This window comes from Enterobacter sp. FUJ80071 (genome assembly GCF_038739915.1).
Lineage (GTDB): Bacteria > Pseudomonadota > Gammaproteobacteria > Enterobacterales > Enterobacteriaceae > Enterobacter > Enterobacter kobei.
The window spans coordinates 4,069,593-4,126,513 of record NZ_JBBXKH010000001.1; the positions used below are offsets into that span (position 1 = coordinate 4,069,593).

Genomic DNA, 56,921 nt, shown 5'->3' on the forward strand with positions numbered 1-56,921 from the left:
TCCATTCTTTTTACAAAAATTACAGACAGTGTGATGAGGGATATATCTCAGAAGGGATATCAGCGACTATTGTCGGGCTGTTAGCCAACAACTGGAAGTCCTCCCGTCAACTCATGCAGCTATCTGTAAGCGATCGCGCTTTCGAGTCATGGATGATTAATCACATCGATACGACCACTAACGATCGTGACCTCGATAAAGTCGTGAGAAACGCCACGGATAGCTGCCCGGAAAACGGTAAAGCGTTCTGCGGTCAGATTGAGAATGCCGCACAAGACGCATTGAAGGAACTGCAAAGGCAATAGCCTGGAGCGGTATCACAGGTAGAGCAGGAAACGGAGCTATCCTCACCCTCCCACTTTTCGGACTCCTGCTCACTTCCCCTCCTCACAAACTGCAAAACTAAAGAAATCCCCCATCGCGCCGATCATCATCCGTGTGTATTATTTCCTGTAGCGTTGCCCACAACTCCCCTTAACTCAAATACTTAAGCGCCAAAGCGAAAGGCATCATGAGCACACCGATCAAACGGCTAGAAATCATTAAAAATGCCATTGAACTGGAAGATGACGACATCATCCAGAGCCAGCTGACACGGCTGAAGAATGAAGCGTTTGACGATGAGCTACAGGCAATCGTCGTGGCGCTTGAGCAGAAGAATTACACCGCCGCCATCAGGGCCATTACCGCCTGGCTGCAGGGCCAGCGCGCCATCACCCCGTGGCGCGACCCGCAAGTGGCAGCCAGCAAGCTGGAGCTGAAGGCGCTGGAAGAGCGTCTGCGCGATCTCATCGATCGCCGCAACGCGCGGGTGCAGCAGCTTGATGAGTTCAACGATCTCTATTTCTCCCGTCTGGGTCCCCTGATGCAGCAGATCCTCGCTCTGCGTAAAACCCTGGCGGAGCTGAACCTGCGTCGTCAGCAGGCGGAGGCGCGTCGTCGCGAGGAAGATTACCGTCGCTGCCAGCGCTATATGGCGCAGGCGGTAGAGGTGCTGGCGACGCTCACCCAGCGCTGGCGCGATCTGCCAGCCGACTCCGTGCAGGCGGCTGAAGCGCGCAAGCATCTGGAGCAGCAAAGTAATCTGATTGCTAATCTGCTGGCCGAGGCGCTGGAGCTGGAGAGCGGCTTAACGCGCGAAGAGGAGCCTGCTCGCCAGGCGCGTGACGAAGCCAACGAAGAGTACGAGAAGTATCGCGATCAACATCACGATGTCGAAATGCGGCTGCGCAAAGGGAAGCACCTCTCTGAAGAAGATCAGAACGAACTCAAGCGTCTCTGGCGACAGGCGAGCAAACTCTGTCATCCGGACCTGGTGGCGGACGACCTGAAAGAGGAAGCCAACGCGATGATGGTGCAGCTCAACCAGGCCAAACAGCGTGGCGACGTCAAGGCTATTCGCTCGCTGGTCGCCCGCCTGCAGCAGGGCTTCGAGCCGCTGATGGCCAGCGACAGGCTGAACGATCTGGAACGTATCCGCAAAAAAATGGCGCAGGTACGCGAGCAAATCGACACCTTAGTGAACGAGCTGGCGGAGCTGGAGAAAGAAGAGTCCTGGCTGCTGGTGTCGTCGCTGAGCAATATGGAGGCGTACTTTGCTCAGCAGGAGAAAGCCCTGCACGAGGTTCGCGCCTCGCTCGAACACCAGGTGAACGAAGCGCAAATGGATTCAGCAGCCTGATTATTTAGCGTGCCAGTAGGCGCTGGCACGCACCAACTGTTGATCAATCGCGTCAGTGTCAAACTGACGGCTCAGGCTTTTTACTACCTTTCCTTCCCCGGTCAGCCAGATAAAGTACTCTTCCGCCGGAACGGTCAACGCCGCCAGACGATCCGCCACCGCCTGCTCGCTGTGGCCCACTACCCAGGTGATGTCGACGTCGCTCAGGTGCGCCAGATAGTCCTTATATGCGTCGTTCCCGACCGTTACTACCGCGTGAATTTCTGGGCGAACCGGCAGTTTAGCAAGACTCTCTAAGCGTCGACGTAGCGCAGGCATACCGGATTCATCACACACGTACAGTTGCCAGGCGTAATCTTCCGGCACCACCAGCGAACCGCGCGGCCCACCAATGGTCAACGTGTCCCCCGCTTTCGCCTCAACCGCCCAGTTGCTGGCAATGCCGCCGTCATGAATGAAGAAATCGAGCACCAGTTCATGGCGAGACTCATCATACAGCGGCGTATAGTCGCGCGTCTGCGGACGCACGCCGTCGCCCCAGTCGATGCCTTCATCAGTCACCACGGGCGGCACAAACACCGCCCCCGGTGCCGGGAAAAAGACTTTGGTGTGGTCGTCGAAGCCGCGGGAGCTAAACCCCTCCAGCGCCTCGCCACCTAATACAACGCGCTGGAAACCCGCGCTCACGCGTTCCACGCGGAGCACCGTCAGCTCGCGAAAACGCAGGTCATTACGAACACGCTGTGGGTAACGGGTAGATGCCATTTTTAGCCCCTTCTCTGATGAATACGATATATCTAAATTAATTTTTAAATGATAATGATTACTAATCAGTAAAAAAGCAAGATCTTTTAGATTGCATCTGAATATATCTTAGATATAGTTTAGATATATCAAATTGAAGGAATTACTATGCGACACGAACATGATGGCGGCGGACGCCGACCGCGCTTTTTCGGCCACGGCGATCTGCGGCTGGTGATTCTGGATATCCTGACCCGCAATGCGAGCCACGGCTATGAGCTGATCAAAGAGATTGAGAACCTGACCCAGGGTAATTACACCCCGAGCCCTGGGGTGATCTACCCGACGCTGGATTATCTGCAGGATCAGACCTTTATCACCATTACGGAAGAAGAGAACGGCAGAAAGCGAATTGCGATTACCGTGACGGGCCAGCAGTGGCTGGATGAGAACCAGGAACAGCTTGAGCACATACAGGCACGCATCAAAGCGCGTTCTGTCGGCTTCCAGCTGCGCAAAAACCCGCAGATGAAGCGGGCGCTGGATAACTTTAAAGCGGTGTTAGACCTGAAGGTGAATCAGGGAGAGCTCAGCGACGCGCAGCTTAAGCAGATTATCGGCGTCATTGACCGCGCGGCGCTCGAGATCTCCCAGCTGGATTAAGCCGGAGCGTGTTCGCTCACGCGGAAGACGCGTACCAGCTCTTTCAGGTGCATCGCCTGTTCGTTAAGCGATGCCGCCGCGGCGACGGACTCCTCCACCAGCGCGGAGTTCTGCTGGGTGGTGGCATCAATCAGGCCAATCGCGCTGTTAATCTGCGAGATCCCTTCCGTCTGCTCATGGCTGGCCTGGCGGATCTCACGCAGGATGACGTCCATCTCTTCCACGTTGCCCACCATCCCGTTGATCAGCGCGCTCGCTTTTTCCACCAGGTTCATGCCGTCCTGGGTCTGACTGGTGGAGCTCTCAATAAGCTCACGGATTTCGCTGGCCGACGACGCGCTCTTCTGGGCAAGCTGGCGCACCTCACCGGCCACCACCGCAAAGCCACGACCGTGCTCACCGGCGCGCGCTGCTTCCACGGCCGCGTTCAGCGCCAGAATGTTGGTCTGGAAAGCAATGGCGTCGATCAGGTCGATAATGTCGGACATCCGGTTCGACGTCTCGTTAATCAGGCGCATTTTGCTGGTCACCTGCTTCATCATCTCACCGTTGTTTTTGACCACCGTGGCAGCATCTGCCGAGAGGTTGGTCGCTTCGCCAGTGTGCGAGGCGGTGTTTTTCACCGTCGCGGTGATCTGCTCCATCGAGGCTGCTGTCTGTTCAACGGAACTTGCCTGCTCTTCCGTGCGCGCGGCGAGATCCTGGTTACCCGCAACGATCTGCGCGGCTGCGCTGGAGATATTCTCCGAGCCGGTTTGCACCTGCTGCACAATGTCCAGCAGACGGTTTTTCATCTCCATCAACGCATGCAGCAGTAAGCCCGTTTCGTCTTTGCCGTGCGGCGTGATGCTGCCCGTCAGATCGCCCTCTGAAATGGCCTTCGCAAAATTCACCGCCTCGCCGAGCGGACGGGTGATAGCGCGCACGATAAACCAGCCGATCAGGCTGCCTGCCGCGACGCTAAAGAGGGTGATGAGGATCAGCAGCAGTCGGTTAGACCTGAAATCCCCTTCTACCTGCACGCCTGCACTCTGCATCTCGCTGTTTTGAATGGCAATCAGCTCCTTCACCTTCGCTTTATAAGCCTGCTGCACGGCAAGGGTGGTGGTCATCATCTCTTGAATGGCACCCGCACGATTGTTGTTCTGCACCGCCTGCAGGATGCGATAGCGCGAGTCCAGATACTGCTGGCGCACACTACGGATATCCGCCAGCACCTGCTGAGACTTTTCATCCTGCAACGCGTTGTTCAGCTCGCCCAGGATCACCGTGATGTGCTCGCTGATCTCTTTCAGGTGCTGCTGAGATTGCCCCGTGTAAGTCCCCTGCTCGTCCAGCAGCATCAGCTGTTGAGTGCTAATAAATTCCTGGAAGTTATCGATTAACTGGTTCGCTTTTACCGTGGTCGGATAATCAAGGGTAATAATGGATTGCATCCCATTATTTGCCCGGTTCAGACTCAGCAGAGACAGGCTCGCGCTGATTGCCATCAGGACAATAAAGAACCCAAACGCCAGAAATAATTTCGTGCCGATCTTTACGTCATGTAAGAACATATTTACTCCATCGATGTGATTATTTCTCAGACGATCGCTGTTATCGGTAACGAATTCGCTAACTTTATGACTTTGATCGTTTTTTTATTTCATAACCATCACAATGGATAGGCAGAGGCTATTAATTTCGTCTCATCGATCGTTACCAGACCACCAGAAGCGTGTTTTGCAAAACAGCATCATGGAAAACTGACTTAGGCAGGAATAAATAACTGAGGCACTTTTTTTAGTTATTTAATATTATATTAACAATAAAGCACATTAATAGTCACAAGCAGTCATAAAAAAGCCGTTTATTCCTTACGGAATAAACGGCTTTTCCGGAACTTTACTGACTCAATGGAGCACGGTTACCGCATCCTTCAGACGCCCGGCACGGTGTTTCACCATGGCAGAAATGTGCGCGCTCTCCTCGACCAGGTCGGCATTTTTCTGCGTGATGCTGTCCAGCTCGGCCACCGCACGGGTTAATTCTGAGAGCCCGGTGGCCTGCTCGGAGGTGGAGTGACTGATCTGAGCGATAAGCTGCGTCACGTTTTTCACCTGCTCGACAATGTCATCCATCGTGCGGCCAGCGGCGTGCACCTGCTCGGAGCCGGACTGCACTTTGCTGGCGCTGGCATCGATGAGTTTACGAATATCGTTAGCCGCACTGGCGCTGCGGCTGGCGAGATGGCGGACTTCGCCCGCGACCACGGCAAACCCTTTCCCCTGCTCACCCGCCCGTGCCGCTTCAACTGCCGCATTGAGCGCCAGGATATTGGTCTGGAAAGCGATGTCGTTTATCAGGGAGGTAATCGAGCCAATTCGCTGCGTGCTGTCGGCGATGTCATCCATGGTTTTGACCACGGTCTGCATCGCATTGCCGCCCTTCGTCGCCGCACTGCTCGCGGCAACGGAGAGTTTATCCACCTCGGCGGCAGTTTCAGAGTTGCTCTGCACGGACGCGGCCATCTGGTTCATCGTTGCGACGGTCTGCTGCACATTCGCTACCGTCTGACGCGTACGATCGTTCAGATCTTCATTACCCCGGGCCAGCCTGTCGCTGCCGTCACGCACGCTCACCACCTGGCTCGAGACGTCGTTGATCAACCAGCGGCACATCAGCCCCAGCTGGCCTATCGCGCGCAGGGTTAGCCCCAGCTCGTCACTGCGGTTCAAATGCTGCACGCTGTTGCGCTCCCCGGTAGCCACCCTCAGGGCCTGTCGCGCCACGTTTTCGACCGGACGCACAATCTGTTGCTCAAACAGCAGCGTCCCCAGCAGCATGACCACCGCAGCCGCAACGAGCGGCATCCACCCTGCGGAGGTGGCGATCAGCGTGGCGGCGAGGACGGCAAAAAGCACCGCCATTACGCTACGCACCCGCCAGCGCAGCGGCATGGCCGGCAGTTTACCCAGCCAGCCCTTTCCCACCACCAGTCCTTTATGAATACGTTTCTTACAGCTGCCGTCATTCAGCGCGCGGTAGAGCGGCTCCACGGTGGCTATCTCTTCCGCCGTGGCTTTGGTGCGGATCGACATATAGCCCGTCACCTTCCCGTGACGCACCATTGGCACCGCATTCGCGCGCACCCAGTAGTGGTCACCGTTTTTGCGCCGATTTTTGACAATCCCGCTCCACGGTTCCCCCTGTTGCAGGGTGTACCACATATCGGCAAAGGCGGCTTTTGGCATATCAGGGTGGCGCACCATATTGTGCGGCTGACCCGTCAGCTCATCAAGCGGGTAACCGCTCACCTGCACGAACGTGTCGTTGGCGTGGGTAATGTAGCTGTGGATGTCTGTGGTAGACATTAAGGTGGTGTCATCGTCCAGAGGATATTCATTCTGGGTGACATAGGTTGGAGAGGACATTGTGAGCATCCCTTGCAGGTTATTTGAATGTTAAATTTGTGGGTAATTGTTTTTTCGGCGGTAACCAATTTATCTTTAGTTGTTAAACTTGATGGAGATCGCAGATTTCACTTAAACCGCACTTTTTGTGAGAATTTATAATTCATTGATTTGAAATACTTTCTCTTGGAAATTACCTGCAAAGCATGACCTGTTAACGCCCGCTTAAGTGGCATGCATTGCACTCCTTTCGTGCAATTGCGCTTTTATGCCCCGTCCTGCACGTGCTGTGCCTTATCGCTAAATCCCGTTTCGGTTGTATCGGCATGATTAAATATTGTGCAACATTATTTTAACCTGGCGTTTATCCCGATTTTCGTTAAGTCCTCTGAAGTGGCGTAATCCCTGCAATACTTAAACCAGTATCATGTGATACGCGATCCCCGGGAGCATATTTTGAACAGGTTACCTTCCAGCGCCTCGGCTCTTGCCTGTACCGCGCACGCATTGAATCTCATAGAGAAGCAAACGCTTGATCATGAGGAGATGAAACAACTTAACCGAGAGGTCATCGATTACTTTAAAGAGCACGTCAATCCAGGATTTCTGGAGTATCGCAAATCTGTTACCGCCGGCGGGGATTACGGAGCCGTAGAGTGGCAAGCGGGAAGTCTGAACACGCTTGTCGACACCCAGGGACAGGAGTTTATCGATTGCCTTGGTGGTTTTGGTATCTTCAACGTGGGGCACCGTAATCCAGTTGTGGTTTCCGCCGTACAGAATCAACTTGCGAAACAACCTCTCCATAGCCAGGAACTGCTCGACCCGCTTCGCGCCATGCTCGCGAAAACGCTGGCGGCCTTAACGCCCGGCAAACTGAAATATAGCTTCTTTAGTAACAGCGGCACGGAATCGGTCGAAGCGGCGATTAAACTCGCCAAAGCGTACCAGTCGCCGCGTGGGAAATTCACCTTCATTGCCACCAGCGGCGCGTTCCACGGTAAATCCCTGGGCGCACTGTCGGCGACCGCTAAATCCACCTTCCGCAAGCCGTTTATGCCGCTGCTGCCGGGCTTCCGCCACGTGCCGTTCGGCGACGTTAACGCCATGCGCACCGCGCTGAGTGAATGCCGTAAAACCGGCGATGACGTGGCGGCGGTGATCCTGGAGCCGATTCAGGGCGAAGGCGGCGTGATCCTGCCTCCGCAGGGCTATTTGCCTGCCGTGCGTCAGCTGTGCGATGAGTTTGGCGCCCTGCTGATCCTCGACGAAGTCCAGACCGGGATGGGACGCACCGGCAAGATGTTTGCCTGCGAGCACGAGAACGTTCAGCCAGACATTCTGTGTCTGGCGAAAGCGCTCGGCGGCGGCGTGATGCCGATTGGTGCTACGGTAGCCACCGAGGAGGTATTCTCGGTGCTGTTCGACAACCCGTTCCTGCATACCACGACCTTTGGCGGTAACCCGCTGGCCTGTGCGGCGGCGCTGGCGACCATCAACGTGCTGCTGGAACAAAACCTGCCTGCGCAAGCAGAGCAGAAAGGCGACATGCTGCTGGATGGCTTCCGCCAGCTGGGCCGGGAATATCCGGATCTGATGCAGGATGCACGCGGCAGAGGGTTATTGATGGCGATTGAGTTTGTCGACAATGAAATCGGCTATAGCTTCGCGAGCGAGATGTTCCGCCAGCGGGTACTGGTGGCCGGAACGCTCAACAACTCGAAAACCATCCGTATTGAACCGCCGCTGACGCTGACGATTGAGCAGTGCGAGCAGGTGCTGAAAGCGGCACGTAAAGCGCTGGCAGCACTGCGTGTGAGTGTGGAAGAGGCGTAAAAAGCGCCGGGTGACGCTACGCTTACCCGGCCTAAGCAAGCCCGGTAAGCGTTAGCGCCACCGGGCTGTTTTTTACCGGTGAAACTCCGCCACCGTCATGGTGAAGCGAAGCACGGTATCGCCTTCGTTCCCATAGCCGTGCGCCATTTCGGTTTTGGCGACCGCCGACGCGCCAGCCTCAACCTGCGTCACCGTCTCGCCCACCGTCAGCGACAATACCCCCTCGTTCACGTGTAGCAGTTCACATGTGCCTGCAGGGTGCCCCGGTGAAGAGAAGTGTTCCCCCGGCTGCATCTCCCACTGCCACAGTTCAATCATGTCCGGGCCAGCGGTACCCGCCAGTAATCTGGCAGAACCGCCCTTTGCGCCCTGCCACAGAACCGGGATGGCCTGTTTTTCAATAACATGCACGACCGGTTCGCTGGAGACGTTAACAATATCCGCCACGGAAACGCCCAGCGCGGCAGCCAGTTTGCACAGGATAGCGATACTGGGATTGGCGGCCCCCTTTTCGATCTCCACCAGCATGCCTTTGCTGACGCTGGCGCGGCGGGATAGCTCATCCAGCGACAATTTTTTATCTTTACGCCAGTTGCGGATGCGGTTCGCCACGGCCAGGCTTACCTGGGCAACATCGGCCCCCTGCTCAGTCATTATATTGACTTTATCAGTCATTGGTCACTACCATGGTATAAAACAGTCGATACAGGATTATTTATGTCTCTCGTTACGCCGTCAATAGACCCGCGTCTTGCCGGGATTGCCCCGGGCTTTCGGGCGCTGAGCATTCTGGTTGAAGCCGCACAGATTACCCATCCAGAAGTTGCCCCCGCCGCGCTGACGCAGGCTTGCCAGCAGGTGTTGAATGATGATGTACCGTGGGCACAAGCGCATCTCGCTGCCTGGGATGAGGTATTTAAAAACTTTGGCGCGAAGCCAAAACGTACCCCCTGCTCGGCCTCCGCACTGCGAAAGCGGGTGCTTAAAGACGGTTCGCTACCTTCACTCGACCCGGTAGTGGACATCTATAATGCGGTCAGTATTCGCTACGCCATTCCGGTAGGGGGCGAGAATCTCGCGACCTATTCCGGTGCGCCGCGCCTGACGCTGGCCGAGGGCAATGAACCCTTTGACACCCTGAAAGAGGGCCAGCCGGTGGTGGAATACCCGGATGCTGGCGAGGTCATCTGGCGCGACGATATGGGCGTCACCTGTCGTCGCTGGAACTGGCGACAAGGGATACGCACCCGTCTTGATAGCCAGGCGCAGACCATGTGGTTTATTCTCGAAAGTCTGCCAACGATGCCGTCAGGTGCGCTCGAAGAAGCGGGCGAGGAGCTGGTCAGCAATCTGCAACGATTAATGCCAGGCGCAACGGCTCAGGTTCAACTGCTGGAACTGTAAGAGGACAACACGATGTTTCACGGGTTAAGTGCGTTTCCGTTAACGCCCCTGAAAGAGGGGAAGTTTGACGAGCAGGCCTTTATCAACCTGCTGCGCCCCCTGATCGACGCGGGGGTGGATTCGCTGGGTATTCTGGGTTCAACGGGCAGCTATGCCTACCTCACGGTTGAGGAGCGCACGCATATTACCCGCTGCGCGGTGGAACATGCCAATGACATTCCGGTCATGGTCAGTATTGGCGCACTGAGACTGGATGACATTCTGCGTCTGGCTGAGCACGCGCAGAAGGCAGGTGCATCCAGCGTGCTGATGGCACCGGTGTCGTACCAGCGTTTGACGACGGACGAGGTCTATTCGCTGTATGAGACGGTAACTCGCCAGCTCTCCGTCCCGCTGTGCGTTTATGATAATCCCGCCACCACCGGGTTTGAGTTTAGCGACGAGCTGATGTTTGCCGTGGCGGCGCTGCCCAATATTGGCTCGGTGAAAATGGGCCACATGCCGGAGGATGTGTCGCAGGTGCGGGCGCGTCTTCCGAAGACGGTCACGCTGGGGATAAGCGGCGACTGGCGGGCAGCATCCGCCCTGCAGGCCGGGTTTGACGTCTGGTATTCCGTCGTCGGCGGGCTGTTCCCTCAGGCGGCACTGGCAATTGCGCACTCGAAAGACAGCATGGAATCAGAACGTCTGGAGCCACTGTGGGCGCTGTTCCGCCGTTACGGCAGCGTGCGGGTGATGGCAGCGGCAGCCGAGATGATGGGAAAAGTGGAGGCACCGGCGCTCCCCTTCCCACTGCAGGCGATTCAGGGTGAGCCGCGCGATGCGCTTGCTGCGATCCTGGCGGATCTGAAGCTGGCCTGAAAAATGCCGGGTGGCGCTAGCGCTTACCCGGCATACAAAGCCTTCACTACGTTTTCTACTCCGGCAACAACCCCACAAAACTGCGTTTTTTGCGCGGCTCCGACATCAGTTCCTCAAGCTTATCCACGCACGCCAGATAGTGCGGCGTCTGCTTATGCGCCAGCACCGCCGCTTCGTCTTTATAGGCTTCGTAGATAAAGAACCGGGTTTTCACCCTCGGATCCTGCAGGACGTCAAAACGCAGGTTTCCCGGCTCCTTAATCGCCCCTTCATGGTTGGCGCGAAACACCGTCAGAAACTCGTCCACCCGCTCGGGTTTGATGTTGATCTCCACTAACGTCACGTTCATTTTGCTTCTCCCTGTTTCTCTTCCTGCCAGAACTGGAACGCTTCACGGGCGCTCATGTTCTCGTGAACCACTTTTTTCACTGCCTTCAGCATGGCGAGCGGCGCGCTGGACTGGAAGATATTGCGCCCCATGTCCACACCGGATGCGCCCTGGTCAATCGCGCGCCAGCACATCTCCAGCGCCTCGTGCTCCGGCAGCTTTTTGCCGCCGGCGATGACGATCGGCACCGGGCAGCTGGCGGTGACTTTTTCAAAGCCCTCATCCACATAATAGGTTTTGACGAACTGCGCCCCCATTTCGGCGGCAATGCGGCTGGCAAGTGAGAAATACCGCGCGTCGCGCGCCATCTCTTTCCCCACCCCTGTCACCGCGAGGGTTGGCATGCCGTAGCGGGCACCGGCGTCGACAAGCTTGATGATGTTGTTGATCGACTGATGCTCGAACTCGCTGCCAATGTAGACCTGTGCTGCGACCGCACAGACGTTCAGCCGGAGCGCATCTTCCATTGCCACCGCCACGCACTCGTTGGACAATTCGCCCAGAATTGAGTTACCGCCGGAGGCGCGCAGCACAACCGGTTTGTTGGTGGCCGCAGGCACGGTGCTCCGCAGGATACCGCGGGTACACATCAGCACATCGGTTTCGCCAAACAGCGGCGCGATGGAGAGATCGATACGCTCAAGGCCGGTGGTCGGCCCCTGGAAATAACCGTGGTCAAAGGCCAGCATCACCGTGCGGTTGCTTTGCGGGTTGAAGATGCGCGAAAGCCTGGACTGCATCCCCCAGTCCAGCGAACCACAGCCCTTCAGGGTAAACGGCACATTTTGCTGTGGCGTGCCGATGCCAAAATCCTTCCCGTCTTTGATGTCGTCTAAATCAGCCATTTGTTCCCCCGTCAGAAATCGTATTTGTTGATGTTCTCTTTAGTGAACACCACGCGTTCCGGCAGCAGCACGATGCCGTTACCTTTCGCCTCATACTGGTAGCCCTGCACGCTGTTCGGTTCGACCTTCAGCGTACCGATCTCTTTCACGTCCACGCTGTCGCCAACGTTAAGATCGCCTTTTTTCAGTAAACGATCGGCGACATTGACCGCAATTTTGCCCTGTTGCACCACGTCCCACAGGCCGAAGGCTTTTACCGTGCCGCGCTCCACGTATGGACGCATGACGTTTGGCGTGCTGAACCCGACAATCGCCACCCCTTCCCGCTTCAGGTTTTCTGCTGCCTGCGCAGCGGCTGGCAGGGCGTTGGCATCCGGGGCGATGATCGCATCCAGATCCGGATACGCTTTTAAGATCCCTTCGGCGGTTTGCAGGGATTTGGTGGCATCGTTATAGCCAAACTGAGTGGTCACGATCTGCCACTGAGGATGATCTTTCTCGATTTTAGCCTTCGCCTCTTTCACCCACTGGTTCTGGTCGGTGACCGTCGGGCTGGAGTAGAAGAACGCCACTTTGGCATTCGGTTTGGTGACCTGCTTGCCCGCCATCTCCACCAGCAGGCCGCCGAGCTGTTCCGGCGTCCCCTGGTTGATATATATGCTGCGGCACTCCGGTTTGGTGTCGGAATCCCAGGTCAGCACTTTGACGCCGCGCTGCATCGCGCGTTTTAAGGCCGGGCAGAGGCCGTCCGGCGACACGGCAGAGACGATAATCGCGTTGTAGCCCTGGTTAACGAAGTTGTTGATGAGCTGCACCTGGCCGGAAACGCTCTGCTCGGTTGGACCGTCATAGGTGACGTCCACGCCGAGGTCTTTCCCCGCCTCTTTCGCACCGTTGCCGCCGCTGGTGAAGAAGCCAACCCCCACCAGTTTCGGGATAAAGGCAATCCGATCCGCCGCCTGCGCCGAGGCGAAGCTGAGGGCCATTGCCAGGACTATCAGTTTTGTTTTCATCTTACGCTCCGGAAAGTTTTCTAAAGAGAGAACGCACCCATTCGCGGTGCAGACTCAGCGAACGACCCATCACCACCACAACCAGCAGCGCTCCTGAAAGCGCGCTCGATACCTGGTTGGGGATGCCGACCATCTGTAAACCCTGTTGCAGGTACCCCACCAGCAGCGCCGCCAGCGCCGTACCGACAACCGAACCTGACCCGCCGTAGATATTCGCCCCGCCGAGTACGGCGGCGGTGAGCGCAGGCATCAGCAAATCGCGCCCCAGATCTGACCGCGCGGAACCGAAATAGGAGACCATGATCAGTGCGGCAATGGCCGAGGCCACGCCCACCAGACCGTACAGCGCGTAGGGCATACCGTTAACCGACAGCGCCGCATAGCGCGCCGCACGCGGGTTCTGGCCAATCAAAAACAGATGACGGCCAAAGCGCCCGCGGTGGGTAATCAGCCAGAAGAAAACGGTAATCACAGCGAACAGCACCAGCGGGAGCGGCAGGCCAACGACCGTGAGATTCGCGAACGCGGTAAAGCTGTCCGGGAAGCCGCCGATGCCCTCATAGCCTGTCGCCCCCGCCATGCCGGAAAGCAGCAACGCCCCGCCACCGTAGAGATAGAGCGTGCCGAGGGTAATCACCAGTGGACTGATGCCGGTGTAGTGGATCAGCGCCGCATTCACCAGCCCGCACAGCAGGCCGAGCAGCAGCGTCAGCGGAATGGCCACCGCCATCGGCCACCCGGCCTGCATCATCACCCCCAGCGCGATGGCGCACAGGCCGATGGTCGAACCCAGCGAGATGTCGATCCCGCCGCTGATAATGACAAGCGTGAGCGGCAGCGCCACGATACCGATACAGATGAAGTCGCTGGTGCTGAACAGCAGCATATTGATGTCGAGCATGCGCGGGTTAATGGCGCCAAAGAGCAGGATCTCCAGCACCAGCAAAACCAGCAGCGCGCTTTCCCAGTTAAGCTTCATTTACGCCACCTCTTTTTTGCGTTTGGGAAAGGGAGTGACGTGCTTTCCCCCTCTGTGACCTGGCTGGAAGCGGCCGTATTTCAGAGCCCGCTGATGGCGCGCCAGCGCCTGACGCAGCCGCCCGTCGAGCACCAGTACGCCCAGCAGCACCAGCCCGGCGATAAAGTCATTCCACCAGGCTGGCAGCCTGAACAGCACCAGTACGGTGTCGATTTGGGTGAGGAAGAAAGCCCCAAGCAAGGCACCGATCAGCGTGCCGGTGCCACCCAGCAGAGAGATCCCCCCGAGCACGCAGGCGGCGATGGCCTTCATCTCCAGCCCGCTGCCGGTCTGGTTGGGGACAAAACCAATTTGCGCGGCAAAGACAATCCCTGCGCAGGCCGCCAGCATGCCGTTCAGGGTAAAGGCGAGCATGCGGGTGCGGTTCACCGCTACGCCCAGCTGACGCGCGGCGGCGAGGTTATCCCCCGCCGCGTAGAAATCACGGCCGAACGCGGTACGAGACAGCGTCCACGCGCCCGCGGCTGCGATAATTAACACCACCATACCGAGTGGCGACATGCCGAGGGCAAGCGGTTCAGAGAGAGATTTCAGCCCCGGCGGCAACCCCTCAATCCACTTCCCGCCCGTCCAGAGCAGCATCGCCCCGCGATACAGCCCCAACGTGCCGAGGGTGGCGACAATCGCCGGGATGCGCAGCCCCACCACCAGCACGCCGTTGAATGCCCCGGCCAGTGCGCCAATCGACAGTGCGAAGAGGATGGAAACGGGCAGGCTGTAGCCGCCATTGAGTGCCACGCCGACGGCGATTGCCGACAGCCCAACGATGGAGCCGACGGACACGTCGATATTGCGTGTCAGCATCACCAGCGCGGCACCGATGGCCAGCAGGATCAGGATCTGCGAGCTGGCGAAGATCATCCCCAGCGTTTGCAGGCTGAAGTAAGACGGGTTCAGCACCACCAGCACGGCAAACAGTGCCAGAATGGCGAGAAACGCGCTCAACTCACGGTTCTTTAATAAGGTCTTCATGATTGCCCTCCGAACGCCAGCGCCATCATCCTGTCGAGGCTAACGGCATGGCGCGGCAGCTCGCCGCTGAGTACGCCCTGATGCATCACAAGCACGCGATCGGCAAGGCCCGGGAACTCATCGAGATCGCTTGAGATCATCAGTACCGCAACGTTCTGCGCGGCCACGCTTTTGATGAGCTGGTAGATATCGGCGCGCGCGGAGACGTCCACACCACGCGTCGGTTCATCGACAATAAGGAGTAAAGGATTGGCCTCCAGACAGCGCGCCAGCAGTACCTTCTGCTGGTTGCCGCCGGAGAGCGTACGCACGGTTTGATCCGCATGGTTGAGCTTGATCCCGAGTGCACGGTGATAGCGCTCTACCACCGCCGACTCCCGCTTGCGCTGCTGCCAGAGAGACGGCTCGTTCAGCACCACGGTGTTCCAGCGGATCGGCGCGTCGAGGAACAGGCCGGAAACCTGCCTGTCTTCCGGCAGGTAAACCAGCCCTTTTTCCAGACGTGAACCAGGCGGCTCGGCAGTGATTTCCTGATTCTCCAGCCAGACGCGCCCCCCGCGCACCGGACGCAGGCCGTAAAGCGTTTCGGCAAACTCGGTGCGCCCGGATCCCACCAGCCCGGCCAGGCCGACGATCTCACCGGCGAAGATCTCAAGACTCAGATCGATAAACCCCTCCCCGGTGAGATCCTCCACACGCAGCACCGGGAAATCCTGCGGCTGGGTGCGGCGGTTGCCCGGCAACGCCAGCCACAGCTTTTGCGTCTCGCTCAGAGATTTTTCCCGACTCACTGGCGTCATGGCGGCAATCAGGGCGTTATCGTCAAACTGCGCGGTTTCACCGCTCAGCACCACTGCACCGTCGCGCATCACCGAGATGTGGCTCGAAAGCAGGCGAATTTCCGGCAGCTTATGCGAGATAAAAACAATCCCGACGCCAAGCGCCTGCAACGCGCGGATCTGGCGGAACAGGCGTTCGGTTTCGCCGGGCGTGAGCGAGGCGGTGGGTTCGTCGAGGATCAGGATCCTGGCGTTGCGCATTAGTCCGCGGAGGATCTCTACCATCTGCTGATCCGCCACTTCCAGAGTGCTGGCGGTGGCATCAAGGTTAAGCTGGCATTGCAGCTGCTGGAGCTTATCGGCCAGGCGCGGTTCCAGATCCCGTTCACGGGGCAGGCGAAAGAGGATGTTTTCCCGCACCGTCAGGTTGGGGAACAGCAGCGGCTCCTGCGGTACCAGATAAATGCCGAGCTTATGCGCCTGCGCTGGCGTAAGCCGTGCAAAAGACTCCCCCGCAACCGAAAGTTCACCGCTGTCGGGCGTTTCAACTCCGGCGATGATCTTCATCAGCGTCGATTTTCCCGCGCCGTTCCCGCCCATCAGGGCGTGTACCTGGCCCGCGAGCAGCGTGAAATCAATGCCTTTTAACACCGGCACGCCCGAGAACTGCTTGCTGATCCCCCGCGCTTCAATAAGTGGTGTCATCATCGCTCCGCTATTGAACAAATGATTTTTAGATTTAATAATGTTCAAAAGCGTAGACGGTGAACTATATTTACAACCGTGCAGGGATCACAGTTTTATTGATTAAGATCCAGATAAAACAGAAACCCGCTTAAAGATCCGTTTTGTCGCGTTGCTCACATTTTCCCTTCGCGTCATCACGAACATATGATCTAAATTTTTATAAGAGTTCAATTATGAGCGATAAACGCACTGCGGAAGAAGGACGGTTTGCCGGGCTGGCGCTGGCGGAAGAGGAGCTGGTGGCGCGCGTGGCCTGGTGCTATTACCACGACGGGCTGACCCAGAACGACATCGGTGAGCGACTCGGGCTGCCGCGTTTGAAGATCTCCCGTCTGCTGGAGAAAGGCCGCCAGTCCGGGGTGATCCGCGTGCAGATCAACTCCCGTTACGAGGGCTGTCTGGCGCTGGAAACCGAACTACAGCAGCGCTTTGGGCTGAAGCTGGTGCGCGTGATGCCCGCCCTGAATACGCCGCCGATGAACGTGCGGCTGGGCATTGGCGCGGCGCAGTCGCTAATGGGCGTGCTGGAGCCCGGCCAGCTGTTGGCGGTGGGATTTGGTGAAACGACCATGAGCAGCCTGCAGCACCTGAGCGGCTTTATCAGCTCGCAGCAGATCCGCCTGGTGACGCTCTCCGGCGGCGTCGGGCCGTATATGACCGGTATCGGCCAGCTGGACGCGGCCTGCAGCGTCAGCATGATCCCCGCCCCGCTGCGCGTGTCATCCGCCTCCGTTGCCGGGATCTTAAAACGTGAAACCAGCGTGCGGGACGTGATCCTCGCCGCCACCGCCGCCGACGTGGCGGTGGTTGGCATTGGTTCGGTGAACCAGCGCCGTGACGCCACGATACTGCGCTCCGGCTATATCAGCGAAGGTGAACAGCTGATGTACGCCCGCAAAGGCGCAGTCGGCGACATTCTCGGTTATTTCCTTAATGCCGAGGGGGAATGCGTTGAGGAGCTGGAGATCCATAAAGAATTACTCGGCGTCACGCTCGATGAACTGGCGCAACTGCCCACCATCGTTGGCGTGGCCGGCGGGGAAGAGAAAGCCGATGCGATTTATGCCGCACTGAAGGGTCGCCGTATCAATGGCCTGGTGACGGAGGAGACGACAGCCCGCGCGGTGCTGGCCCTGACGTAACGGGGATGCCCTGCGCTAACAACGAGGCAAGCTCATGAGTTACCTTTTAGCGTTAGATGCAGGGACCGGCAGCGTTCGCGCCGTGATTTTCGATTTACAGGGCAACCAGATTGCCGTCGGCCAGGCCGAGTGGAAGCACCTGAGCGTGGAGAACGTACCGGGATCGATGGAGTTCGATCTCGACACCAACTGGCGGCTGACCTGCCAGTGCATTCATCAGGCGCTGGAGCGTGCGCACCTGACCGCGGCGGATATCCAGTCCGTTGCCTGCTGCTCCATGCGCGAAGGGATTGTGCTGTACGACCGCAACGGCGAGGCCATCTGGGCCTGCGCCAACGTCGACGCCCGCGCCAGCCGCGAGGTGGCCGAGCTCAAAGAGATCCACGACAACCGCTTTGAATCCGAAGTGTATGACGTCTCCGGGCAAACTCTCGCCCTGAGCGCCATGCCGCGCCTTCTGTGGCTGGCGCACCATCGCCCCGACATTTACCGCAAGGCCGCGACCATCACCATGATCAGCGACTGGCTGGCGGCGAAGCTTTCCGGCGAGCTGGCGGTGGATCCCTCCAATGCGGGCACCACGGGCATGCTCGATCTCTTTTCCCGCGACTGGCGTCCGGCGCTGCTCGACATGGCCGGGCTGCGCGCCGATATTCTCTCCCCGGTGAAAGAGACCGGCAGCGTACTGGGAGCCATTACCCATGAAGCCGCGCAGCAAAGCGGCCTGCGCGAAGGCACGCCGGTGGTAATGGGCGGTGGCGATGTACAGCTGGGCTGCCTGGGGCTGGGAGTGGTCCGCGCCGGACAAACGGCGGTGCTGGGCGGCACCTTCTGGCAGCAGGTGGTGAACCTGCCGCAGGTGCGCACCGATCCCGATATGAATATCCGCGTGAACCCGCACGTCATCCCCGGCATGGCCCAGGCGGAGTCGATCAGCTTCTTCACCGGGCTGACCATGCGCTGGTTCCGCGACGCCTTTTGCGCAGAAGAAAAGCTGATTGCCGGGCGGATGGGAGTGGACACCTATACCCTGCTGGAAGAGATGGCGAGCCGCGTGCCGGCAGGCTCCCACGGGGTGATGCCGATCTTCTCCGACGCGATGCATTTCAAGCAGTGGTACCACGCCGCGCCGTCGTTTATTAACCTCTCTATCGACCCGGAAAAGTGCAACAAAGCGACGCTGTTCCGTGCCCTGGAAGAGAATGCGGCAATCGTTTCGGCCTGCAACCTGGCGCAGATTTCGCGCTTCTCCGGCGTGACGTTTCAAAGTTTAGTTTTTGCGGGCGGAGGAGCAAAAGGCGCCCTGTGGAGTCAGATCTTAAGCGACGTCACCGGACTGCCGGTACGCGTGCCGGAAGTGAAAGAGGCGACAGCGCTCGGCTGCGCGATTGCGGCAGGCGCAGGCGCGGGATTATTTGCAGATATGGCCTCAACGGGCGAGCGGCTGGTGAAGTGGAGCCGTGAGTTCACGCCAAATCCCCAGCATCGTGAGCTGTATGACGGCATGATGCAAAAATGGCAGGCGGTGTATGCCGACCAGCTTGGGCTGGTGGATAGCGGGCTGACCACATCGATGTGGCAGGCCCCGGGATTGGTACGGGCAGCGGCGCCGTAAAATACGCCGGATGGCGCTGCGCTTATCCGTCCTGGGGTTTTGTAGCCCCGGTAAGCGCAGCGCCACCGGGGAAGTTCTTTGAGATCTATCACAATCATTCGATCCCGCTTTTACCTTTCCGCTGCCGCTGGCTAAATTAGTAACTCATCCGACCACATAACAATAATTTTACACTGGAAGAGACTATGAGCCGCTACCCGTCGTTGTTCGCCCCCCTGGATCTGGGGTTCACCACCCTTAAAAACCGCGTGTTAATGGGCTCGATGCACACTGGGCTGGAAGAGCGTCCGGACGGTGCCGAGCGTCTGGCGGCCTTCTACGCCGAGCGCGCGCGGCATGGCGTGGCGCTGATTGTCACCGGTGGCGTAGCACCTGCGTCTTCAGGCGTGACGATGGAAGGTGGCGCGGTGTTGAACGATGCGAGCCAGCTTGCACATCACCGTATCGTTACCGACGCGGTTCACAAAGAGGGCGGCAAAATCGCCCTGCAAATCCTGCACACCGGGCGCTACAGCTATCAGCCGAAACTGGTCGCGCCGTCGGCCATTCAGGCGCCGATTAACCGCTTCACACCGCATGCCCTCAGCCACGACGAGATCATAGCGCTGATTGACGACTTCGCCCGCTGCGCGGCGCTGGCGCGTGAAGCAGGTTATGACGGCGTCGAAGTTATGGGCTCAGAAGGTTATCTGATTAACGAATTCCTTGCCGCCCGCACTAACCAGCGCGAGGACGAATGGGGCGGCGACTATGTCCGCCGCATGCGCTTTGCCGTTGAAGTTGTGCGTGCGGTGCGCGAACGAACAGGAACAGATTTTATTATCATCTTCCGCCTGTCGATGCTCGACCTGGTGGAGGGCGGCGGGACGTTCGACGAAACCGTGCAGCTGGCGCAGGCGATTGAAGCCGCTGGTGCCACCCTCATTAACACCGGGATTGGCTGGCACGAAGCCCGTATTCCGACCATCGCCACACCGGTGCCGCGCGCGGCATTCAGTTGGGTGACGCGTAAGCTGAAAGGCAAAGTGTCTGTTCCGCTGGTCACCACCAACCGCATTAACGACCCGCAGGTGGCGGACGATGTGATATCGCGCGGCGATGCCGACATGGTGTCGATGGCGCGGCCGTTCCTTGCGGATGCCGAGCTGCTGTCCAAAGCGCAAAGCGGACGCGCGGATGAGATCAACACCTGCATCGGCTGTAACCAGGCCTGCCTGGATCAGATCTTCGTCGGCAAGGTGACCTCCTGCCTCGTCAACCCGAGAGCCTGCCACGAAACTAAAATGCCGGTCGTTCCGGCGGCCAGCATAAAACGCCTGGCCGTCGTGGGCGCAGGCCCGGCGGGCCTGGCGTTTGCAGTGAATGCCGCCTCGCGCGGCCACAGCGTGACGCTTTTTGACGCTGCAGGCGAGATTGGCGGGCAGTTTAATATCGCCAAACAGATCCCCGGCAAAGAGGAGTTCTACGAGACCCTGCGCTACTACCGCCGGATGATCGACCTGACGGGCGTCGAGCTCCGGCTCAATCAGTTTGTCAGCGCGGCGGATCTGATCGGTTTTGATGAGGTGATCCTGGCAAGCGGGATCGTACCGCGAACGCCTGCGATCGCAGGTATCGATCATCCAAAAGTGCTGAGCTATCTCGACGTATTGCGTGACAAAGTGCCGGTCGGGAAAAGCGTAGCGATTATCGGCTGCGGCGGAATTGGCTTTGATACCGCCATGTACTTAAGCCAGCCGGGTGAGGCCACCAGCCAGAACATTGCCGAGTTTTGCGTGGAATGGGGTATCGACACCAGCCTGAGCCAGTCCGGCGGCCTGCGTCCGGAAGGACCGCAATTGCCGAAAAGCCCGCGTCAGATTGTGATGCTGCAGCGTAAAGCCAGCAAGCCGGGCGAAGGACTGGGTAAAACCACGGGCTGGATCCATCGGGCAACCCTGCTTTCACGCGGGGTGAAGATGATCCCGGCGGTGAGCTACGAAAAGATCGACGACGAGGGTCTGCACGTTACGATCGGCGGCGAACCGCAACTGTTGCGCGTGGATCATGTGATTTTGTGTGCCGGGCAAGAGCCGAGAAGGGATCTGGCGGATCCGCTGCGAGAAGCCGGAAGAACAGTGCATTTGATTGGCGGGTGCGATGTGGCGATGGAGCTGAACGCACGGCGGGCGATTGCACAGGGGACGAAGCTGGCATTAGCGATTTGATTTCTTTCCCGGTGGCGCTGCGCTTACCGGGCCTACAAAACCGTAGGCCTGTGCAAGCGCAGCGCCGCCAGGCAAAACAACCTTAACGACGACGCCCCAGCTTCACCGCCTTCAGCACCACAAACTTGTTGTTCGTCGCGATGGTGACGCAGTTGCCAAAAATTTTCTTCAGCTTGTGGAAGTAGTCCAGGTGGCGGTTCGCCACGATGTACAGCTCGCCGTTGATTTTCAGACAGCGGCGCGCGTGGTGGAACATCTCCCAGGCGACGTTATCCGTCAGGGCATGCTTCTGATGGAACGGCGGGTTACAGAACACGGCTTTGAAGCGGAACGGCTCCACGCCGGAGAGCGCGTTGTTGATCATAAACTCGCAGCGATCCAGCGCCTCTGGCAGGTTAGTTTCCACGTTCAGACGGCTGGAGGCCACCGCCATTGGCGATTCGTCGCTAAACACCACGCTGGCGTCCGGGTTTTTCGCCAGCAGCGTCAGGCCAATCACACCGTTCCCGCAGCCCAGGTCGACGATCTCCCCTTCCAGATTTTCCGGCAGATGTTCCATAAAGAAGCGTGCGCCGATATCCAGGCCGGTACGGGAGAAGACGTTCGCATGGTTGTGGATGGTCCAGTCGGTGCCTTCCAGCTTCCAGCTCAGCGTCTCTGGCGCGTCGGCCAGCTCCGGTGCGCTAAACGTACAGTTGATCAGACGCGCTTTTTTCCAGGCAAGCGTAGTGGTGGTTGGACCGAGGACTTTCTCGAACAGCTCCAGCGTCGACGTGTGGATATCGCGTGCCTTGGCACCCGCGATAATACGGGTTTCTGGCGTGACGACTTTTCGCAGCGCGCGCAGCTGTTGCTCAAGCAGCGCCATGGTTTTTGGCACTTTGATCAGCACTACACCCGGCGCCTGCGGGTACTCCGCGGTGCTGTCGAGGAACTTCACGCTGGATTCGTCGATTTCGTTATGGCGCAGGTTTTCACGCGTCGCCAGCTCGCTTAAGTAAGAATCGCCGATGCTGTAAGGTTTGTGCTCCGCCAGGGCGCAGCCCAGCGCGCCGAATGCATCATTCAGGATCAGAACCGGCCCGAGGATTTCGGTATCATCCAACTGCTGCAGCAGATACTCATCCGCCGCTTCCCACGCCTGAAGCGGGTTAACGTCGTCCGTTTCCGGGAAACGTTTAAGGTTGAGTGAACGGAAACCGTTGTCTAAGTGGCTCATCGGCCCTCCTGAATGGTAAAATTTGGCGTATCCCTGAAAAGGGTGCGTGAGTATACCCGTTTTATTGTCGATTTGGGGCGTTGATGAACCAACTTACTTATCTCCAGGGCTACCCGGAGCATTTACTTTCTCAGGTTCGCAGCCTGATTGCCGAGCAGAAGCTGGGCGCGGTGCTGGAAAAACGCTACCCCGGTACGCACGATTTCACGACCGATAAAGCCCTCTGGCAGTATACGCAGGATCTAAAAAGCCGGTATCTGAAGAGCGCGCCGCCGATCAACAAGGTGATGTACGACAACAAAATCCACGTTCTGAAAAACGCGCTCGGCCTGCACACCGCTATCTCCCGCGTGCAGGGCGGCAAGCTGAAAGCCAAAGCCGAGATCCGCGTGGCGACGGTTTTCCGTAACGCACCGGAAGCCTTTCTGCGGATGATCGTGGTCCATGAGCTGGCGCACCTGAAAGAGAAAGAGCACGACAAAGCGTTCTATTCCCTGTGCTGCCACATGGAGCCGCAGTATCACCAGCTGGAGTTTGATACCCGGCTGTGGCTGACGCATTTATCGTTAAAGAGTAATGCGCAGTAACGCACGCGAATTGTCATGGTGACGTGCTACAGTGGTTAAAGGTTCCCCGCTACGGAGTACGTAAACGTTTATGATACGTTTCGCAGTCATTGGAACGAACTGGATCACGCGCCAGTTCGTCGACGCCGCCCACGAAACCGGCAAACTTAAACTCACCGCAGTCTATTCCCGCAGCCTTGAGCAGGCGCAGAGTTTTGCGAATGATTACCTCGTCGAGCATCTCTTCACCTCTCTCGACGAGATGGCGCAAAGCGACGCCATAGACGCGGTGTATATCGCCAGCCCGAATTCCCTGCACTTCCCCCAAACGAAGCTGTTTCTCAGCCATAAAAAGCATGTGATTTGCGAGAAGCCGCTGGCGTCGAATATCCAGGAAGTGGAAGCCGCCATCGCGCTTGCCCGCGAAAACCAGGTGGTGCTGTTCGAAGCGTTCAAAACGGCCAGCCTGCCGAATTTCCTGCTATTGCAGCAGTCGCTGCCGAAAATAGGCAAAGTGCGTAAAGCCTTCATCAACTATTGCCAGTACTCGTCGCGCTATCAGCGTTATCTGGACGGCGAGAACCCCAATACCTTTAACCCGGCCTTCTCTAACGGCTCGATTATGGATATCGGTTTTTACTGCCTGGCCTCTGCAATCGCGCTGTGGGGCGAGCCGCACGGCGTCACGGCCACGGCCAGCCTGCTGGAAAGCGGTGTGGATGCGCACGGTGTCGTGGTGCTGGATTACGGCGATTTCAGCGTCACGCTGCAGCACTCTAAAGTCAGTGATTCTGTGCTGCCGAGCGAAATTCAGGGCGAAGCCGGGTCGCTGGTGATTGAGAAGATCTCCGAGTGTCAGAAAGTGAGCTTTGTGCCGCGCGGCGGTAAAGCGCAGGAGCTGACGCAGCCTCAGCATATTAACACTATGCTCTATGAGGCAGAGGTCTTCGCCCGTCTGGTGGAAGACAACGAAGTGAATCACCCGGGCCTCGCGGTGAGCCGCACCACGGCGAAGCTGCAAACGGAGATCCGCCGTCAGACCGGCGTGGTGTTCCCGGCAGACGGCGTGGGCGCAGAAGCTATCGCGTAAAGCTGTGTAATGAAAAGGCGCAGACCATTGACGAAACCGATGGTCTGACATATTTTGTTACCTGCAAAGGGGAGTAACTTCTTCGCCGGTGGATCGTCATTACGATGCGTGCAAAATCGCATCCGGTCGCCGGGCAACCTTCGTGGTTGTAAGTGAGACCTTGCCGGAAGGCGAGGTCTATGCATAAAAAGCTAACGGCTATCGTCTTCTGACCATAGCCGTTTTTGTTTTTTATGTGTAAGGAAAATAGTATGCATTCTGTCGGCACTCCAATGTTGTGGGGCGGATTCGCGGTTGTCGTGCTCATCATGCTGGCGATCGACCTCTTTTTGCAGGGGCGTCGCGGCGAGCACGGCATGTCCATAAAGCAGGCCGCCGTCTGGTCCCTGGTGTGGGTCACCCTCTCTCTGCTCTTCTGTGCTGCCTTCTGGTGGTACCTGGCCTCAACCGAAGGCCGTGCGGTGGCCGATCCTCAGGCGCTCGCCTTCCTCACCGGCTATCTGATTGAAAAAGCCCTCGCGGTCGATAACGTCTTCGTCTGGCTGATGCTGTTCAGTTACTTTGCCGTGCCTGCGTCGCTGCAGCGCCGTGTGCTGGTCTATGGCGTGCTGGGTGCGATTATCCTGCGTACGATCATGATCTTCGCCGGTAGCTGGCTGATTACCCAGTTCGAATGGCTGCTGTACGTCTTCGGCGCGTTCCTGCTGTTTACCGGTGTCAAAATGGCGCTGGCGAAAGAAGACGGCTCCGCGATTGGCGATCGCCCTCTGGTGAAGTGGATCCGCAGCCACCTGCGCATGACGGATAAGATCGAGAGCGAGCACTTCTTCGTGCGCAAGAACGGTCTGCTGTTTGCCACCCCGCTGCTGCTGGTGCTGATTCTGGTTGAGCTGAGCGACGTGATTTTCGCCGTAGACAGCATTCCGGCCATCTTTGCGGTGACGACAGATCCGTTCATCGTCCTGACCTCTAACCTGTTCGCGATCCTTGGCCTGCGCGCCATGTACTTCCTGCTGGCAGGTGCCGCAGAGCGCTTCTCGATGCTGAAGTATGGCCTGTCGGTGATCCTCGTGTTCATCGGTATCAAGATGCTGATCGTCGATTTCTACCATATCCCGATCGCTATCTCGCTCGGCGTGGTGTTCGGCATTCTGATCGTGACGCTGATTATCAATACCTGGGTTAACCGCCAGCACGATAAGAAGCAGCAGGTTTAGTGCGTTTTGCCGGGTAAGCTCAGCGCCACCCGGCATTTCCGTTAACCAATAGTTAAAAAACATGACGCAACACGTAAAATCCAGCATTTTACTCTTCCGCCTTGCCCTGCTTTCCCTGATACTCAACCAGGCAAACAAATACTTACATCCGGACATAAATGTGACTTAGAGCACATACAGGATGGAACGCAATTTCACTCAGGAATAACGTATGAGCACACAATCAAGCGGTCTGTTCGCGCGCCTGGCGCAGGGCAGCCTCGTTAAACAAATTCTCGTCGGGTTGGTACTGGGCATTCTGCTGGCAATGGTGTCAAAACCCGCTGCAGAAGCCACCGGGCTTCTCGGCACCCTCTTTGTTGGCGCCCTGAAGGCCGTCGCACCGGTTCTGGTTCTGATGCTGGTCATGGCCTCCATTGCCAACCACCAGCACGGACAAAAAACCAACATTCGCCCTATTCTGTTCCTGTATCTTCTGGGAACCTTCTCCGCTGCCTTAACGGCCGTGGTATTTAGCTTCCTGTTCCCGTCTACGCTGCACCTGACCAGCGCGGCCGGTGACATCACACCGCCGTCCGGCATTGTGGAAGTGCTGCGCGGTCTGCTGATGAGCATGGTATCCAACCCCATCACGGCGCTGATGAACGCGAACTACATCGGCATCCTGGTCTGGGCGATTGGTCTGGGCTTCGCGCTGCGTCACGGCAACGAGACCACGAAAAATCTGGTCAACGATTTATCGAATGCCGTCACCTTTATGGTGAAACTGGTGATTCGTTTTGCGCCAATCGGTATTTTCGGGCTGGTCTCCTCCACGCTGGCCACCACCGGTTTCGACGCGCTGTGGGGCTACGCGCAGCTGCTGGTTGTTCTGGTCGGCTGTATGCTGCTGGTGGCGCTGGTGATCAACCCGCTGCTGGTGTTCTGGCAGATCCGCCGCAACCCGTATCCACTGGTGCTAACCTGCCTGCGTGAGAGCGGGGTGTATGCCTTCTTCACCCGCAGCTCTGCGGCAAATATCCCGGTTAACATGGCGCTGGCGGAGAAGCTGAATCTGGACCGCGATACCTATTCCGTGTCGATCCCGCTGGGTGCGACCGTGAACATGGCGGGCGCGGCAATCACCATCACCGTGCTGACCCTGGCAGCGGTACATACCTTAGGTGTTCCGGTCGATCTACCAACGGCGCTGCTGCTGAGCGTGGTGGCTTCTCTGTGTGCCTGTGGCGCGTCCGGCGTGGCGGGTGGCTCGCTGCTGCTGATCCCACTGGCATGTAACATGTTCGGTATCCCGAACGAGATCGCCATGCAGGTTGTGGCCGTCGGCTTTATCATCGGCGTATTGCAGGACTCCTGCGAAACGGCGCTGAACTCCTCAACCGATGTGCTGTTCACCGCAGCGGCCTGTCAGGCGGAAGACGCGCGTTTAGCGAAGAACGCTCTGCGAGGTTAACAGCAAAGCGGCAACCTCTGGTTGCCGCTTTTAATGTTTTCACCCTCTCCCCGTGGGAGAGGGCCGGGGTGAGGGCACCAGCCCGCACTCAACCTAAAGCGTCACACCACTCTTAAAGATCGCCAGCTCGCGAAAATCGTTCTTCTCATTGCAGGTCTGTCTGCCGCTGGCAAACGCCACGATGGCGTCCACGAACTCCGTCAGCAGCTGCGGCATCGCTTTGCCGTGAATCAGCTGGCCTGCGTCGAAATCAATCCAGTGCTTTTTCTTCGCCGCCAGCTCGCTGTTGGTCGCGATTTTGACCGTCGGCACAAAGCCACCGTACGGCGTGCCGCGACCGGTACTGAACAGCACCATGTGGCAGCCAGCCCCCGCCAGCGCGCTGGTGGCGACCGCATCGTTACCCGGTGCGCTCAGCAGGTTCAGACCGTGGGTATTCAGGCGCTCGCCGTAACGCAGGACGTCCACGACCTGGCTTGCCCCCGCTTTCTGGGTACAACCGAGGGATTTCTCTTCAAGCGTCGTGATCCCGCCCGCTTTGTTACCCGGCGACGGGTTCTCATAAATCGGCTGATTATGGGCGATGAAGTACTGTTTGAAGTCGTTCACCATGGTGACGGTCTTCTCAAACGTCTCTTCGTCGCGGCAGTGGCTCATCAGAATGCGCTCTGCGCCGAACATTTCCGGCACCTCGGTCAGCACCGTTGTGCCGCCGTTAGCGATCACGTAATCCGAGAAGCGGCCCAGCATCGGGTTCGCCGTGATGCCGGACAGGCCATCGGACCCGCCGCACTCCAGACCAAACTTCAGCTCGCTTAGCTTGCCCGGCTGGCGTTTATCGTGACGCATCACCTCGTACAGCTGGTGCAGATGTTCCACGCCCGCCTCCACTTCGTCATCCTGGTGCTGACATACCATAAAATGAACGCGCGCCGGGTCAAATTCGCCCAGCGTGTCGCGGAAGGCATCGACCTGGTTGTTTTCACAGCCGAGGCCAATCACCAGCACCGCTCCCGCGTTAGGGTGGCGCACCATGTTTTGCAGCATGGTGCGGGTGTTGATATGGTCGTCGCCGAGCTGCGAACAGCCGTAGGTATGGCTGAAGAGATGTACGCCGTCGGTACCTTCAGCATCGTGAGTTTCTTTCTGAAAACGCGTCTGGATCTGGCGTGCAATGCCGTTCACGCAGCCGACGGTTGGAAGGATCCACAGCTCGTTGCGGATCCCCACCTCACCGTTCGCACGACGGTAGATCTGCACGTCCCGATCCGCCGCCTGCTCTTCTTCCGACTGAAAATCAGGTTGATAGCTGTACTCGTCAAGATCGCTCAGATTTGTGCAGGTGTTGTGGGAATGAATATATTCACCCGGCGCAATATCCCCCAGTGCATGACCGATGGGCAAGCCGTACTTCACCACGTTCTCCCCTTTCGCAATGGGGATCAGGGCAAACTTGTGTCCACGCCCAACGGCCTGGCGTAACGTCACCGACTGGTTGTTGAAGGTCACTTCCGTCCCTTCGGTTAAATCTGCCAGCGCGACGGCAACGTTATCCAGCGAATGGATTTTGATGTATTGCATATCAACCTCAGACGGCCTTAGTTCAGTTCAATGGCGAAGTAGTCACGCGCATTGTTAAAGCAGATGTTTTTCACCATGTCGCCCAGCAGCTGGATATCGGCTGGCGCTTCGCCTGCGTGAACCCAACGGCCAATCATCTGGCACAAAATGCGGCGGAAATATTCATGGCGCGTATAGGACAGGAAGCTGCGGCTGTCAGTCAGCATGCCGACAAAGCGGCTCAGCAGGCCAAGTTGTGCCAGCTGCGTCATCTGACGCTCCATGCCATCTTTCTGGTCGTTAAACCACCAGCCGGAACCGAACTGCATCTTGCCCGGCATCCCTTCGCCCTGGAAGTTGCCAATCATGGTGCCCAGCACTTCGTTATCGCGCGGGTTCAGGCAGTACAGGATGGTTTTGGGCAGCAGGTTTTGTTCGTTCTGTTTGCTCAGCAGTTTAGATAACTCTTCCGCCAGCGGGCGATCGTTGATGGAGTCGAAGCCCACGTCAGCACCGAGCAGTTTGAACTGACGCTGGTTGTTGTTGCGCAGCGCGCCGATGTGGTACTGCTGTACCCAGCCGCGACGGGCGTATTCCGCACCGAGGAACACCAGCACCGCCGTTTTAAACTGCGCCACGTCGTGCTCGTTAAGCGTTTCACCCGAGAGACGACGCGCCAGAATGCTGTCCAGCTCGGCTTCGCTGGCGTCCGCAAACAGCACCACGTCCAGCGCATGGTCAGAGACTTTACAGCCATGTGCCGCAAAGTGATCCAGACGTTTGGTCAGCGCGGTTTGCAGATCGGCGAAACGGCGGATATCGGTATCGGACACCTCGGCCAGCTTCGCCATGTAATCGTTGAAGGTGGCCTGTTCGATGTTGAAAGCTTTGTCCGGGCGCCAGCTTGGCAACACTTTAATATCGAAAGAGGTATCTTTCGCCACGACAGCGTGATGTTCCAGGGAGTCAATGGGATCGTCGGTGGTACCCACCATCTTCACGTTCATCTGCTTCATGATACCGCGTGCGGAGAAGTTATCCTGCGCCAGCAGTTCGTTGCACTGGTCCCAGATTTCATCCGCAGTGGCAGGTGAAAGCAGTTTTCCGGTGATGCCAAACGGACGGCGCAGTTCCAGATGGGTCCAGTGAAAGAGCGGGTTGCCGATCGTATGTGGAACGGTCGCGGCCCAGGCGTCAAACTTCTCGCGGTCGCTGGCGTCGCCGGTACACAGGCGCTCAGCCACACCGTTGGTGCGCATCGCACGCCATTTATAGTGGTCACCCTTCAGCCAGATGTCATACAGGTTTTTGAAACGGTAATTTTCGGCAACCTGCTGCGGCGGCAAGTGGCAGTGGTAGTCGAAAATCGGCTGGTCTTTGGCATAGTCATGGTATAGACGGCGAGCAAATTCGGTATCTAGCAGAAAATCGTCGGTCATAAACGGCGTCATTATCGTCATCCTCATTACGGGAGCGTCAGAAAGCGTATGTTCATATGCTGCAAAGTTATCACACCAATTTCCATCAGCAGACGTTTTTTTCGTGAGTAAGATCAATAAATGCCAACAAATAAATCCCCATGAATGACGTAAACTCTTCTCAACCCCGCGCCAGTACTGCCTTCATCCGCAAAGCAGAATGCCCACACAAATAATCATACATTTGTGATGTCACTCACCTTTTAAAGTTGTATGACAAGTTATCTTTTCGCCGTCGCAAACCATAAGCCGACGGAATGCATTGCCGGTGTGAAACATCGGATTTAACGGTACGGATACCGACTGAAAGACGCTTACTGATGGCAAAGTTCGGGCCGTTCCGGAAACACCTTCCGGCTACGCCCCTCCCGTTACACAGCTGCTCCCGGAAACGGTTGAGAGGTTGCCGTGCTCTGGCACGGAAATAACATAACGATGAGGTTTTAGATGCGTAAAATTAAAGGGTTACGTTGGTATATGATCGCACTGGTGACGCTGGGCACCGTGCTGGGCTACCTGACGCGTAACACCATAGCGGCGGCGGCGCCTACGCTAATGGAAGAGCTGCACATTTCAACCCAGCAATATTCCTACATCATTGCGGCCTACTCCGCGGCTTATACCATTATGCAGCCGGTTGCTGGCTATGTTCTGGATATTTTAGGCACCAAAATCGGCTATGCCTTCTTCGCCGTCACCTGGGCCATTTTCTGTGGCGCAACGGCGCTGGCAGGCAGCTGGGGCGGGCTCGCGCTGGCGCGTGGTGCAGTAGGTGCCGCCGAAGCGGCAATGATCCCGGCAGGGCTGAAAGCCAGCTCCGAATGGTTCCCGGCGAAAGAGCGTTCCATTGCTGTCGGATACTTCAACGTGGGGTCGTCGATTGGCGCGATGATTGCACCGCCGCTGGTGGTGTGGGCTATCGTGATGCACAGCTGGCAGCTGGCGTTCATTATCTCAGGCGTGCTGAGCTTCGCATGGGCAATGGCGTGGCTGATTTTCTACAAGCATCCGCGCGACCAGAAAAAACTCTCCGAAGAAGAACGCGAATACATTATTGGCGGTCAGGAAGCGCAGCATCAGGTCAACAACGGCAAGAAACTGTCCGTCTGGCAGATCCTGGGCACCCGTCAGTTCTGGGGTATTGCCCTGCCGCGCTTCCTCGCTGAGCCTGCCTGGGGGACGTTCAACGCGTGGATCCCGCTGTTCATGTTTAAAGTCTATGGCTTTAACCTGAAAGAGATCGCGATGTTCGTCTGGATGCCGATGCTGTTCGCCGATCTGGGCTGTATCGTGGGTGGCTACCTGCCCCCGCTGTTCCAGCGCTGGTTTGGTGTGAACCTGATTGTCTCCCGTAAAATGGTCGTGACCATGGGCGCGCTGCTGATGATTGGACCGGGGATGATTGGCCTGTTCACCAGCCCTTACGTGGCTATCGCGCTGCTGTGCGTTGGCGGTTTTGCTCACCAGTCACTTTCCGGCGCGCTGATTACGCTCTCGTCTGACGTCTTCGGCCGTAATGAAGTCGCCACCGCTAACGGCCTGACCGGGATGGCGGCATGGACTGCAAGTACGCTGTTTGCGCTGGTAGTGGGTGCCCTGGCAGACACCATCGGCTTTAGCCCGCTGTTCGCCGTGCTGGCCGTCTTCGACCTGATGGGTGCGGTAGTGATCTGGACGGTACTGAAAAACAAATCCGCCGAGGAGCTGCAGAAAGAGACGCTCGGGAAACCGGCCACGCAGAGTTAGCATCGCTGTGCCGGGTGGCGGCTTTTTTCATGTCAAAATCTGGAGAGTGGCACGCAGAAGTGGTATAACAAATCATCTGCCGTACCCTGCCTGGAGCGCATATGGACATCACCGAACCACGTCGTTTATATCAACAACTTGCTGCGGAGCTGAAAGATCGCATCGAGCAAGGCGTCTATCTTGTCGGTGATAAACTTCCCGCCGAGCGTTTCATTGCCGATGAAAAAAGCGTGAGCCGTACCGTCGTGCGTGAAGCCATTATCATGCTGGAAGTGGAAGGCTATGTTGAGGTCCGCAAAGGCTCCGGTATTCATGTGATTTCCAATCAGCCTAAACACTCTCCGGTAACGGATGAAAGTCTGGAATTCGCCAGCTATGGTCCGTTTGAGCTGCTCCAGGCTCGCCAGTTAATCGAAAGCAATATTGCCGAATTTGCCGCGACGCAGGTGACCAAGCAGGACATCATGAAGTTGATGGAAATCCAGGAGAACGCCCGCAAAGAAAAATGTTTCCGGGATTCTGAGTGGGATCTGCAGTTTCACGTCCAGGTTGCGCTGGCAACCCAGAATACGGCGCTGGCGGCAATCGTTGAGAAAATGTGGACTCAGCGCGTTCACAACCCTTACTGGAAAAAACTGCACGATCATATCGATTCCCGCACCGTCGACAACTGGTGTGACGATCATGATCAAATCCTTAAAGCGCTGATTCGTAAAGATCCTCACGCGGCAAAACTGGCGATGTGGCAACATCTGGAAAACACCAAGCAGATGCTGTTCAATGAAACCAGCGACGACTTCGAATTTAACGCGGACCGCTATCTTTTTGCTGATAATCCAGTGGTTCATCTTGATACGGCACCCAGTGCCGCAAAATAGATGACCTTTCTGCTGGCAGGCGCTTCGCTGCGCCTTCCGGCTCAAGTGGGTAAGCAAAACATATATAGTGTCAGCCTTTGTAAATCCCCTCGCTCACTTCCAGGGCTTACGCCAAAATCACCTCACCCTGCAAATTCTGTGACGCAGAACGTTGGGCTTTGTTACAATTGGATTCACTTCGTTATTTTGTAAGTTAGTGCTTGCTAACCAGCCAATTAACAGGGAACAGTGTTGGCCACACCGCAATGTGTCCGCGAGCGACCATAATGAAATCACAACAATGTCGCCGTACTGTTTGTCCCGGCTAACAGGCGTGACGTTAACCGATTTCCAGGAACACTGAATGGAACTTTTGACTCAACTACTGCAAGCCCTCTGGGCGCAGGATTTTGAAACGCTGGCCAACCCTTCCATGATTGGCATGCTCTATTTTGTCTTATTTATGATCCTGTTCCTGGAGAATGGTTTGCTGCCTGCGGCCTTCTTACCGGGTGACAGTTTGCTGGTGCTTGTCGGTGTGCTGTGTGCCAAAGGGGCAATGGCATTCCCGCAAACCGTTTTATTACTGACCATCGCGGCCAGCCTCGGCTGCTGGGTGAGTTATATCCAGGGAAGATGGCTGGGCAATACCCGGATCGTACAGAACTGGCTTTCTCATCTGCCGGCGCATTACCACCAGCGGGCGCATCACCTTTTCCATAAGCACGGGCTTTCCGCACTGCTGATGGGCCGCTTTATTGCCTTTGTGCGCACCCTGCTGCCCACCATTGCCGGGCTGTCCGGGTTGAGCAGCACGCGCTTCCAGTTCTTTAACTGGATGAGCGGCCTGCTGTGGGTGCTGATCCTGACGACGCTGGGCTATGCGCTGGGTAAAACGCCGGTCTTCATGAAATATGAAGATCAGCTGATGTCCTGTCTGATGCTGCTTCCAGTGGTTCTGCTGGTCTTCGGCCTGATTGGCTCGCTGGTTGTTCTGTGGAAGAAAAAGTACGGAGCGCGAGGTTAACGATGGTTATCTCTCCCCTCGCCCTGCGCCGTTCTGCCTGTGCATTCATTGTACTGATGTTCCTCTGCGCCCTTCTGCTGGCCTGGAGCGCGCTTTCACATGAGGAATCTACGCTGGCCATTCGTCCGGTTAATCAGGGCGCCAGCGTGCCCGACGGTTTCTCTGTCTGGCATCATCTGGACGCGAACGGGATCCGCTTTAAAAGCATTACGCCGAAAGACGATGTGCTACTGATCAAGTTTGACTCCCGCACGCAGAGCGCTGCGGCGAAAGCGGTTCTTGACCGTACGCTGCCGCGTGGGTATATCATTGCCCAGCAGGAAGATGACAACCAGCCAGCGGCGTGGCTGTCATTGATTCGCGATACGTCGCATCGGTTTGGATAATTACCAGGATTCCGAATCTTTTCACTCACTTTGGTGAATCCCCCGTTTACTTACTATGCTTAAGTACGCGGAGCACCCCTCGAATGTACTCCGCATCATTCTGGAAAGCGGCTTACGCCGCAACACAATGGAAGGTTTCGATAATGAAATTCCGCATGACTCTGGCTCTGGCCCTTTTTTCTTTAAGCACAGCGACCTTCGCCAACTCTCTCTGTCAGGAGAAAGAACAGGATATTCAGCGTGAGATCGGTTATGCCGAAAAGCATAACAATCAGCACCGTGTTGATGGTCTTAAAAAAGCGCTGAGCGAAGTGAAAGCAAACTGTACAGACAGCAAGCTACGTGCCGATCATCAGAAAAAAATCGCTGAACAGAAGGACGAGATAGCCGAGCGCCGTCAAGACCTGCAGGAAGCGAAAGAGAAAGGGGATGCGGAAAAAATTGCTAAGCGCGAGAAGAAGTTGAAAGAAGCGCAGGACGACCTGAAAGCGCTGGAAGCTCGCGATTATTGAGTTAACGGAAATCTCAACAGGAGAGAATCATGTCAAAAGATACGACGTCTGAACATCTGCGCGCTGAACTGAAATCCCTGGCCGATACCCTTGAAGAGGTGTTGAACTCTTCCGCCGACAAGTCGAAAGAAGAAGTGAGCAAGCTGCGTAGCAAAGCGGAGCAGGCGCTGAAAGAGAGCCGCTACCGCCTGGGTGAAACCGGTGATGCACTGGCAAAACAGACCCGTGAAGCGGCGGCTCGCGCGGACGAATATGTGCGCGATAATCCATGGACGGGGGTAGGTATTGGTGCCGCCGTCGGTGTGGTACTGGGTGTTCTTCTGACGCGTCGTTGATATGGAAGATCCTCGTCACGCACAAGGGCCTGCTAACAACGTCCTCGGCATCGGCCAGCGTATTTTAACCACGCTGGTCGGGATTGCCGAAACGCGCGTCCGGCTGGCAGTGGTCGAGCTGGAAGAGGAGAAAGCAAATCTCTTCCAGATGCTGCTGATGCTCGGCCTGACCATGCTCTTCGCCGCATTTGGTCTGATGAGCCTGATGGTGTTAATCATCTGGGCCATTGATCCGCAGTATCGACTCAACGCGATGATTGCCACCACCGTCGTTTTGCTGGTCGCCGCGTTGATTGGCGGTATCTGGACGCTGCGCAAAGCACGCAAGTCGACTTTCCTGCGCCATACGCGTCAGGAGCTGGCTAACGATCGCGCCCTGCTGGAGGATGACAAGCCGTGAGCGATAAAGCCGAACGTCAGAAGCGCAAAGCCTACCTGTTGAGTCAGATCCAGCAGCAACGGCTGGATCTTTCTGCCAGCCGTCGCGACTGGATTGACGCGACGCGGCGGTTTGACCGTGGCTGGAATACCTTTCTGAGCCTGCGTTCATGGGCGCTGGTCGGCAGTAGCGTCATGGCTATCTGGACGGTTCGTCATCCAAATATGCTCATCCGCTGGGCACGCCGCGGTTTTGGTGCCTGGAGCGCCTGGCGTTTGGTGAAAGCGACGTTGCGTCAGCAGCAGTTGAGGTAGCCTTCTCGCCGGGTGGCGGCTTCGAGGTAAAAGCAAAACGGTAACTCAGGTTACCGTTTTTTGTTTTTGCGCCCTCTCCCCGTGGGAGAGAGTTGGGGTGAGGGCACCAGCGCGCACCTGTTTTTACTCAATATCTTTGAAGAAGATTGACAGTTTTCCTTGCTAACAATTGTCACCCGCCCCGTTTATTATCCTCTCCATCGACAGCATATCCGCGGTATCTACCCGGAATTGCACACAAATAAAGTTCAGCCGCTGATGTGGTTTCCTGGAGAGTAAAATGAAAAAATTAGAAGATGTTGGTGTACTGGTAGCGCGTATTCTGATGCCAATCCTGTTTATCGTAGCGGGTTGGGGAAAAATCACCGGTTATGCGGGTACCCAGCAGTACATGGAAGCCATGGGCGTGCCGGGGTTCCTGCTGCCTCTGACCATTCTGCTTGAGTTCGGCGGCGGCCTGGCGGTTCTGTTCGGTTTCCTGACCCGTACCACCGCGCTGTTTACCGCGGGCTTCACCGTGCTGACAGCGTTCATCTTCCACAGCAACTTTGCGGAAGGCGTGAACTCTCTGATGTTCATGAAAAACCTGACCATCGCGGGTGGCTTCCTGCTGCTGGCAGTCACTGGCCCGGGCGCATACAGCATCGACCGCCTTCTGAATAAGAAGTGGTAAGCACGCTATACTGAATAAACACAAAGCGAGGAGACATCTCCTCGCTTTTGCTATCTGACGGAGGAGAAAAAATGGGACAACTCGTAGACGGCGTCTGGCAGGATGTCTGGTATGACACAAAATCCACCGGAGGACGCTTTAAGCGCTCTGTTTCGGCCTTCCGTAACTGGCTGACCGCCGATGGCGCACCTGGCCCGAGCGGTGAAGGCGGCTTCGCGGCCGAGAAAGATCGTTATCATCTTTATGTTTCTCTGGCCTGCCCGTGGGCACACCGCACGCTGATTGTGCGCAAACTTAAAGGCCTTGAATCCCTCATTCCGGTTTCGGTGGTCAACCCGCTGATGCTGGAAAACGGCTGGACGTTTGACAGTGATTTCCCCGCCGCGACCGGCGACGATCTTTACCACCACGATTTCCTCTACCAGCTTTATTTGCGCGCCGATCCGCACTACACCGGACGCGTTACTGTCCCGGTACTGTGGGACAAGAAAAACCAGACGATTGTCAGCAACGAATCTGCGGAAATCATCCGCATGTTTAATACCGCGTTTGATGCACACGGCGCCCGCGCCGGGGACTACTACCCGGTTGAGCTGCGCGATAAAATTGACGAGCTGAACAGCTGGATCTACGACAACGTCAACAACGGTGTCTATAAAGCCGGGTTTGCGACCAGCCAGGAAGCCTATGACGACGCGGTCGGGAAAGTGTTTGAATCGCTGGAGCGTCTGGAGCAGATCCTCGGCCAGCATCGCTATCTGACAGGCGACCGCCTGACGGAAGCCGATATTCGTCTGTGGACCACGCTGGTGCGCTTTGATCCGGTCTATGTCACTCACTTTAAGTGCGACAAGCATCGTATCAGTGACTATCTGAACCTGTATGGTTTCCTGCGCGACATCTACCAGATGCCGGGCATTGCCGAAACGGTCGACTTCGACCATATCCGCACCCACTATTTCCGCAGCCACAAGACCATTAATCCGACGGGCATTATCTCCATCGGCCCGTGGCAGGATCTGGATGAGCCGCACGGTCGCGACGTGCGTTTTGGATAAATATCAAGGGCATCACCAGATGCCCTTTTTTAATTCACAATCTCCATCTATCCTTATCTCGATCGCTTAAAAAACAAGTGATTGACCGATTATTGAGGCAAGGAAAAATGGACTGGTATTTAAACGTACTGCGCAACTATATTGGATTTGGTGGCCGCGCCCGCCGCAAAGAGTACTGGATGTTCATTCTGGTGAACTTCATCTTCGCGCTGGTGCTAAGCATCGTGGATAAAATTCTGGGCTGGGAGTGGGCGAGCGGGGAAGGCGTTCTCACCTCAATTTACGGCTTATTTATTCTGTTGCCTTCCTGGGCCGTGCAGTTTCGACGCCTCCACGATACCGATCGTTCGGCGTGGTGGCTGTTGCTGCTGCTGATCCCGATCGTGGGATGGATTGTGATTTTGATCTTCAACTGCCAGTCCGGTACGCCGGGCGAAAACCGCTTTGGTCCGGATCCTAAGATCGCTGCGTAATTTATTGCCCGGTGGCGCTTACGCTTACCGGGCCTACACGCTTATTTGTTGTGGTGCGCAAAGAGTTTGGGTATTTCGCGCAGGCACCACGATTTGGCTTCGCCCATGCTGTCGCGACGCCAGGCCATAATAATGTCCACTTCGCTGGTGTACTCCGGGCTCACAACGCGCAGACGCCCTTCCGCAATATCTTTTTCCACAAACGGATACGGCATGGTTGCCACGCCAAGCCCGGCCAGCAGCGCCTGTCGTTTGTCTTCCAGTGAAGTGACCGTCAGACGAGGCTGTTTATCCAGCAACTGCACCGTCAGCACCGGACGTTCACGCGCGGTATCAGCGACCGCCACGCCGCGATACTTCACGCGCGTCACCTCAGAGAGCGGCTCTGGCTCCTGGTGAATCGGGTGATTGGGTGCGGCAACGTAAACGTTCATCACGCTGTAGAGCTTGCGCGAGTTGATTTCCGACGACGAGCGGAAGTGCATATCCGGCGCAATAACGATATCCGCCCTGCCCGTCTCCAGGCGCTCCCACGCGCCTGCCAGCACTTCGGTAATGATCGACAGCTGCGTGTTCGCTTTATCAGCCAGACGGTCAACCAGCGGGAACAGCGCTTCAGTAGGCACCAGCGCTTCGGTCACTAACGTCAGATGGGTTTCCCAACCGCGCGCCAGCGCTTCGGCATCGGTCGTTAACTTATCCGCCGCTTCCAGCAACACGCGACCGCGCTCCAGCAGCATTCGGCCCACGTTGGTGAATTTTGTTCGATGACCGGAGCGGTCAAACAGCACCACGTCCAGCTCCTCTTCCAGCTTCTGCATGGTGTAACTCAGCGCCGACGGAACGCGCCCCAGTTCATCAGCGGCTGCCGCAAAACTGCCGCGCCGGTCAATCGCGTCCATGACGCGAAGCGCCTCAAGCGTCAATGCTCTCTCTTTAGCCATCTCGTTCTCATTCAGGAAATTTGAACATACCGGGCAGAATATCTGGCTAACAATGCAGCGTCCATACCTTTACCATTGTTTTAGTGTAAAGAGAGGTCAAGTTTATGATTACGACAAGAACAGCTAAACAGTGCGGACAAGCCGATTTCGGCTGGCTGCAGGCCCGCTACACCTTTTCTTTTGGACACTACTTTGACCCTAAACTCCTCGGTTACGCTTCATTACGCGTGTTGAACCAGGAAGTGCTCGCCCCTGGCGCGTCCTTCCAGCCGCGTACGTACCCGAAAGTCGATATCCTGAACCTGATCCTGGAAGGCGAGGCAGAATACCGCGATAGCGAGGGCAATCATGTCCAGGCAAAGACTGGCGAAGCGTTGTTAATTTCCACGCAGCCGGGCATCAGTTACAGCGAGCATAACCTCAGCAAAGATAAAACGCTGACCCGTATGCAGTTGTGGCTGGACGCCTGCCCTGAGCGGGAAAACCCGCTGGTACAAAAGGTAGATTTAACGGGCGATAAGCAGCAGCTGATTGCGTCGCCTGATGGCAGCAAAGGCAGCCTGCAGCTACGTCAGCAGGTATGGCTGCATCATATCGAACTGAAGAAAGGTGAGCAGGCGAGCTTCCAGCTTCATGGACCGCGTGCGTATTTACAGTCCATCCACGGTACGGTGCATGCGGTAACGCATACGGAAGAGAAAGAGGCGCTCACCTGTGGTGACGGGGCGTTTATTCGTGATGAAGCGAATATTACCCTGGAGGCCGATACGGCATTGCGGGCGCTACTGATTGATTTACCGGTGTAATTAACCTTACCCCTCTCCCAAACGGGAGAGGGGTATTCTTTACACCTTACTCGCCATAATCTCGATAATCTGCCGATCCGTTGCCTGCATCGAGCGGCACGCCAGTGCGCACAGGTTGGAAATAGACTGTTCCACATCGTGCGCCACAATCCCCTCATTGCCCGTTACGGCAGAATCGTCCAGCGCCATCATGACTGCTTTCCAGGCACTGTTGACGCTGGTGGAGACTTTCATCGCGCAGCTATTGGAGGCGCCATCACAGATCATCCCACTGACATCCCCGATCATACTGCCGATTGCCATCGCAACCGTCTTGTAGCTTCCGTCCATCAGCCACGCCATGCCTGCCGCTGCGCCCATTGCCGCCGTCGTTGCTGCACATAATGCGGACAAGCGCGGAAGCTGGTAGTGGATATAAATGGCCGCCAGATGTGAAAGCATCAGCGCCCGCGCCAGCCGCTCGTCGTCAGCCTGAACGTGTTCAGCCACAACAACAACCGGCATAGTCGCGGTGATCCCCTGGTTTCCTGACCCGGAATTACTCATCGCTGGCAGTGTCGCACCGCCCATGCGGGCATCCGAGGCCGCGCTGGTGCGGATAACAATATCTGAACCCAGATCCTGTGCCATCCATCCGCGGGTGCGCTGTTTATCGAGCGTCGCACCAATGTGCAATCCCCATTGCCCGCTGAGCCCTTCGCGTGAGAGCGCACCGTTCAAACGCCCGGCATCAAGGATAAACCGGATCGCATCGAACGGGACCTGCTCGACAAACTCCAGGATCTGCGAAAGCGTCGTGGTTGACAGCACCGCCAGGGGGTCACTCCCTGCCTCTGCCTGTTGATCGTCCAGCCTGAAGCGCGTTTCGCCCTGACACACCACCTCCACCACACGGGTATGCCCGCCCGCGATAGTCACCATCGCCGAGGCATCACCGGCGTATACACAGGCCCGTGAATAGAGAATCTCTTCGCACGGTTCCTGAAGTTTCACCTGCACCTGACCGGCATTCAGCAGCGCTTTAGCCCGTACCAGCGCATCCGCGCTGGCATCTTTCAGTACCTCCAGCCCCGCCTGCGCATTACCACCGATGGCGCCCAGCGCCGCCGCAATCGGCAACCCGACCATTCCGGTACCCGGCACCGTTACGCCCAGCCCGTTCTTCATCAGGTTCGGCGATACCCACGCCTCAATATGTGTTACGTCGCCTGACAGGTGCTCTGCGGCAATTGCACAAGCCAGCGCCAGAGAAACGGGTTCGGTGCACCCCAGCGCAGGTTTAACTTCTTCCTGCACCACGCGAATAAATTGATTCCATAAAGGATGAGTTTGCTCAGACATCGTTACGACCTTAATTACCCTCAGGAGAATGCGAGGAAAGGAGAAACACAAAGCAGCAGCCCGGTGATAACAATAATCACCAGCGACACGCCTTTATATTTATGCAGTGCTGGCACTTTATAGACCAGCCATGCAGGGATCAGGCAGCCCACCATGCCGAAGATAGGGCTACAAATGGAGGTGAAGCTCAATACCGGCGCGTTTAAGACAATCGCGCTCCAGGCCAGCAGAATGGCGAATAACATGATGCCGCGCTGGACGGTGCTTTCATTGATTTTCTCTGTTGGCATTTTGCGGCGCAGGACGTTCATGACGATCCCCTGCGTGGCCTCACGAAAGCCCAGATAGACGCCGAAGAACGCCGTCATCACGGCAAAGATATTGAGAATTACGCTGACGATTTTGACCCAGCCCGCACCGTCGCCGCTGATAAATTGCGCCGCGATCGCCAGGGCAGAGATATTCTGCTCGTAGGCTTTGACCGCTTCGTCGTGTCCCATCGCCAGAGTGAAAGAGACAGCGTAAAAGAAGACCGTCACAAACAGCACGCCAAAAGCGATATTCATTGCCCGCAATGCTTTGTGTCGCGCCACTTCAACGGACTTTTCCCGTGAGCGGTACGAGATAACCATCGGGCTTAAAGTCTGAATAAACAGAATGGAGGTTAAGGTAAAGGGCAACGTAATAATGGCGTTTTTAATCAGCAGACCCACCGGTGGCAGCATGCCCACATTGGCTAAATGCCAGAGGCCAATCATCGACAGCCCCAGCGCGGCAACCACAAATAGTTTGGTCAGCACCATCAGGCTGGAGACCTTAAACAGCAGCTTTTCACCGCGTGAAGAAATGGCGACCAGAATGCAGATCAGGAATAAACCGTAGAACGGATTGTCAGACAGCAACCCGTCGGTCACACCGAAAGTATGCAAATACGATGCGCTGTCGTTGGTGATGGCAGTGGAATAAACAAACATCCAGATCACCAGCATCACGAAATAGAGCGCACCTAATAGGATGCCCCAGTTTTTACCTAAGTAACCGCTAATTACGCTTGGGTAGTCTTTGCATTCCGGAGACTCCGCCAGCGTATTAATAAACAAACGCTGGAACAGATACATGGCCGGATAACCAATAATCGACGAGAGCAAAAAGACCCACAATCCCATTAATCCAACCTGCACAGGGAGAAAAACAATCCCCGCGCCGATGGCCATCCCGATACTCATGATGACCCACCCCGTGTCGGTGCTGTCGAATTTAATCGCTTCTCGCCACTCGCTTTCACTCATTCCCGCCCGCCTTGCCGCAGGGGAATCATTCACAATCACACTGCTGTTTGTTGCCGTATCCATTGGGTACTCGCTTATTTTGTAGGGTAAACAGTTGTTTTTATTAGATTCCGATCGCCAGCGATTGCGAGTCAGAGAATGCAGGTGCTTGTTATTGGTGTGGGAAGATCATATCCGCTGAGGCGGAGAAAAAAGTCACAATCTTTGTGAGGATTTGCTAAATTCCGAGTAAAAATTTTCTATAAAATCCTAAAATACAGGTAAATAATTCTAAGTGTGATGCAGCTTAAAAAATTATATCATCCTCAAAACGAGAATATTTCGGAATTTATAAAGATGAATGTCCTACTCTCACCCCTTTCTTTTTTATAGGATGACATCTCAACAAACCACCTGATGATTATGGTTATACTATGGACACCGTTGAAGAACTCAATGGAACATACTTTTATAAAGGAGTGTGTAACATCTCGGCATCTGAGCTATTTTTTTGGATTTTTCTCGATGCCACCGATGAACAGTTCGGCGGATTAAAGGATGCAGTAATGATGGCAAGTATGATTCTTGGTTTACCTGTACTTGAAACCAGAACAAAACCAGAAATGGCTACAATAGGCACATCCGTGGCATCTAAATACCTGCGAGATCTACTGAATGTACAGCTACCACACCGACTACCTACAATTACACTCGCAAGTTTCAAATACAGAAAACCAATGTATACCAAAAATTTAGGTGCGTTCATTGGCCGATGGATACCTGCCCTCGGGATAACCATACTTGCAGCAGATGTTGCAATGATAAGTTACAAAACGCTTTCGAGATATAATACGATTGCTCACCCAAAAGACCGGATTTGGTGAAGATGGACACTGAAACTGATGTTTTAAAATTCTTCAGGGACAACTTACCAGAACAAGGAACATTTACAGGCAAGAGAATTCCGCTTGAGATAGATGATGTTTTACAGGATTACACCGATCTGGATGATGTCATATATGCCATTGAGAGATTTGAAAAAGAGTATCTTATCGAAGTTAACACTGGAAATTATTTCCCCTGGACTCAAACATGGTTTTTCAGGAAATGGTTTACAAAAGAACCGGTTAAGCAAATATCAAAGCCATTGACGGTAAGAATGTTTGACGAAGCGGTAAAAGCAGGAAAATGGATACACGATTGATATATAGAAGGAGTTTTTTATCATGGCCGTACCTGTTCACATTTGGTTCTATGACGACGGTGGCTCACTCATTAAAGGTTCATGTGATGTTCAGGATCGTGAAGGGAGTGTTGAAATTAGAGGTTTAACCCATAACTTGAGTATTCCAACCGATCCACTCTCCGGAAGATTAACCGGAACGAGGAAACACGCGCCTTTTTTGTTCGAGAAGGAAATTGATAGCTCATCTCCCTATCTTTATAAGGCGGTAGCGACAGGGCAAAACCTTAAGAAAGTTGAGATTAGATATTACCGAATTAATAACGCAGGTTGGGAGGTTGAATACTTTAGAACTGAGCTGGAAGGTGTGAAAGTTGTCTCTATCTCGCCTATTGTTAACGATACACGTAACTGCCCTGGTACTGGCCACCTTGAATCTGTTCAATTGCGCTATGAAAAAGCGACCTGGACCTATTGCAACGGGAATATTCAATTCTCTGATGCATGGAATGAACGTGCGTCGGCATGATGTTTAGAATTCATTCTCACAGAATCCAATTGAAGCGATTCTGTGAGGTTTCATTTTATACGAATGATTCCAACATCACTCAGCCAGCGCGTTAGCCATATCGGTTTTGACCTGCTTACGCTGCTCCGGCGTCAGCACCTGGCTGACGTCAAAGTAATATTTCACTCGGTAGTAGCGCGCCTGCTGCTCAATCTTACTGAAGGCAGAGAGCTGGCTTTTCACCGTGCTTTCGTCCCATTTACCCGCCTGGAACATGTCGATCAGCGCGCCGTCCTTCACGCCCGTCATTGGGATCTTGCTGACGTTTTGCTCCAGTTGCTGATGCAACTCTTTAATCTTATTAATCTGCTCATTGCTGAGCTTCAGGTGCTGTACCAGCGGATCCTGCGATGGAGACGGGGCTGCCTCAACGTTCGCGGCCTGCGCGGTAAAACTGCACACCGCCAACGACGCTGCAATCAAAGCAATACGGGTCATTTTCATCATCTTACTGTCCTTACATTTTGTTATTGGGAAAAGCAGGAACATTGTTTTTCAAGAGCGGATGAATATGTGTGAGTAATTATATAAACAATTTTGTATGTTTAGCGGGCAAAAAAGTGCCCCCTGCGTTGAGGGGGCCTGAGAAGACACTTTTAGATAGATTGAGTAAACGTCCTCGATATCACATCCTGCTGCTGCTCGCGCGTCAGGGCATTAAAGCGCACGGCATAGCCTGAAACACGAATGGTCAGATTCGGGTAATTTTCCGGATGCGCAATGGCGTCCAGCAGCATTTCCCGGTTCATTACGTTGACGTTCAGGTGCTGCCCGCCTTCAATGGCCGCTTCATGGTGGAAGTACCCGTCCAGCAGCCCCACCAGGTTGGTTTTGCGCACCAGCTCATCTTTGCCCAGCGCCTGCGGCACGATAGAGAAGGTGTAGGAGATCCCGTCCTTCGCATAGGTGAACGGCAGCTTGGCCACCGACGTCAGCGAGGCCACCGCCCCTTTTCTGTCACGGCCATGCATCGGGTTCGCGCCAGGGGCAAACGGCGTGCCGCCGCGGCGACCGTCCGGCGTATTCCCGGTCTTCTGACCGTAAACCACGTTGGAGGTAATGGTCAGAATAGACTGGGTCGGCACCGCATTGCGATAGGTCGGCAGCGCCTGAATTTTCTTCATAAAGCGCTCAACCAGGTCGCAGGCGATGCTGTCCACGCGGTCGTCGTTGTTGCCGTACTGCGGATAGTCACCTTCGATGACGAAATCAACCGCCAGACCGGTATGGTCGCGCACCGGTTTCACCGTGGCGTATTTAATCGCGGAGAGAGAGTCCGCCGCGACCGACAGCCCGGCGATGCCGCAGGCCATGGTGCGATAGACGTCACGGTCATGCAGCGCCATCAGTGAGGCTTCGTAGCTGTACTTATCGTGCATGTAGTGAATGAGATTCAGCGCGCTGATGTACTGCACCGCCAGCCAGTCCATAAAGTGATCGAGGCTGGCCATCACGGTGTCGTAATCCAGCACCTCATCCAGCAATGGCGCGGTTTTCGGGCCGACCTGAATCTTCAGCTTCTCATCCACTCCGCCGTTGATGGCGTACAGCAGCGTTTTCGCGAGGTTGGCGCGGGCGCCAAAGAACTGCATCTGCTTGCCGATCACCATCGGGCTGACACAGCAGGCAATGGCGTAGTCGTCGCTGTTGAAGTCGGCTCGCATCAGATCGTCGTTCTCGTACTGCAGTGAGGAGGTGACAATCGACACCTGCGCGGCGTATTTCTTAAATGCAATCGGCAGCTGTTCAGACCAGAGGATCGTCAGATTGGGCTCCGGCGCAGGCCCCATGGTGTGCAGGGTGTGCAAATATCGGAAGCTGTTTTTGGTCACCAGCGTGCGGCCGTCCAGCCCCATTCCGCCAATCACTTCCGTCGCCCAGATCGGATCGCCCGAGAAGAGCGTGTCGAACTCCGGCGTGCGCAGGAAGCGGACCATGCGGATCTTCATGATGAAGTGGTCGATCAGCTCCTGCGCCTGCACCTCATTTAGCCGTCCGGCCTGCATGTCGCGCTCAATGTAGATATCAAGGAACGACGCCGTGCGCCCCAGCGACATCGCCCCGCCGTTCTGGGATTTCACCGCCGCCAGGTAGGCAAAGTAGACCCACTGCACCGCTTCCTGCGCGTTCATCGCCGGACGCGCAATATCAAAGCCGTAGTTCGCCGCCATCTGCTGGATCTGGAGCAAAGCACGCTTGTGCTCCGCCAGCTCTTCACGCAGGCGGATCGTCGCTTCGAGATCGTCACCGCGTTCCAGCTTCGGCTGGAGATCCGCAAACTGCAGCTCACGCTCGCGCACCAGATAGGTGATGCCGTACAGCGCCACGCGTCGGTAGTCACCGATGATGCGCCCGCGTCCGTAACCGTCCGGCAGACCGGTCAGCACGCCGGATTTACGGCAGCGCATCATCTCCGGCGAGTAGACGTCAAACACACCCTGGTTATGGGTTTTACGCAGGTCGGTAAACAGGTATTCAAACTGCGGATCCATCTCGCGGCCATAGGCTTCAAACGAGCTACGGATCATGTTGATCCCGCCATACGGATGCAGGGCGCGCTTGAGCGGTTTATCGGTTTGCAGCCCGACGATCGTCTCCAGATCCTGATCGATGTAACCCGGCCCGTGAGCGGTAATGGTGGTGGCAATGTTAGTATCAAAATCTACCGGGGCGTGGGTGGCATTCTCCTGACGAATGCCGACCATCACCTTCTGCCACAGCGCCGTCGTTGCTGGCGTCGCCTGCGCGAGGAAAGCTTCGTCGCCTTCATAAGGGGTGTAGTTATGCTGAATAAAATCGCGCACGTTGACGGCGTTTTTCCATTCTTCACCGCGAAAGCCAGCCCATGCGTCGCTGTAGGGCGCGACGCCTGTATCGATTGTTACGTTCATGTGTTTCTCGCTATATCAGGCGTAAGCCGCAGCCGGAGTGACCTTCCCAAGACGGAGGGCGTCCAGCGCGATCATTTTTTCTTCATTGGTAGGGACAACCGCGCAGACTACGCGGGAGGAATCGGTGCTGATGACGCGCTCACCCGCGCTGCCCGGCAGGCCATTTTTAGCCTCGTCGAGGAGAATGCCGAAGACCTTCAGATGCTCCGCCACCAGCGCGCGGATCAGTTTCGAGTTTTCGCCAATACCACCGGTAAAGATCACGCCATCCAGACGATGCAGCGATGCCGCGTGACCGGCGATATGCCGCGCAATCCGGTGGACAAAGGTGTGGATCGCCAGCTGCGCCCGTTGATTGCCCTCGTGCCAGGCTTTCTCCAGCGCGCGTAAATCGGAGGAGATGCCGGATATCCCCAACAACCCTGACTCTTTGTTAACCACGCGCTCCAGATCATCAAATGACTGGCCGGTTTGCTGGGCAATCCACGCCATCGCGCCAAAATCCACGTCGCCACAGCGCGTGCCCATCACCAGCCCTTCCAGCGGCGTCATGCCCATGGAGGTATCGACGCTCTCACCGTTGCGCACCGCGCAGATGGAGGCCCCGTTACCAAGATGAGCAATCACCAGCCCGCTGTCGTCGGGGGACAGCCCGAGAAGCGTATGCGCCTGTCCGGCCACGTAACGATGGGAAGTGCCGTGAAAACCGTAACGCCGTACGCCCAGCGCTTCAAAATAGCGGTACGGCAAGCCGTACAGATACGCCTGAGGCGGCAGCGTCTGATGGAAGCTGGTATCGAATACCGCCACCTGTTGCACGCCCGGAAACAACCGCTCTGCGGCTTCCACGCCGCTTAAGTTGGCGTAGTTATGCAGCGGTGCCAGCGGGGAAACCTGACGGATCTGCTCAATCACCTCTTTCGTAATCAGGGTCGACTCGCTGAAGAGGTCGCCGCCGTGCGCAATACGGTGGCCAATTAAGGCCACGCTGCTCATCAGGTTGCGCTTCTCCAGCTCCAGGGCGATGGCTGCCAGCGCCCCTTCGTAGTCCTGGTGAGCCAGTTTGACCGGCTCACCCCCGTTCACGGAAATAAAGGCCTTTTCGGTGTTGATACCGTCCGCAATGCCCGTCATCAGGGTCTCACAGCTGCTGGCGTCGAGCACCGAAAACTTAACAGAGGACGAACCGCAGTTAATAACCAGTACTACCGGAAACTCAATCATCATATGACTCCGCTCTTCCTGAGCTATGGGTTAGAACAGTTTGTAAACAATATTCAGAATGGTCAGCAGGCCCACAACCGTGACGAAGATGTTCTCGGGTTTGCCCTTATATTTCGCCATGGCTGGCGCTTTGCGGATGGCGTACATCGGCAGCAGGCACAGCAGAGAGGCGATGATCGGTGCGCCCATGGCTTCGATAAGGTCGAGAATGTTCGGGTTGGCATAGGCCACAACCCAGGTGGAGCCCATGATGAAGACCATGCTGATGGTGTTCAGCTTGCCAACGGAAACCTTCTTCTTATCCCCCTTATAACCGAACTTGAGGATCAGGCCGTTCAGCCCTTCCAGCGTGCCCAGATAGTGCCCAAAGAAGGATTTAAAGATAGCGACCAGCGCGATGATGGACGCACCGTATTCCAGCACCGTGGCAAATGTCGATTTGGTTCCCGACATGGAGGCAAAGTGGTTCGCCAGATAAGAGAGCACCGGAATGTTCTGCGCTTTGGCATCCGCCATGTTCTGCGGAGAGAGCGTAAACAGGCAGCTAAAGGCGAAGAACATCACCACGGCGACCATCAGCATGCTGGCCCGACCGATGATTTTGGAACATTTCTGCTCGGTAAACGCTTTACCGAACTCGGGCTCGTACTCTTCACGCTTGGAGACCACAAATGAGGAGACGATGGGCGAGAAGTTGAAGGAGAAGACCATGATGGAGATCCCCAGCCACACCGTGACCAGAATGCCGTCATGACCGGTAAAGGAAATATCGCTCAGGTTGACCTGGTCGATCACCGCCGAGTTCCAGTATGGGATCAGCGACAGGGAAATCAGCACCAGGCTGGCGATGAACGGGAACACCAGGAAGCTCATCACCTTCACCATCAGATCTTTACCAAACCAGATCACAAAGGCCATCAGCAGCAGCAGGAACAGCGCCACTACACCACGGTTCAGCGCAGGCAGCTGGAGCTGGTTTTCCCAGAACGTCATAAAGGTGTTGGTAATGGTCACGCCGTAAATCCACAGCAGTGGGCAAATGGCAAAGAAGTAGAGGAAGGTGATGACCACCCCGCCGGTCTTGCCGAAGTGCTCTTCCACCGTTTCGGTAATGTTGCCGGAGACATTACTGCCGGACAGGCACAGACGCGCCAGCGCGCGGTGACAGTAAAATGCAATCGGGAACGCGAGGACCAGCATCAGCAGGATGGGGATCAACCCGCCAAAGCCTGCGCGGATAGGGAAGAACAGCACGCCTGCGCCAATGGCGGTTCCGAACAGGCCCAGCGTCCAGGTGGTATCAGACTTACGCCAGGAGGACGTTTTTGTCTGGCCAACGATAATGCTTTCTGTGTTGCTCATAGGTCACCTTTATGCGTCAACGAAGCCGGTAATTTGGGAAACACGGGAGAGATCGATATTGCCGCCGGAAATAATGCAGACGGTTTTTCGGCCCTGAATATAGTGGTCAAGTTTGCCGCTTAATAATGCCGCGCAGGCCAGCGCGCCAGCACCTTCCGTCACCACTTTATTTCGCTGAATAAGCGCAATCATGCTGTTGCGAATATCGTCTTCGCTCACCAGCACAATGTCATCAACCAGTTCGCGGACGATTTCGAAGGTTAATTTACCCGGACGAGATACGTCGCAACCGTCAGCTAATGTACCGGTGACGCGATGGTTGATGATTTCTCCGGCCTGGTATGATGCCGCCATCCCATGAACATTTTCAGACTGTACGCCAATAATATTAATGGTCGGGTTAATGGATTTAATGGCCGTTGCAATCCCGGCAATTAATCCGCCACCGCCGATGGGAACAATCACGTTATCCACATCATACAAATCTTCGAGAATTTCCAGGCCAATGGTGCCCTGTCCGGCGATCACTTTCGGATCGTCATACGGCGGGATAAAAATGCGCCCTTCCATCTCGACGATTTCACTCACTTTCGCGATGGTGTCATTGAAGTTCTCGCCGTGCAGCACCACTTCCGCCGAGTAGTCACGCGTCGCGACTACTTTAGACTTTGGCGCGCCCTTCGGCATCACCACTTTGCCGTCAATGCCGAGCATTGCACACGAGAGCGACACACCCTGCGCGTGGTTTCCCGCCGAGCAGGCGACGACGCCCTTACGCTTTTCAGCATCGGTCAGCGAGCTTAATTTATTAAACGCACCGCGAATTTTAAACGAGCCAGTACGCTGCATATTTTCAAACTTCAGGAATATTTCACCCTTACAGCGCTCGCTGAGATAATTCGAACGCGGCATGCCGGTTTTATAGATTTTACCCGCCAGGCGTTTTCTGGCGTCCTGAATATCTTCAATCGTTACCGGAAGGTCGTAGGTAATGTGCATAATATCCTCGTTATAATAATTCATTCTTTTCAGGCAAAGTCAGGGTATCAGAGCATAAAATTATCTCTGGGTGTTTTTTATAAAATGTTTATTGCTTCTAAGGAGATTAATATTTCATCGTCGTCTTTCACCGGTGAGTGAGGCATATTGTTTTGCCAGTTCAACCAATACTGACGCGGATTTTTTAATTCTGTAATTTTTCGACCACACGGCGGCATAACGCGCCACGGGTAATTCATCCTCTACCGGCAGAACAATAAATTGATCCGAGCCGAACGGAGCAATCATGTCGCGTGGAATCACCGTCAGATAATCGGCATTCAGGACAAGGTTATAAATGGTGACCACGGAATCGGTCTGGACGATGTTTTCAATACTGATGTGGTTGTCTTGCAGAGTGGTCAGAAGTTCTTTGTAGTAGCCCATATCGGTTTGCGGCATCACCCACTGCTCATGCGTGAGCGATGCCAGTGTCGTCGGGCCGGTGCACGTTCGTGATTTACTGGCGACCAGCACAAATTCTGACTCAAACAAGGGCTCGACGTGCAGATCCTGCAGCAGCATCTCATCACTCAGCGTGCCGATGGCGAAATCCAGCCGACCATCGCGAATGGCTGGCAGGAAAGAGGAGAGCTGGGCTTCATACATAGATACGCGCGCTTTCGGGAACACTTCCTTGAATTTTTTGATCATTTCGGACAGGAAGGTGAAACCAATCAGGGACGGGTAGCCAAAGGAGACGTCCATCACGGTGCTGAAACTCAGGCTGTTGATCTCGCTCACCATGTTTTTCATTTCGCGGGTGATCGACTCTGAGTAGGAGAGCAGCACCTGGCCTGCGGCAGTCAGTTTTACGCCCGTGTTTTTACGCACCATGACTTCCACGCCGAAGTAGGATTCGATATCGCTGATGATTTTGCTGACGGCGGGTTGCGTCAGGCCCAGTTGTCTTGCAGCAGAACCTATGGAGCCACTTTTAATGACTTCCTGAAATACCACGAGGTGCTGTGTTTTCGGTAGAATAATAGTGTTCATAATATTCTGCGCTTATTTCCCTATGACGCAGCGGATTCTACCCAATATTGTTTCAGGGGGTATGTGCTGTTACTCACAATTTGCCTTCCCGCGTTATTCACCGGAACAACAAAAAACATAAAAAGCTTTTATCATCAATCATATAGGCTTGCCAGATCACACCATTACGCTGATATCGATCAACAAAACCAACAGTAATAAATTTATTTTATGGCGATAACCTGGATAAATTTTCTTGCGTTAATAAAATCAATAAAGACGATCTTTCAGGCAATTAAAGACCAATAAATAACCGTTATTCAGTTGAAACATTCTTTCAATTTATCAATTTTTACAGATGCTTTTAGGCTGGCTTTCGATAAAAAGAGGAATACGTCACACATTCGCAGGATGAATGTTTTTAAATGCAATATGTAGATATCAAACATGAAAACATATTGATTCATTAAGACAACAATCACAACAAATTAACAACACCGTGGATTAACCCCTTTTCAGCGCGAAATTTTGTGATAACGATCGCCTGTAGATTGCCTGAGGCCATTGAAGAGATAAAAACAGTGAAATGTGCTTAATGTCGCAAATATGAGAATTGATGTCGTTTGTGGGGTTGTCGGGTGGCGCAGCACTTAACCGACCTACAACCTCCTGAAAGCAAAAACCCCGCCGAAGCGGGGTTTTTTAAGAAGTTGAAGCTGACCGATAAGCCGGGTTCTGTCGTGGACAGTCATTCATCTAGGCCAGCAATCGCTCACTGGCTCAAGCAGCCTACCCGGGTTCAGTACGGGCCGTACCATGTGAACCCCTATTTGGCCTTGCTCCGGGTGGAGTTTACCGTGCCACGGACTGTTACCAGCCGCGCGGTGCGCTCTTACCGCACCCTTTCACCCTTACCTGATCCCGCTTGCGCGGGCCATCGGCGGTTTGCTCTCTGTTGCACTGGTCGTGGGTTTCCCCCCCAGGCGTTACCTGGCACCCTGCCCTATGGAGCCCGGACTTTCCTCCCCTCCGCCCGTCTCCCCCGAAAGGGACGACGACGAAGCGGCGACTGTCTGGTCAGCTTCGGCGCGCAGTATAGAGGGTTTGCGCGCCGCTGTCACCTTCAGGTGCAGGCAAGACGTAATTAACGCGCAACTTCTACCTTTGCCAGTTTTTCGTAGTAGCATGCAATCGCGCTGTGATCGGCCGTGCCCAGACCATCTGCACGCAACGCCTGCATCATCTCCATCACCGCCGCGGTCAGCGGCAGCTGTGCGCCTACGCCGTGGGACGTATCGAGCGCGTTCGCCAGATCTTTAATGTGCAGGTCGATACGGAATCCCGGCTTGAAGTTACGGTCCATCACCATCGGCGCTTTGGCATCCAGCACGGTACTTCCCGCCAGACCACCGCGAATCGCCTGATAGACCAGGTCCGGGTTAACGCCCGCTTTGGTTGCCAGCGTCAGCGCTTCAGACATCGCGGCGATGTTCAGCGCCACAATGACCTGGTTCGCCAGCTTGGTCACGTTGCCCGCGCCAATTTCACCCGTATGCACCACGGAGCCTGCCATCGCTTTCATCAGGTCATAGTATTTATCGAAAATAGCTTTATCCCCGCCGACCATCACCGACAGCGTGCCGTCGATCGCTTTCGGCTCACCGCCGCTGACCGGCGCGTCCAGCATATCCACGCCCTTCGCTTTTAGCGCCTCGCTGATTTCACGACTTGCAAGCGGTGCGATAGAGCTCATATCAATCAGCACCAGGCCGGGCTTTGCGCCCTCAATGATGCCGTTCTCCCCCAGCGCGACCTCTTTAACATGCGGGGAGTTTGGCAGCATGGTAATGATGACATCGCACTGCTCAGCAATCGCTTTGGCGGTGGAGGCTGTTTCTGCGCCAGCCGCCATCACCTCGGCCACAGATTGCGGATTATGATCGGAGATCACCAGTGAGTAACCCGCTTTGATGAGGTTCTTACTCATTGGTTTACCCATGATCCCCAGGCCAATAAAACCCACTTTCAGCGTCATAACTGTTTCCTCAATGATGGTTATTTTTTAAAAGCGTCCGCTAATTTCTGCGTCGCTGAGCGGAACACCCCGAGATCGCTGCCGACGGCAACAAAGGTGGCTCCCCACTCCAGATAACGTCGGGCGTCGGCTTCAACCGGCGCCAGTATGCCGCTCGGTTTACCGTGTGCTTTGGCGCGAGCAAATATGTGCTGGATCGCACGTTGCACGTCAGGGTGACTGGCATTGCCTAGGTGGCCAAAGGCGGCAGCCAGATCGCTTGGGCCGACAAAGATACCGTCCACACCGTTTGTGGCTGCAATAGCGTCGAGGTTATCAACCCCCTGCTGGCTCTCAATCTGCACCAGAACAGTGATGTTGCTATTGGACTGCGCGAAGTAGTCCGGCACGGTGCCGAACATGTTGGCGCGGTGTGAGACGGAGACGCCGCGGATCCCTTCCGGCGGGTAGCGCGTTGACGCCACGGCCAGCGCCGCTTGTTCCTGGGTTTCCACAAACGGGATGAGGAAATTGTAGAATCCGATATCCAGCAAACGTTTGACGATCACCGGGTCATTGGTTGGCACTCGCACCACCGGGGCGCTGGCGCTGCCTTTCAGGGCCATCAGTTGCGGAATAAAGGTGCTGATATCGTTTGGCGCATGTTCGCCGTCGAGCACCAGCCAGTCAAAACCAGCAAGGCCCAGCACTTCAGTACTTATTGGGTTTGCCAGCGCAGACCAACAGCCAATCTGGATCTGGTGCGCCGCGAGGGCCGTTTTAAACGTATTCGGGAAGATATTGTTATTCATCACTTATACCTTTTTAATTCCGCAGTTTGAGCCGGGATTATTTATTGCGAAACATATTGTTTTTATATTTATTTCTCTGACTGAATGTTGGCAATATAAAATCGTCCTTCAGTATAATCGTCACTTCACAACAGCACATTGTTTTTATGCTCAAGTATTGCGCCTCATTTCAACGCCATTTTGAGCATCTGCCCAACGCTGTGGGCGCTAATGCACAGAATCAGGGATTAGTCAGCCTGACGCGATCGCGATCACATTTTTACCGGTCTTCTGCTGACATTCTTTATTTCCTCGAGAATAAAACGATTATCCAACGGGTTAAATTTACTATCTGACACTTTGCCGGAGAAATGTGAATAATGGCCGATATTGAAATGAGAGAGGCATCGCCGACGGCGTTTTATATAAAAGTTCACGATACGGATAACGTGGCGATTATTGTCAATGACAATGGCTTAAAAGCGGGAACACGCTTCCCGGACGGACTGACGTTAATTGAACATATTCCCCAGGGGCATAAGGTCGCACTGGTCGATATTCCTGCCCATGGGGAGATCGTGCGTTACGGTGAAGTCATCGGCTATGCCGTTCGCGCAATTCCGCAGGGAAGCTGGATTGAGGAGTCGCTGGTTGAACTGCCAAAAGCGCCACCGCTGAACACCCTGCCACTTGCCACCCGCGTACCGGAACCGCTTCCCCCACTGGAAGGCTATACCTTTGAAGGCTATCGCAATCCGGACGGCAGCGTCGGTACCAAAAATCTTCTTGGTCTCACCACCAGCGTACACTGCGTGGCGGGCGTGGTGGATTACGTGGTGAAAATCATCGAACGCGATCTGCTGCCGAAATACCCGAACGTCGATGGCGTGGTTGGCCTGAACCATCTCTATGGCTGTGGCGTAGCGATCAACGCGCCAGCGGCGGTCGTGCCGATCCGTACCATTCATAATATTGCCCTCAACCCGAATTTTGGCGGCGAGGTGATGGTGATTGGCCTGGGGTGCGAAAAACTCCAGCCTGAGCGTCTGCTGCAGGGTACCGAAGACGTCAAAGCCATTCCGGCAGACGAGGCCAGCATTGTACGCCTGCAGGACGAACGCCACATTGGGTTCCGGTCTATGGTCGACGATATTCTGCAGGTTGCTGAGCGTCATCTGGATAAACTCAACCGACGCCAGCGCGAAACCTGCCCCGTCTCTGACCTGGTGGTGGGAACCCAGTGCGGCGGCAGCGATGCGTTCTCTGGCGTGACGGCCAACCCGGCGGTGGGCTTCGCGTCCGACCTGCTTGTTCGTTGCGGTGCGACGGTGATGTTCTCTGAAGTGACCGAAGTCCGTGATGCCATCCATTTACTGACGCCGCGCGCCGTCAATGAAGAAGTGGGCAAGCGCCTGCTTGAGGAGATGGCCTGGTACGATAACTATCTCGACATGGGTAAAACCGACCGTAGCGCGAATCCGTCTCCGGGAAACAAAAAAGGGGGCCTGGCGAACGTCGTGGAAAAAGCCCTGGGTTCGATTGCGAAATCCGGCCAAAGCGCAATTGTGGAAGTCCTCTCTCCGGGACAGCGGCCGACCAAACGCGGCCTGATCTACGCGGCAACGCCAGCCAGCGATTTTGTTTGCGGCACCCAGCAGGTGGCATCCGGCATTACGGTGCAGGTCTTTACCACCGGACGCGGCACGCCGTATGGCCTGATGGCAGTCCCGGTGATCAAAATGGCGACGCGCACCGAGCTGGCAAACCGCTGGTACGACTTAATGGATATCAACGCGGGAACCATCGCCACCGGAGAAGAGAGCATTGAGGACGTGGGCTGGAAGCTATTCCACTTCATTCTGGACGTGGCAAGCGGGCGGAAGAAAACGTTCTCGGACCAATGGGGATTACATAACCAGCTGGCGGTGTTTAACCCGGCACCAGTGACGTGAGTTTACTATAAACCTCTTTCAGCATGGCTTCGGCCATGCTTTTTTTTGTTTTCGATTCTTTCGCATTCTTATCTTTCATTTCGAATCTTTCATTTCTAAGATACCAATCACAAAAAAGCATTCCGAAACCCTATATTGTCTTTCGCACAAACAAAACGAAAGGTTTCGGAGGAAAGATGTATATCATCTCGTCAAAAGCGATGCTGATAAAGGCACAGCGTGAAGGTTACGCGGTCCCTGCATTTAATATTCATAATCTCGAAACACTGCAGGTAGTCGTCGAAACGGCCTCAGAGATGCGGTCTCCTCTGATTGTCGCGGGCACGCCCGGTACGTTTAGCTATGCCGGAACCGGGAATGTGGTAGCCATTGCTGGCGATCTGGCCAAAACGTACAACCAGCCACTGGCGATCCACCTCGATCATCACGAAGATTTCGACGATATCGCGCAGAAAGTACGGAGCGGGATCCGCTCTGCAATGATCGACGGCTCTCATCATCCGTTCTCTGAAAACGTATTGCTCGTAAAGAAAGTGACGGACTACTGCCACCGCTACGACGTTAGCGTAGAGGCTGAACTTGGCCGTCTTGGCGGTCAGGAGGATGACCTTGTCGTCGACAGCAAAGATGCGCTCTACACCAATCCACAACAGGCTCGCGAGTATGTTGAGCTGACGGGTATCGACTCGCTGGCTGTAGCCATCGGCACCGCGCACGGCCTGTATAAAGCTACGCCAAGGCTGGATTTCGAACGCCTGGCAGAGATCCGTAATCTGGTTGATATCCCGCTGGTACTGCACGGTGCCTCAGGATTGTCGACAGAAGATATCCGTAAGGCTATTAGCCTCGGGATCTGCAAGGTCAATGTCGCCACAGAACTCAAAATCGCCTTC

Annotated in this window: 54 protein-coding genes and 1 other RNA gene (2 of these 55 cut by a window edge); 30 read left to right on the forward strand and 25 right to left on the reverse strand. The window is 55.7% G+C overall.

What is annotated here, in order from left to right:
- A protein-coding gene (locus AAER43_RS19725) for a hypothetical protein (RefSeq protein ID WP_050861453.1) crosses the window boundary here: on the forward strand, positions 1–305 show its 3' portion. It extends 130 nt beyond the left edge of the window; only the last 305 of its 435 coding nucleotides appear in the window; its start codon lies beyond the left edge, outside the window; it ends in the stop codon at positions 303–305.
- A gap of 206 nt (positions 306–511) precedes the next feature.
- Positions 512–1,681, forward strand: coding sequence for a DNA repair protein (locus AAER43_RS19730; protein WP_050861454.1), 1,170 nt, complete (start codon positions 512–514; stop codon positions 1,679–1,681).
- Here AAER43_RS19730 and AAER43_RS19735 read toward each other — a convergent pair whose 3' ends face one another.
- Positions 1,682–2,446: a siderophore-interacting protein gene (locus AAER43_RS19735; RefSeq protein ID WP_023331344.1), complete on the reverse strand. Its 765-nt coding sequence runs from the start codon at positions 2,444–2,446 to the stop codon at positions 1,682–1,684.
- 147 nt (positions 2,447–2,593) lie between these two features.
- Between AAER43_RS19735 and AAER43_RS19740 the strand changes: the two genes are divergently transcribed.
- On the forward strand, positions 2,594–3,088 hold the full coding sequence (locus tag AAER43_RS19740; protein ID WP_014885300.1) for a PadR family transcriptional regulator: 495 nt from the start codon (positions 2,594–2,596) through the stop codon (positions 3,086–3,088).
- Here AAER43_RS19740 and AAER43_RS19745 read toward each other — a convergent pair.
- Together AAER43_RS19745 and AAER43_RS19750 are read right to left on the reverse strand one after the other, a co-directional pair.
- Complete coding sequence (locus AAER43_RS19745) at positions 3,085–4,644, reverse strand: methyl-accepting chemotaxis protein (protein ID WP_050861455.1); 1,560 nt, start codon at positions 4,642–4,644, stop codon at positions 3,085–3,087. The two genes, AAER43_RS19740 and AAER43_RS19745, sit on opposite strands and share 4 nt — an antisense overlap.
- 336 nt (positions 4,645–4,980) lie before the next feature.
- The gene (locus AAER43_RS19750) at positions 4,981–6,501 is read right to left on the reverse strand and encodes a PAS domain-containing methyl-accepting chemotaxis protein (protein ID WP_014885302.1); all 1,521 of its coding nucleotides are present in this window, start codon (positions 6,499–6,501) and stop codon (positions 4,981–4,983) included.
- Between the two features lie 435 nt (positions 6,502–6,936).
- On the opposite strand from AAER43_RS19750, the gene ygjG reads away from it, so the two are divergent.
- Positions 6,937–8,316: a putrescine aminotransferase gene (ygjG, locus tag AAER43_RS19755; RefSeq protein WP_050861456.1), complete on the forward strand. Its 1,380-nt coding sequence runs from the start codon at positions 6,937–6,939 to the stop codon at positions 8,314–8,316.
- Between the two features lie 72 nt (positions 8,317–8,388).
- On the opposite strand, the gene AAER43_RS19760 is transcribed toward ygjG, so the two are convergent.
- Positions 8,389–8,991 (reverse strand): helix-turn-helix domain-containing protein, encoded by a 603-nt coding sequence (locus tag AAER43_RS19760; protein ID WP_014885304.1) that lies wholly within the window; start codon positions 8,989–8,991, stop codon positions 8,389–8,391.
- A gap of 42 nt (positions 8,992–9,033) precedes the next feature.
- Here AAER43_RS19760 and AAER43_RS19765 point away from each other — a divergent pair, with 42 nt between their 5' ends.
- Complete coding sequence (locus AAER43_RS19765) at positions 9,034–9,720, forward strand: B3/4 domain-containing protein (RefSeq protein WP_050861458.1); 687 nt, start codon at positions 9,034–9,036, stop codon at positions 9,718–9,720.
- Positions 9,721–9,732: 12 nt separating this feature from the next.
- Positions 9,733–10,581, forward strand: a complete 849-nt coding sequence (locus tag AAER43_RS19770) for a dihydrodipicolinate synthase family protein (RefSeq protein ID WP_050861459.1) — start codon at positions 9,733–9,735, stop codon at positions 10,579–10,581.
- A gap of 55 nt (positions 10,582–10,636) precedes the next feature.
- Here AAER43_RS19770 and lsrG read toward each other — a convergent pair whose 3' ends face one another.
- Genes lsrG through lsrA form a run of 6 tightly spaced genes read right to left on the reverse strand, consistent with a single transcriptional unit; the run spans position 10,637 to position 16,322 of the window.
- Positions 10,637–10,930 carry a (4S)-4-hydroxy-5-phosphonooxypentane-2,3-dione isomerase gene (lsrG, locus tag AAER43_RS19775; protein WP_050861460.1) on the reverse strand — a complete coding sequence of 98 codons (294 nt, stop codon included), beginning with the start codon at positions 10,928–10,930 and terminating at the stop codon, positions 10,637–10,639.
- Positions 10,927–11,814, reverse strand: a complete 888-nt coding sequence (gene lsrF, locus AAER43_RS19780; protein WP_014885309.1) for a 3-hydroxy-5-phosphonooxypentane-2,4-dione thiolase — start codon at positions 11,812–11,814, stop codon at positions 10,927–10,929. The genes lsrG and lsrF overlap by 4 nt, the downstream gene beginning before the upstream one ends.
- A gap of 11 nt (positions 11,815–11,825) precedes the next feature.
- Complete coding sequence (gene lsrB / locus AAER43_RS19785) at positions 11,826–12,827, reverse strand: autoinducer 2 ABC transporter substrate-binding protein LsrB (RefSeq protein WP_342702017.1); 1,002 nt, start codon at positions 12,825–12,827, stop codon at positions 11,826–11,828.
- A 1-nt stretch (position 12,828) separates the two neighbouring features.
- A complete protein-coding gene (gene lsrD / locus AAER43_RS19790) occupies positions 12,829–13,806 on the reverse strand; it encodes an autoinducer 2 ABC transporter permease LsrD (protein WP_050861461.1) in 978 nt (325 codons plus the stop codon).
- Positions 13,807–14,838, reverse strand: coding sequence for an autoinducer 2 ABC transporter permease LsrC (gene lsrC / locus AAER43_RS19795; protein WP_050861462.1), 1,032 nt, complete (start codon positions 14,836–14,838; stop codon positions 13,807–13,809).
- Complete coding sequence (gene lsrA, locus AAER43_RS19800) at positions 14,835–16,322, reverse strand: autoinducer 2 ABC transporter ATP-binding protein LsrA (RefSeq protein WP_050861463.1); 1,488 nt, start codon at positions 16,320–16,322, stop codon at positions 14,835–14,837. The genes lsrC and lsrA overlap by 4 nt, the downstream gene beginning before the upstream one ends.
- Before the next feature lie 215 nt (positions 16,323–16,537).
- Between lsrA and lsrR the strand changes: the two genes are divergently transcribed.
- From lsrR to AAER43_RS19815, 3 genes are all read left to right on the forward strand, one after another.
- Entirely contained in the window at positions 16,538–17,506 is a 969-nt protein-coding gene (gene lsrR / locus AAER43_RS19805; protein WP_023338807.1) for a transcriptional regulator LsrR, read from the forward strand.
- 34 nt (positions 17,507–17,540) lie between these two features.
- On the forward strand, positions 17,541–19,121 hold the full coding sequence (gene lsrK / locus AAER43_RS19810; protein ID WP_023331354.1) for an autoinducer-2 kinase: 1,581 nt from the start codon (positions 17,541–17,543) through the stop codon (positions 19,119–19,121).
- 185 nt (positions 19,122–19,306) lie between these two features.
- Positions 19,307–21,328 carry an NADPH-dependent 2,4-dienoyl-CoA reductase gene (locus tag AAER43_RS19815; protein ID WP_057057655.1) on the forward strand — a complete coding sequence of 674 codons (2,022 nt, stop codon included), beginning with the start codon at positions 19,307–19,309 and terminating at the stop codon, positions 21,326–21,328.
- Between the two features lie 82 nt (positions 21,329–21,410).
- On the opposite strand, the gene rlmG is transcribed toward AAER43_RS19815, so the two are convergent.
- Positions 21,411–22,547 (reverse strand): 23S rRNA (guanine(1835)-N(2))-methyltransferase RlmG, encoded by a 1,137-nt coding sequence (rlmG, locus tag AAER43_RS19820; protein WP_050861464.1) that lies wholly within the window; start codon positions 22,545–22,547, stop codon positions 21,411–21,413.
- Positions 22,548–22,630: 83 nt separating this feature from the next.
- On the opposite strand from rlmG, the gene AAER43_RS19825 reads away from it, so the two are divergent.
- The 4 genes from AAER43_RS19825 to sstT all read left to right on the forward strand — a co-directional run bounded on the left by AAER43_RS19825 (position 22,631) and on the right by sstT (position 26,873).
- Positions 22,631–23,134 (forward strand): M48 family metallopeptidase, encoded by a 504-nt coding sequence (locus AAER43_RS19825; RefSeq protein ID WP_014885318.1) that lies wholly within the window; start codon positions 22,631–22,633, stop codon positions 23,132–23,134.
- Positions 23,135–23,204: 70 nt separating this feature from the next.
- Positions 23,205–24,203 (forward strand): Gfo/Idh/MocA family oxidoreductase, encoded by a 999-nt coding sequence (locus AAER43_RS19830; protein WP_014885319.1) that lies wholly within the window; start codon positions 23,205–23,207, stop codon positions 24,201–24,203.
- 251 nt (positions 24,204–24,454) lie between these two features.
- Positions 24,455–25,420 (forward strand): TerC family protein, encoded by a 966-nt coding sequence (locus tag AAER43_RS19835; protein ID WP_045281421.1) that lies wholly within the window; start codon positions 24,455–24,457, stop codon positions 25,418–25,420.
- 211 nt (positions 25,421–25,631) lie between these two features.
- The gene (gene sstT / locus AAER43_RS19840; protein WP_023331360.1) at positions 25,632–26,873 is read left to right on the forward strand and encodes a serine/threonine transporter SstT; all 1,242 of its coding nucleotides are present in this window, start codon (positions 25,632–25,634) and stop codon (positions 26,871–26,873) included.
- A gap of 93 nt (positions 26,874–26,966) precedes the next feature.
- On the opposite strand, the gene AAER43_RS19845 is transcribed toward sstT, so the two are convergent.
- Positions 26,967–28,454 (reverse strand): altronate dehydratase family protein, encoded by a 1,488-nt coding sequence (locus AAER43_RS19845; protein ID WP_050861465.1) that lies wholly within the window; start codon positions 28,452–28,454, stop codon positions 26,967–26,969.
- A gap of 17 nt (positions 28,455–28,471) precedes the next feature.
- Positions 28,472–29,884, reverse strand: coding sequence for a glucuronate isomerase (uxaC, locus tag AAER43_RS19850; protein WP_014885323.1), 1,413 nt, complete (start codon positions 29,882–29,884; stop codon positions 28,472–28,474).
- Positions 29,885–30,358: 474 nt separating this feature from the next.
- Here uxaC and AAER43_RS19855 point away from each other — a divergent pair, with 474 nt between their 5' ends.
- The 11 genes from AAER43_RS19855 to AAER43_RS19905 all read left to right on the forward strand — a co-directional run bounded on the left by AAER43_RS19855 (position 30,359) and on the right by AAER43_RS19905 (position 37,671).
- A complete protein-coding gene (locus tag AAER43_RS19855) occupies positions 30,359–31,657 on the forward strand; it encodes an MFS transporter (RefSeq protein ID WP_050861467.1) in 1,299 nt (432 codons plus the stop codon).
- Positions 31,658–31,758: 101 nt separating this feature from the next.
- A complete protein-coding gene (gene exuR / locus AAER43_RS19860) occupies positions 31,759–32,535 on the forward strand; it encodes a transcriptional regulator ExuR (RefSeq protein ID WP_014885325.1) in 777 nt (258 codons plus the stop codon).
- A gap of 343 nt (positions 32,536–32,878) precedes the next feature.
- Positions 32,879–33,541, forward strand: coding sequence for a DedA family general envelope maintenance protein YqjA (gene yqjA, locus AAER43_RS19865; protein ID WP_014885326.1), 663 nt, complete (start codon positions 32,879–32,881; stop codon positions 33,539–33,541).
- Positions 33,542–33,543: 2 nt separating this feature from the next.
- Positions 33,544–33,927 carry an EnvZ/OmpR regulon moderator MzrA gene (mzrA, locus tag AAER43_RS19870; RefSeq protein WP_014885327.1) on the forward strand — a complete coding sequence of 128 codons (384 nt, stop codon included), beginning with the start codon at positions 33,544–33,546 and terminating at the stop codon, positions 33,925–33,927.
- Positions 33,928–34,070: 143 nt separating this feature from the next.
- On the forward strand, positions 34,071–34,439 hold the full coding sequence (locus tag AAER43_RS19875) for a DUF1090 domain-containing protein (protein WP_014885328.1): 369 nt from the start codon (positions 34,071–34,073) through the stop codon (positions 34,437–34,439).
- 29 nt (positions 34,440–34,468) lie between these two features.
- Positions 34,469–34,774 carry a YqjD family protein gene (locus tag AAER43_RS19880; RefSeq protein WP_008503141.1) on the forward strand — a complete coding sequence of 102 codons (306 nt, stop codon included), beginning with the start codon at positions 34,469–34,471 and terminating at the stop codon, positions 34,772–34,774.
- 1 nt (position 34,775) lies between these two features.
- Positions 34,776–35,174, forward strand: a complete 399-nt coding sequence (locus AAER43_RS19885) for a phage holin family protein (protein WP_014885329.1) — start codon at positions 34,776–34,778, stop codon at positions 35,172–35,174.
- Entirely contained in the window at positions 35,171–35,467 is a 297-nt protein-coding gene (locus AAER43_RS19890) for a YqjK-like family protein (protein ID WP_014885330.1), read from the forward strand. The genes AAER43_RS19885 and AAER43_RS19890 overlap by 4 nt, the downstream gene beginning before the upstream one ends.
- A gap of 280 nt (positions 35,468–35,747) precedes the next feature.
- Positions 35,748–36,140 carry a DoxX family protein gene (locus tag AAER43_RS19895; protein ID WP_014885331.1) on the forward strand — a complete coding sequence of 131 codons (393 nt, stop codon included), beginning with the start codon at positions 35,748–35,750 and terminating at the stop codon, positions 36,138–36,140.
- Positions 36,141–36,211: 71 nt separating this feature from the next.
- On the forward strand, positions 36,212–37,198 hold the full coding sequence (locus AAER43_RS19900; protein ID WP_014885332.1) for a glutathione S-transferase family protein: 987 nt from the start codon (positions 36,212–36,214) through the stop codon (positions 37,196–37,198).
- Positions 37,199–37,305: 107 nt separating this feature from the next.
- Positions 37,306–37,671 carry a DUF805 domain-containing protein gene (locus AAER43_RS19905; RefSeq protein ID WP_014885333.1) on the forward strand — a complete coding sequence of 122 codons (366 nt, stop codon included), beginning with the start codon at positions 37,306–37,308 and terminating at the stop codon, positions 37,669–37,671.
- Positions 37,672–37,712: 41 nt separating this feature from the next.
- Here AAER43_RS19905 and AAER43_RS19910 read toward each other — a convergent pair whose 3' ends face one another.
- The gene (locus AAER43_RS19910; RefSeq protein ID WP_014885334.1) at positions 37,713–38,615 is read right to left on the reverse strand and encodes a LysR family transcriptional regulator; all 903 of its coding nucleotides are present in this window, start codon (positions 38,613–38,615) and stop codon (positions 37,713–37,715) included.
- A 104-nt stretch (positions 38,616–38,719) separates the two neighbouring features.
- On the opposite strand from AAER43_RS19910, the gene AAER43_RS19915 reads away from it, so the two are divergent.
- Positions 38,720–39,421, forward strand: a complete 702-nt coding sequence (locus AAER43_RS19915; protein ID WP_342702018.1) for a pirin family protein — start codon at positions 38,720–38,722, stop codon at positions 39,419–39,421.
- Positions 39,422–39,460: 39 nt separating this feature from the next.
- Here the strand turns inward: AAER43_RS19915 and AAER43_RS19920 are convergent, their stop codons facing one another.
- Positions 39,461–40,762 carry a serine dehydratase subunit alpha family protein gene (locus tag AAER43_RS19920; protein WP_050861468.1) on the reverse strand — a complete coding sequence of 434 codons (1,302 nt, stop codon included), beginning with the start codon at positions 40,760–40,762 and terminating at the stop codon, positions 39,461–39,463.
- A 20-nt stretch (positions 40,763–40,782) separates the two neighbouring features.
- Positions 40,783–42,114: an amino acid permease gene (locus AAER43_RS19925; protein WP_014885337.1), complete on the reverse strand. Its 1,332-nt coding sequence runs from the start codon at positions 42,112–42,114 to the stop codon at positions 40,783–40,785.
- A 350-nt stretch (positions 42,115–42,464) separates the two neighbouring features.
- On the opposite strand from AAER43_RS19925, the gene AAER43_RS19930 reads away from it, so the two are divergent.
- Genes AAER43_RS19930 through tssD form a run of 3 tightly spaced genes read left to right on the forward strand, consistent with a single transcriptional unit; the run spans position 42,465 to position 43,742 of the window.
- Complete coding sequence (locus AAER43_RS19930) at positions 42,465–42,914, forward strand: hypothetical protein (protein WP_050861469.1); 450 nt, start codon at positions 42,465–42,467, stop codon at positions 42,912–42,914.
- 2 nt (positions 42,915–42,916) lie between these two features.
- Positions 42,917–43,234: a DUF1493 family protein gene (locus AAER43_RS19935; RefSeq protein WP_014885338.1), complete on the forward strand. Its 318-nt coding sequence runs from the start codon at positions 42,917–42,919 to the stop codon at positions 43,232–43,234.
- Between the two features lie 22 nt (positions 43,235–43,256).
- Positions 43,257–43,742, forward strand: a complete 486-nt coding sequence (gene tssD / locus AAER43_RS19940; RefSeq protein WP_050861471.1) for a type VI secretion system tube protein TssD — start codon at positions 43,257–43,259, stop codon at positions 43,740–43,742.
- Positions 43,743–43,817: 75 nt separating this feature from the next.
- Here tssD and AAER43_RS19945 read toward each other — a convergent pair whose 3' ends face one another.
- From AAER43_RS19945 to garL, 9 genes are all read right to left on the reverse strand, one after another.
- Positions 43,818–44,228 carry a Spy/CpxP family protein refolding chaperone gene (locus tag AAER43_RS19945; protein WP_023338812.1) on the reverse strand — a complete coding sequence of 137 codons (411 nt, stop codon included), beginning with the start codon at positions 44,226–44,228 and terminating at the stop codon, positions 43,818–43,820.
- A 149-nt stretch (positions 44,229–44,377) separates the two neighbouring features.
- Positions 44,378–46,672, reverse strand: coding sequence for a formate C-acetyltransferase (gene pflB, locus AAER43_RS19950; RefSeq protein WP_045281419.1), 2,295 nt, complete (start codon positions 46,670–46,672; stop codon positions 44,378–44,380).
- A gap of 15 nt (positions 46,673–46,687) precedes the next feature.
- Positions 46,688–47,896 (reverse strand): propionate kinase, encoded by a 1,209-nt coding sequence (tdcD, locus tag AAER43_RS19955; protein ID WP_050861535.1) that lies wholly within the window; start codon positions 47,894–47,896, stop codon positions 46,688–46,690.
- 30 nt (positions 47,897–47,926) lie between these two features.
- Positions 47,927–49,258, reverse strand: a complete 1,332-nt coding sequence (gene tdcC / locus AAER43_RS19960) for a threonine/serine transporter TdcC (RefSeq protein ID WP_014885343.1) — start codon at positions 49,256–49,258, stop codon at positions 47,927–47,929.
- Between the two features lie 9 nt (positions 49,259–49,267).
- Positions 49,268–50,257: a bifunctional threonine ammonia-lyase/L-serine ammonia-lyase TdcB gene (gene tdcB / locus AAER43_RS19965; RefSeq protein ID WP_057057660.1), complete on the reverse strand. Its 990-nt coding sequence runs from the start codon at positions 50,255–50,257 to the stop codon at positions 49,268–49,270.
- A 114-nt stretch (positions 50,258–50,371) separates the two neighbouring features.
- Positions 50,372–51,292, reverse strand: a complete 921-nt coding sequence (gene tdcA / locus AAER43_RS19970) for a transcriptional regulator TdcA (RefSeq protein WP_014885345.1) — start codon at positions 51,290–51,292, stop codon at positions 50,372–50,374.
- 687 nt (positions 51,293–51,979) lie between these two features.
- An RNA gene (gene rnpB, locus AAER43_RS19975) (RNase P RNA component class A) lies at positions 51,980–52,356 on the reverse strand.
- Positions 52,357–52,415: 59 nt separating this feature from the next.
- A complete protein-coding gene (gene garR, locus AAER43_RS19980) occupies positions 52,416–53,306 on the reverse strand; it encodes a 2-hydroxy-3-oxopropionate reductase (protein ID WP_050861472.1) in 891 nt (296 codons plus the stop codon).
- A 20-nt stretch (positions 53,307–53,326) separates the two neighbouring features.
- The gene (gene garL / locus AAER43_RS19985) at positions 53,327–54,097 is read right to left on the reverse strand and encodes a 2-dehydro-3-deoxyglucarate aldolase (RefSeq protein WP_014885347.1); all 771 of its coding nucleotides are present in this window, start codon (positions 54,095–54,097) and stop codon (positions 53,327–53,329) included.
- Between the two features lie 359 nt (positions 54,098–54,456).
- Here garL and garD point away from each other — a divergent pair, with 359 nt between their 5' ends.
- Together garD and AAER43_RS19995 are read left to right on the forward strand one after the other, a co-directional pair.
- Complete coding sequence (garD, locus tag AAER43_RS19990; RefSeq protein ID WP_045268594.1) at positions 54,457–56,028, forward strand: galactarate dehydratase; 1,572 nt, start codon at positions 54,457–54,459, stop codon at positions 56,026–56,028.
- A gap of 176 nt (positions 56,029–56,204) precedes the next feature.
- Positions 56,205–56,921: the 5' portion of a tagatose bisphosphate family class II aldolase gene (locus tag AAER43_RS19995; RefSeq protein WP_014885349.1), read on the forward strand. It continues 138 nt past the right edge of the window; the window shows 717 of its 855 coding nt (coding positions 1–717); its start codon is at positions 56,205–56,207; the stop codon falls past the right edge of the window.

Bases quoted from the DNA above. Each gene is read 5' to 3' on its own strand.
- exuR (WP_014885325.1), top strand. From the start codon at position 31,759: ATGGACATCACCGAACCACGTCGTTTATATCAACAACTTGCTGCGGAG.
- AAER43_RS19825 (WP_014885318.1), top strand. From the start codon at position 22,631: ATGAACCAACTTACTTATCTCCAGGGCTACCCGGAGCATTTACTTTCT.
- pflB (WP_045281419.1), bottom strand. From the start codon at position 46,672: ATGAACGTAACAATCGATACAGGCGTCGCGCCCTACAGCGACGCATGG.
- garD (WP_045268594.1), top strand. From the start codon at position 54,457: ATGGCCGATATTGAAATGAGAGAGGCATCGCCGACGGCGTTTTATATA.
- lsrA (WP_050861463.1), bottom strand. From the start codon at position 16,322: ATGACACCACTTATTGAAGCGCGGGGGATCAGCAAGCAGTTCTCGGGC.
- lsrD (WP_050861461.1), bottom strand. From the start codon at position 13,806: ATGAAGCTTAACTGGGAAAGCGCGCTGCTGGTTTTGCTGGTGCTGGAG.
- AAER43_RS19730 (WP_050861454.1), top strand. From the start codon at position 512: ATGAGCACACCGATCAAACGGCTAGAAATCATTAAAAATGCCATTGAA.
- AAER43_RS19760 (WP_014885304.1), bottom strand. From the start codon at position 8,991: ATGACTGATAAAGTCAATATAATGACTGAGCAGGGGGCCGATGTTGCC.
- AAER43_RS19740 (WP_014885300.1), top strand. From the start codon at position 2,594: ATGCGACACGAACATGATGGCGGCGGACGCCGACCGCGCTTTTTCGGC.
- AAER43_RS19930 (WP_050861469.1), top strand. From the start codon at position 42,465: ATGGACACCGTTGAAGAACTCAATGGAACATACTTTTATAAAGGAGTG.
- lsrB (WP_342702017.1), bottom strand. From the start codon at position 12,827: ATGAAAACAAAACTGATAGTCCTGGCAATGGCCCTCAGCTTCGCCTCG.
- garR (WP_050861472.1), bottom strand. From the start codon at position 53,306: ATGACGCTGAAAGTGGGTTTTATTGGCCTGGGGATCATGGGTAAACCA.
- AAER43_RS19920 (WP_050861468.1), bottom strand. From the start codon at position 40,762: ATGTCTGAGCAAACTCATCCTTTATGGAATCAATTTATTCGCGTGGTG.
- AAER43_RS19925 (WP_014885337.1), bottom strand. From the start codon at position 42,114: ATGGATACGGCAACAAACAGCAGTGTGATTGTGAATGATTCCCCTGCG.
- tdcC (WP_014885343.1), bottom strand. From the start codon at position 49,258: ATGAGCAACACAGAAAGCATTATCGTTGGCCAGACAAAAACGTCCTCC.
- AAER43_RS19885 (WP_014885329.1), top strand. From the start codon at position 34,776: ATGGAAGATCCTCGTCACGCACAAGGGCCTGCTAACAACGTCCTCGGC.
- AAER43_RS19830 (WP_014885319.1), top strand. From the start codon at position 23,205: ATGATACGTTTCGCAGTCATTGGAACGAACTGGATCACGCGCCAGTTC.
- AAER43_RS19895 (WP_014885331.1), top strand. From the start codon at position 35,748: ATGAAAAAATTAGAAGATGTTGGTGTACTGGTAGCGCGTATTCTGATG.
- lsrR (WP_023338807.1), top strand. From the start codon at position 16,538: ATGAGCGATAAACGCACTGCGGAAGAAGGACGGTTTGCCGGGCTGGCG.
- garL (WP_014885347.1), bottom strand. From the start codon at position 54,097: ATGAATAACAATATCTTCCCGAATACGTTTAAAACGGCCCTCGCGGCG.
- AAER43_RS19945 (WP_023338812.1), bottom strand. From the start codon at position 44,228: ATGATGAAAATGACCCGTATTGCTTTGATTGCAGCGTCGTTGGCGGTG.
- AAER43_RS19770 (WP_050861459.1), top strand. From the start codon at position 9,733: ATGTTTCACGGGTTAAGTGCGTTTCCGTTAACGCCCCTGAAAGAGGGG.
- AAER43_RS19845 (WP_050861465.1), bottom strand. From the start codon at position 28,454: ATGCAATACATCAAAATCCATTCGCTGGATAACGTTGCCGTCGCGCTG.
- AAER43_RS19815 (WP_057057655.1), top strand. From the start codon at position 19,307: ATGAGCCGCTACCCGTCGTTGTTCGCCCCCCTGGATCTGGGGTTCACC.
- lsrF (WP_014885309.1), bottom strand. From the start codon at position 11,814: ATGGCTGATTTAGACGACATCAAAGACGGGAAGGATTTTGGCATCGGC.
- AAER43_RS19880 (WP_008503141.1), top strand. From the start codon at position 34,469: ATGTCAAAAGATACGACGTCTGAACATCTGCGCGCTGAACTGAAATCC.
- tdcD (WP_050861535.1), bottom strand. From the start codon at position 47,896: ATGATTGAGTTTCCGGTAGTACTGGTTATTAACTGCGGTTCGTCCTCT.
- AAER43_RS19735 (WP_023331344.1), bottom strand. From the start codon at position 2,446: ATGGCATCTACCCGTTACCCACAGCGTGTTCGTAATGACCTGCGTTTT.
- AAER43_RS19835 (WP_045281421.1), top strand. From the start codon at position 24,455: ATGCATTCTGTCGGCACTCCAATGTTGTGGGGCGGATTCGCGGTTGTC.
- AAER43_RS19875 (WP_014885328.1), top strand. From the start codon at position 34,071: ATGAAATTCCGCATGACTCTGGCTCTGGCCCTTTTTTCTTTAAGCACA.
- tssD (WP_050861471.1), top strand. From the start codon at position 43,257: ATGGCCGTACCTGTTCACATTTGGTTCTATGACGACGGTGGCTCACTC.
- rlmG (WP_050861464.1), bottom strand. From the start codon at position 22,547: ATGAGCCACTTAGACAACGGTTTCCGTTCACTCAACCTTAAACGTTTC.
- lsrG (WP_050861460.1), bottom strand. From the start codon at position 10,930: ATGAACGTGACGTTAGTGGAGATCAACATCAAACCCGAGCGGGTGGAC.
- AAER43_RS19905 (WP_014885333.1), top strand. From the start codon at position 37,306: ATGGACTGGTATTTAAACGTACTGCGCAACTATATTGGATTTGGTGGC.
- uxaC (WP_014885323.1), bottom strand. From the start codon at position 29,884: ATGACGCCGTTTATGACCGACGATTTTCTGCTAGATACCGAATTTGCT.
- AAER43_RS19900 (WP_014885332.1), top strand. From the start codon at position 36,212: ATGGGACAACTCGTAGACGGCGTCTGGCAGGATGTCTGGTATGACACA.
- lsrK (WP_023331354.1), top strand. From the start codon at position 17,541: ATGAGTTACCTTTTAGCGTTAGATGCAGGGACCGGCAGCGTTCGCGCC.
- AAER43_RS19855 (WP_050861467.1), top strand. From the start codon at position 30,359: ATGCGTAAAATTAAAGGGTTACGTTGGTATATGATCGCACTGGTGACG.
- AAER43_RS19765 (WP_050861458.1), top strand. From the start codon at position 9,034: ATGTCTCTCGTTACGCCGTCAATAGACCCGCGTCTTGCCGGGATTGCC.
- tdcA (WP_014885345.1), bottom strand. From the start codon at position 51,292: ATGAACACTATTATTCTACCGAAAACACAGCACCTCGTGGTATTTCAG.
- yqjA (WP_014885326.1), top strand. From the start codon at position 32,879: ATGGAACTTTTGACTCAACTACTGCAAGCCCTCTGGGCGCAGGATTTT.
- lsrC (WP_050861462.1), bottom strand. From the start codon at position 14,838: ATGAAGACCTTATTAAAGAACCGTGAGTTGAGCGCGTTTCTCGCCATT.
- AAER43_RS19745 (WP_050861455.1), bottom strand. From the start codon at position 4,644: ATGTTCTTACATGACGTAAAGATCGGCACGAAATTATTTCTGGCGTTT.
- AAER43_RS19910 (WP_014885334.1), bottom strand. From the start codon at position 38,615: ATGGCTAAAGAGAGAGCATTGACGCTTGAGGCGCTTCGCGTCATGGAC.
- sstT (WP_023331360.1), top strand. From the start codon at position 25,632: ATGAGCACACAATCAAGCGGTCTGTTCGCGCGCCTGGCGCAGGGCAGC.
- AAER43_RS19750 (WP_014885302.1), bottom strand. From the start codon at position 6,501: ATGTCCTCTCCAACCTATGTCACCCAGAATGAATATCCTCTGGACGAT.
- tdcB (WP_057057660.1), bottom strand. From the start codon at position 50,257: ATGCACATTACCTACGACCTTCCGGTAACGATTGAAGATATTCAGGAC.
- AAER43_RS19915 (WP_342702018.1), top strand. From the start codon at position 38,720: ATGATTACGACAAGAACAGCTAAACAGTGCGGACAAGCCGATTTCGGC.
- mzrA (WP_014885327.1), top strand. From the start codon at position 33,544: ATGGTTATCTCTCCCCTCGCCCTGCGCCGTTCTGCCTGTGCATTCATT.
- AAER43_RS19935 (WP_014885338.1), top strand. From the start codon at position 42,917: ATGGACACTGAAACTGATGTTTTAAAATTCTTCAGGGACAACTTACCA.